The 57,671-nt window shown below is 39.0% G+C and carries 39 protein-coding genes, 4 tRNA genes and 2 rRNA genes (2 of these 45 only partly in view); 35 read left to right on the forward strand and 10 right to left on the reverse strand.

What is annotated here, in order from left to right; all coding sequences use genetic code 11:
- The 3 genes from D9V35_RS00605 to D9V35_RS00615 form a co-directional block, all read left to right on the forward strand.
- Positions 1-2,684: ribosomal RNA gene (locus tag D9V35_RS00605) — 23S ribosomal RNA — on the forward strand (it extends 56 nt beyond the left edge of the window).
- 120 nt (positions 2,685-2,804) lie between these two features.
- Positions 2,805-2,920 (forward strand): 5S ribosomal RNA (gene rrf / locus D9V35_RS00610).
- Positions 2,921-3,105: 185 nt separating this feature from the next.
- A tRNA-Met gene (locus tag D9V35_RS00615) sits at positions 3,106-3,182 on the forward strand.
- A gap of 218 nt (positions 3,183-3,400) precedes the next feature.
- Here D9V35_RS00615 and D9V35_RS09215 read toward each other — a convergent pair.
- Positions 3,401-3,553, reverse strand: coding sequence for a hypothetical protein (locus tag D9V35_RS09215; RefSeq protein ID WP_162988510.1), 153 nt, complete (start codon positions 3,551-3,553; stop codon positions 3,401-3,403).
- Positions 3,554-3,813: 260 nt separating this feature from the next.
- Here D9V35_RS09215 and D9V35_RS09475 point away from each other — a divergent pair, with 260 nt between their 5' ends.
- Entirely contained in the window at positions 3,814-5,196 is a 1,383-nt protein-coding gene (locus tag D9V35_RS09475) for a glucosyltransferase domain-containing protein (RefSeq protein ID WP_255415891.1), read from the forward strand.
- Between the two features lie 72 nt (positions 5,197-5,268).
- Here the strand turns inward: D9V35_RS09475 and D9V35_RS00625 are convergent, their stop codons facing one another.
- Complete coding sequence (locus D9V35_RS00625; protein ID WP_122122883.1) at positions 5,269-6,456, reverse strand: aldose 1-epimerase family protein; 1,188 nt, start codon at positions 6,454-6,456, stop codon at positions 5,269-5,271.
- Between the two features lie 56 nt (positions 6,457-6,512).
- Positions 6,513-7,868, reverse strand: a complete 1,356-nt coding sequence (locus tag D9V35_RS00630) for a hypothetical protein (protein ID WP_162988511.1) — start codon at positions 7,866-7,868, stop codon at positions 6,513-6,515.
- A 513-nt stretch (positions 7,869-8,381) separates the two neighbouring features.
- Here D9V35_RS00630 and D9V35_RS00635 point away from each other — a divergent pair.
- A complete protein-coding gene (locus D9V35_RS00635) occupies positions 8,382-9,587 on the forward strand; it encodes a pyridoxal phosphate-dependent aminotransferase (RefSeq protein ID WP_122122885.1) in 1,206 nt (401 codons plus the stop codon).
- 15 nt (positions 9,588-9,602) lie between these two features.
- Entirely contained in the window at positions 9,603-10,829 is a 1,227-nt protein-coding gene (locus D9V35_RS00640; RefSeq protein WP_155567576.1) for a pyridoxal phosphate-dependent aminotransferase, read from the forward strand.
- A gap of 52 nt (positions 10,830-10,881) precedes the next feature.
- Here the strand turns inward: D9V35_RS00640 and D9V35_RS00645 are convergent, their stop codons facing one another.
- The 3 genes from D9V35_RS00645 to D9V35_RS00655 are packed head-to-tail and all read right to left on the reverse strand — an operon-like array spanning position 10,882 to position 14,467.
- The gene (locus D9V35_RS00645) at positions 10,882-12,765 is read right to left on the reverse strand and encodes a cobaltochelatase CobT-related protein (protein WP_122122886.1); all 1,884 of its coding nucleotides are present in this window, start codon (positions 12,763-12,765) and stop codon (positions 10,882-10,884) included.
- 37 nt (positions 12,766-12,802) lie between these two features.
- Positions 12,803-13,825: an AAA family ATPase gene (locus D9V35_RS00650; RefSeq protein WP_122122887.1), complete on the reverse strand. Its 1,023-nt coding sequence runs from the start codon at positions 13,823-13,825 to the stop codon at positions 12,803-12,805.
- A gap of 48 nt (positions 13,826-13,873) precedes the next feature.
- Positions 13,874-14,467, reverse strand: coding sequence for a J domain-containing protein (locus D9V35_RS00655; RefSeq protein WP_110439511.1), 594 nt, complete (start codon positions 14,465-14,467; stop codon positions 13,874-13,876).
- Between the two features lie 183 nt (positions 14,468-14,650).
- Between D9V35_RS00655 and D9V35_RS00660 the strand changes: the two genes are divergently transcribed.
- A complete protein-coding gene (locus D9V35_RS00660) occupies positions 14,651-15,277 on the forward strand; it encodes a LolA family protein (RefSeq protein WP_122122888.1) in 627 nt (208 codons plus the stop codon).
- Here D9V35_RS00660 and lipB read toward each other — a convergent pair.
- A complete protein-coding gene (gene lipB / locus D9V35_RS00665) occupies positions 15,240-15,962 on the reverse strand; it encodes a lipoyl(octanoyl) transferase LipB (RefSeq protein WP_122122889.1) in 723 nt (240 codons plus the stop codon). The genes D9V35_RS00660 and lipB overlap by 38 nt on opposite strands.
- A 66-nt stretch (positions 15,963-16,028) precedes the next feature.
- Between lipB and D9V35_RS00670 the strand changes: the two genes are divergently transcribed.
- Positions 16,029-16,115 (forward strand) — tRNA-Leu (locus D9V35_RS00670).
- Positions 16,116-16,237: 122 nt separating this feature from the next.
- A complete protein-coding gene (locus D9V35_RS00675; RefSeq protein ID WP_122122890.1) occupies positions 16,238-18,520 on the forward strand; it encodes an NADP-dependent malic enzyme in 2,283 nt (760 codons plus the stop codon).
- 169 nt (positions 18,521-18,689) lie between these two features.
- Here the strand turns inward: D9V35_RS00675 and D9V35_RS00680 are convergent, their stop codons facing one another.
- On the reverse strand, positions 18,690-19,508 hold the full coding sequence (locus tag D9V35_RS00680; RefSeq protein WP_122122891.1) for a toll/interleukin-1 receptor domain-containing protein: 819 nt from the start codon (positions 19,506-19,508) through the stop codon (positions 18,690-18,692).
- A gap of 728 nt (positions 19,509-20,236) precedes the next feature.
- Here D9V35_RS00680 and galU point away from each other — a divergent pair.
- The 16 genes from galU to D9V35_RS00760 all read left to right on the forward strand — a co-directional run bounded on the left by galU (position 20,237) and on the right by D9V35_RS00760 (position 46,802).
- Positions 20,237-21,121, forward strand: coding sequence for a UTP--glucose-1-phosphate uridylyltransferase GalU (galU, locus tag D9V35_RS00685; protein ID WP_122122892.1), 885 nt, complete (start codon positions 20,237-20,239; stop codon positions 21,119-21,121).
- On the forward strand, positions 21,121-22,509 hold the full coding sequence (gene pgmG / locus D9V35_RS00690; protein WP_110439517.1) for a phosphoglucomutase/phosphomannomutase PgmG: 1,389 nt from the start codon (positions 21,121-21,123) through the stop codon (positions 22,507-22,509). Before galU ends, pgmG begins: the two co-directional genes overlap by 1 nt.
- Positions 22,510-22,605: 96 nt before the next feature.
- Entirely contained in the window at positions 22,606-23,454 is an 849-nt protein-coding gene (locus D9V35_RS00695; RefSeq protein ID WP_205910310.1) for a methyltransferase domain-containing protein, read from the forward strand.
- A 328-nt stretch (positions 23,455-23,782) separates the two neighbouring features.
- Positions 23,783-25,012 (forward strand): argininosuccinate synthase, encoded by a 1,230-nt coding sequence (locus tag D9V35_RS00700; protein ID WP_122122893.1) that lies wholly within the window; start codon positions 23,783-23,785, stop codon positions 25,010-25,012.
- A gap of 24 nt (positions 25,013-25,036) precedes the next feature.
- Positions 25,037-25,519, forward strand: coding sequence for an FKBP-type peptidyl-prolyl cis-trans isomerase (locus D9V35_RS00705; RefSeq protein ID WP_110439519.1), 483 nt, complete (start codon positions 25,037-25,039; stop codon positions 25,517-25,519).
- Positions 25,520-25,542: 23 nt separating this feature from the next.
- A complete protein-coding gene (gene trpS, locus D9V35_RS00710; protein ID WP_122122894.1) occupies positions 25,543-26,556 on the forward strand; it encodes a tryptophan--tRNA ligase in 1,014 nt (337 codons plus the stop codon).
- A 3-nt stretch (positions 26,557-26,559) separates the two neighbouring features.
- The gene (locus tag D9V35_RS00715; RefSeq protein WP_122122895.1) at positions 26,560-26,976 is read left to right on the forward strand and encodes a secondary thiamine-phosphate synthase enzyme YjbQ; all 417 of its coding nucleotides are present in this window, start codon (positions 26,560-26,562) and stop codon (positions 26,974-26,976) included.
- Between the two features lie 20 nt (positions 26,977-26,996).
- Complete coding sequence (locus tag D9V35_RS00720) at positions 26,997-27,728, forward strand: ComF family protein (RefSeq protein WP_122122896.1); 732 nt, start codon at positions 26,997-26,999, stop codon at positions 27,726-27,728.
- A gap of 90 nt (positions 27,729-27,818) precedes the next feature.
- On the forward strand, positions 27,819-28,073 hold the full coding sequence (gene grxC, locus D9V35_RS00725; protein ID WP_122122897.1) for a glutaredoxin 3: 255 nt from the start codon (positions 27,819-27,821) through the stop codon (positions 28,071-28,073).
- A 48-nt stretch (positions 28,074-28,121) separates the two neighbouring features.
- Entirely contained in the window at positions 28,122-28,604 is a 483-nt protein-coding gene (locus tag D9V35_RS00730; protein ID WP_162988512.1) for a DUF2147 domain-containing protein, read from the forward strand.
- Positions 28,605-28,958: 354 nt separating this feature from the next.
- The gene (locus D9V35_RS00735; RefSeq protein WP_110439525.1) at positions 28,959-29,300 is read left to right on the forward strand and encodes a DUF6616 family protein; all 342 of its coding nucleotides are present in this window, start codon (positions 28,959-28,961) and stop codon (positions 29,298-29,300) included.
- A gap of 82 nt (positions 29,301-29,382) precedes the next feature.
- Positions 29,383-34,986, forward strand: a complete 5,604-nt coding sequence (locus D9V35_RS00740) for a Hint domain-containing protein (protein ID WP_162988513.1) — start codon at positions 29,383-29,385, stop codon at positions 34,984-34,986.
- A 93-nt stretch (positions 34,987-35,079) separates the two neighbouring features.
- The gene (locus D9V35_RS00745) at positions 35,080-36,555 is read left to right on the forward strand and encodes an AMP-binding protein (RefSeq protein ID WP_122122900.1); all 1,476 of its coding nucleotides are present in this window, start codon (positions 35,080-35,082) and stop codon (positions 36,553-36,555) included.
- Positions 36,556-36,630: 75 nt separating this feature from the next.
- Positions 36,631-43,173, forward strand: coding sequence for a type I polyketide synthase (locus D9V35_RS00750; protein WP_122122901.1), 6,543 nt, complete (start codon positions 36,631-36,633; stop codon positions 43,171-43,173).
- Positions 43,174-43,233: 60 nt separating this feature from the next.
- Complete coding sequence (locus D9V35_RS00755) at positions 43,234-45,279, forward strand: AMP-binding protein (protein WP_122122902.1); 2,046 nt, start codon at positions 43,234-43,236, stop codon at positions 45,277-45,279.
- A gap of 230 nt (positions 45,280-45,509) precedes the next feature.
- Positions 45,510-46,802 (forward strand): autotransporter strand-loop-strand O-heptosyltransferase, encoded by a 1,293-nt coding sequence (locus D9V35_RS00760; RefSeq protein ID WP_408869340.1) that lies wholly within the window; start codon positions 45,510-45,512, stop codon positions 46,800-46,802.
- Positions 46,803-46,944: 142 nt separating this feature from the next.
- On the opposite strand, the gene ubiG is transcribed toward D9V35_RS00760, so the two are convergent.
- Positions 46,945-47,697 (reverse strand): bifunctional 2-polyprenyl-6-hydroxyphenol methylase/3-demethylubiquinol 3-O-methyltransferase UbiG, encoded by a 753-nt coding sequence (gene ubiG, locus D9V35_RS00765; protein ID WP_122122904.1) that lies wholly within the window; start codon positions 47,695-47,697, stop codon positions 46,945-46,947.
- Positions 47,698-47,855: 158 nt separating this feature from the next.
- Between ubiG and D9V35_RS00770 the strand changes: the two genes are divergently transcribed.
- The 9 genes from D9V35_RS00770 (at position 47,856) to D9V35_RS00810 (ending at position 56,895) form a co-directional block, all read left to right on the forward strand.
- Entirely contained in the window at positions 47,856-49,115 is a 1,260-nt protein-coding gene (locus D9V35_RS00770; protein WP_122122905.1) for an aspartate kinase, read from the forward strand.
- Positions 49,108-50,172: an NAD(P)H-dependent flavin oxidoreductase gene (locus tag D9V35_RS00775; protein WP_122122906.1), complete on the forward strand. Its 1,065-nt coding sequence runs from the start codon at positions 49,108-49,110 to the stop codon at positions 50,170-50,172. The genes D9V35_RS00770 and D9V35_RS00775 overlap by 8 nt, the downstream gene beginning before the upstream one ends.
- A 27-nt stretch (positions 50,173-50,199) precedes the next feature.
- Positions 50,200-51,399, forward strand: a complete 1,200-nt coding sequence (locus tag D9V35_RS00780) for a helix-turn-helix domain-containing protein (RefSeq protein ID WP_162988514.1) — start codon at positions 50,200-50,202, stop codon at positions 51,397-51,399.
- Positions 51,400-51,543: 144 nt separating this feature from the next.
- Entirely contained in the window at positions 51,544-52,668 is a 1,125-nt protein-coding gene (ispG, locus tag D9V35_RS00785) for a flavodoxin-dependent (E)-4-hydroxy-3-methylbut-2-enyl-diphosphate synthase (protein WP_110439535.1), read from the forward strand.
- Between the two features lie 36 nt (positions 52,669-52,704).
- Positions 52,705-53,955, forward strand: coding sequence for a histidine--tRNA ligase (hisS, locus tag D9V35_RS00790; protein ID WP_122122908.1), 1,251 nt, complete (start codon positions 52,705-52,707; stop codon positions 53,953-53,955).
- A 3-nt stretch (positions 53,956-53,958) separates the two neighbouring features.
- Positions 53,959-55,041, forward strand: coding sequence for a peptide chain release factor 1 (prfA, locus tag D9V35_RS00795; protein ID WP_122122909.1), 1,083 nt, complete (start codon positions 53,959-53,961; stop codon positions 55,039-55,041).
- Positions 55,042-55,201: 160 nt separating this feature from the next.
- On the forward strand, positions 55,202-56,014 hold the full coding sequence (gene prmC / locus D9V35_RS00800; protein ID WP_240993383.1) for a peptide chain release factor N(5)-glutamine methyltransferase: 813 nt from the start codon (positions 55,202-55,204) through the stop codon (positions 56,012-56,014).
- A 205-nt stretch (positions 56,015-56,219) separates the two neighbouring features.
- A complete protein-coding gene (locus tag D9V35_RS00805) occupies positions 56,220-56,738 on the forward strand; it encodes a DUF4167 domain-containing protein (protein WP_122122911.1) in 519 nt (172 codons plus the stop codon).
- Positions 56,739-56,820: 82 nt separating this feature from the next.
- A tRNA-Met gene (locus D9V35_RS00810) sits at positions 56,821-56,895 on the forward strand.
- 293 nt (positions 56,896-57,188) lie between these two features.
- Here the strand turns inward: D9V35_RS00810 and D9V35_RS00815 are convergent.
- A tRNA-Thr gene (locus D9V35_RS00815) sits at positions 57,189-57,263 on the reverse strand.
- A 217-nt stretch (positions 57,264-57,480) separates the two neighbouring features.
- On the opposite strand from D9V35_RS00815, the gene D9V35_RS00825 reads away from it, so the two are divergent.
- On the forward strand, positions 57,481-57,671 hold the 5' portion of the coding sequence (locus D9V35_RS00825; RefSeq protein ID WP_240993384.1) for an efflux transporter outer membrane subunit. Its footprint extends 1,396 nt past the window's final position; the window shows 191 of its 1,587 coding nt (coding positions 1-191); the start codon lies at positions 57,481-57,483; its stop codon lies beyond the right edge, outside the window.

Genomic DNA, 57,671 nt, shown 5'->3' on the forward strand with positions numbered 1-57,671 from the left:
CGTAGCACGCTGCGAAAAGCCACGGGGAGTTGCGAGCAAACTTTGATCCGTGGGTATCTGAATGGGGCAACCCCCCTCGCATGAGGGATCATGCACTGAATACATAGGTGCATGAGGCGAACCCGGAGAACTGAAACATCTAAGTATCCGGAGGAAAAGACATCAACCGAGATTCTGCTAGTAGTGGCGAGCGAACGCGGAGCAGGCCAGTGGCTTTGAAAAGGTAAGTAGAATGGCATTGAAAGGCCAGTCAGAGAGGGTGATAACCCCGTATACGTAATATTTTTGAAGTCCTTGAGTAGGGCGGGACACGTGAAATCCTGTCTGAACATGGGGGGACCTCCCTCCAAGCCTAAATACTCCCTGGTGACCGATAGTGAACAAGTACCGTGAGGGAAAGGTGAAAAGCACCCCGACAAGGGGAGTGAAAGAGACCTGAAACCAAATGCTTACAAACAGCTGGAGCCTCTTATGGGGTGACAGCGTACCTTTTGTATAATGGGTCAGCGAGTTTCTGTTAGCAGCAAGCTTAAGCCGATAGGTGTAGGCGCAGCGAAAGCGAGTCTGAACAGGGCGTTAGTTGCTGGCAGAAGACCCGAAACCAAGTGATCTAGCCATGGCCAGGTTGAAGGTGCGGTAACACGCACTGGAGGACCGAACCCACGCCTGTTGAAAAAGTCGGGGATGAGCTGTGGCTAGGGGTGAAAGGCCAATCAAACTTGGAAATAGCTGGTTCTCCGCGAAATCTATTGAGGTAGAGCGTTATGTATTACCTTGGGGGGTAGAGCACTGGATGGGCTCGGGGGTCCCAAAGACCTACCAAACCTAACCAAACTCCGAATACCCAAGAGTATGAGCATAGCAGACAGACAGTGGGTGCTAAGGTCCATTGTCGAGAGGGAAACAGCCCAGACCACCAGCTAAGGCCCCCAAATGATAACTAAGTGGGAAAGGATGTGGGGATTCCAAAACAACCAGGAGGTTGGCTTAGAAGCAGCCATCCTTTAAAGAAAGCGTAATAGCTCACTGGTCTAAACAAGAAACCCTGCGCCGAAGATGTAACGGGGCTCAAGTTATCTGCCGAAGCTGTGGATGTATATCACATGATATATGTGGTAGCGGAGCGTTCTGTAGGTCTGTGAAGGAGACGGGGCGACCCTCTCTGGAGATATCAGAAGTGCGAATGCTGACATGAGTAGCGACAAACAGTGCGAGAAACACTGTCGCCGAAAGTCCAAGGGTTCCTGCGCCAGGTTAATCCACGCAGGGTTAGTCGGCCCCTAAGGCGAGGGCGAAAGCCGTAGTCGATGGAAATCAGGTTAATATTCCTGAACCTGCTAGAAGTGACGAATATGATATGTTGTCAGGTCTTATTGGATTGGCCTGGCTTTTGGAGTATTCCGGGAAATAGCTCTAGCGAATAGACCGTACCCGAAACCGACACAGGTGGACTGGTAGAGAATACCAAGGCGCTTGAGAGAACGATGCTGAAGGAACTAGGCAAAATGCTTGCGTAACTTCGGAAGAAGCAAGACCGGATTTTGGGCAACCATGATCAGGTGGCACAGAGCAGGGGGTAGCGACTGTTTAGTAAAAACACAGGGCTCTGCAAAGTCGAAAGACGACGTATAGGGTCTGACGCCTGCCCGGTGCCGGAAGGTTAAGAGGAGGTGTGCAAGCACTGAATTGAAGCCCCGGTAAACGGCGGCCGTAACTATAACGGTCCTAAGGTAGCGAAATTCCTTGTCGGGTAAGTTCCGACCTGCACGAATGGCGTAACGACTTCCCCGCTGTCTCCAGCATCGGCTCAGCGAAATTGAACTCCCCGTGAAGATGCGGGGTATCCGCGGTCAGACGGAAAGACCCTATGAACCTTTACTGCAACTTTGTAGTGGCATCAGGAAAACGCTGTGTAGGATAGGTGGGAGGCTTTGAAGCATGGGCGCCAGTCTGTGTGGAGCCATCCTTGAAATACCACCCTGAGTTTTTTTGATGTCTAACCAGATCCAGTTAGCCTGGATTGGGACCCTGCATGGTGGGCAGTTTGACTGGGGCGGTCGCCTCCCAAAAAGTAACGGAGGCGCGCGATGGTGGGCTCAAGCCGGTCGGACATCGGCTGTTGAGTGCAATGGCATAAGCCCGCCTGACTGCGAGAGTGACAGCTCGAGCAGAGACGAAAGTCGGCCATAGTGATCCGGTGGTTCCACGTGGAAGGGCCATCGCTCAACGGATAAAAGGTACTCTAGGGATAACAGGCTGATCTCCCCCAAGAGTCCACATCGACGGGGAGGTTTGGCACCTCGATGTCGGCTCATCACATCCTGGGGCTGGAGCAGGTCCCAAGGGTTCGGCTGTTCGCCGATTAAAGTGGTACGTGAGCTGGGTTTAGAACGTCGTGAGACAGTTCGGTCCCTATCTGCCGTGGATGTCGAGACTTGAGAGGATTTGCCCCTAGTACGAGAGGACCGGGGTGAACATACCTCTGGTGTACCAGTTGTTGCGCCAGCAGCACCGCTGGGTAGCTAAGTATGGACAGGATAATCGCTGAAAGCATCTAAGCGAGAAACCCCCCTCAAAACCAGGTCTCATTACGGGCCGTGATAGACCATCACGTCAATAGGTCGGGTGTGGAAGTGCAGAAATGCATGCAGCTAACCGATACTAATAGCCCTTGCACTTACTTGATATAACACACATACACTCATATCGGTCATGTTATGCGATACTGTATGAAACAGGCCGAAATATCCGCTCTTAACCAACCAATCACATACCAATACAACCCTGCAGGGTATATTGGATGACCTGGTGGCAATGGCGGGGTATGAACCACCCGATCCCATCCCGAACTCGGCCGTGAAAAACCCCAGCGCCCATGATACTATGTCTTAAGGCATGGGAAAGTCGGTCGCCGCCAGGTCTTCCAATATACCCCCATGCAATCCCTTGCAATATTCGACAAAAAACTTTCAGTTCCCGCTGAAACATGCACCGCGAGGGAGCGTAGCCTCCAAGTCTGGTCACCACTTGTCATCCTGACATAAGTCCTGGCAGATCACCATACGCCTTGAATACCGTCAGAAAAAGGCATCCTTGTTATACTAGTGCGGGGTGGAGCAGCCCGGTAGCTCGTCAGGCTCATAACCTGAAGGTCAGAGGTTCAAATCCTCTCCCCGCTCCCAATAACTTCCACTCAAAATCGCTATATCATCACGGACAATATCCTGTCGATCCCGTGTTGAGACGCATCATCCTTGTTGCCGATCCTGCTTCCGCAGGCCAGTGGATGAACCCATGTGGTCTGTTGCCTTTGAAAGCAAAAAAAGCCTTTTATCCATGAAACCGTGAAAAAATGCGTCCTGTATGGCAATCTTGGCAAAACATGGCCACTGGGCAGTCTTTATTCCGAGGCTGGCGTATCACTTGAAAATATCATGAATTGTTGCAAACACAAACCTGCAAAACCAACATGAAATCCAGCGCCAAACCCCTCCCATCCCCTCATGCAAAAAATGAATAAACCACTTGTGAATATCGCATGCCCACCTCTCATATACCGTAAAAAACCAAATAAATATCATAACTTAATAAATATAAAAAATTTTTTATAGAATAATTAAATTAGATTGGCTTGTTTTCAGATCAAGATTAATATTTTAACATTAAAATAATTTCAACATATGTAATTTAAAAAATAATATTAAACTGATGTCTATAACCATTCATAAAAAACATTATGTTTTATTAACGTCTATTATTACTTTTATTTATTCTATTCCTTTTTTATTGTCTCCTTATGATTTTGTTGATGATATGTATCGGGCATCTAATGGTGACCTTTTTGTATGGTTCCTTAATGTAAGACCGTTTTCTGTTTGGTTGATTCGTTTATTAAACGGAAGTGCAATAGTTCCCGATCCTTATCCTTTTTCATTTATTATTGCTTTCTTAGCTTTGAATTTAATTTTTCTTTATACAACAGATAAAATAATTCGATCAGAGAATTATTTATTAAAATTAACTATATTTATTTTTCTTTTATGCAATCCATTTTTTTTACAAAATTTATCATATAAATATGATTGTATAATCATGACATGCAGTGTTGCATTGGCATGCCTATTTGTATTTAAAGAAAATAATCAAAATGTGTGTATTGATTATATAATTCGTTCATGCCTAATATTTTCTTTATATTGTTTTTATCAATGTGCTTTGACATTAGTTATTGGACTATTGGCTGTAAAACTATTGAATGATAGTGATCAGGTAGCATTTTCCGGATTGTTCAGGGAACTATTTCTAAGATTATGCAATATATTAACTACATTTTTCATTTATAAAATATGCGTTGTAAATTTTTTGATTACCAACGATTATGGTCCATTAGGAAAGATTATTGTTTTAAATGAACATATATTCATTCATCTTATTGAGAATATCAAAATATATCTATTACTGTTTTTATTGTATATTCAGGAAAAATATATAATAGTATCTTTGATTATTTCATCTGTATTTTTTTTATATACAGTGATAACAGATTTTTTAAAGAAAAATTATAAAAGAATTTGTGTTTTATGCCTGTGTTTTCCTTTATTGCTGGTTGCCATAACGAGTTCAAATATTATATTAAATATACCCAGTGGTAATACACGTGAAATGATGGGTATATCAGCCTTTTTCATTTTTATATTTCTGTATGTTCAAAAAACTGGTTGTCATTCAAAGATAATGCTTTTGGTTCCAATTTGTTATTTATGGACATCTTTGCTTTTGTCATCAGCATTATGTAACCTGAAAAGAATAGATCATCAGAAAAATGCATTAATAGTACAGGAAATTTTACAATCTATTTATCATTTTGGTAATAAGAAAGTGGAGGGGATTACATTTATCCGCGATGATTTGAGGTTTTCTTCTCAACAAACCATTATGAAAACACATCCATTAACAAGGAAAATTTTTGATTTTGTTGGATTGTCAAACCCTTGGTATGTAAACGGCTTATTAAATGGGGAGTATTACATGCATAAAAATGTTATTGGCAGGGCCTCTCCAGATTTTCCAAAAGATGCTAAAGATATTTTTTCTGGCTGTTATATTCAATCGACTTTATATGGTGTTATTTTGTATGTTAAAACAGGCTCTTATTGCGATAGTATTACCAAAAACTATAATCCAGGAACTTTTTAATCCATATATCAAATATTGGATAAGGATTGATTGAACAAGGGATATGTCAATTAATCCCTTATTTTAATTCTGTTATTCTTGTGCGACTGGTTTTTGTTTGATTTGGGTTTCTTGATTGCCCTGAATATTGGTAATTTCCTTTTTCATGATTTCAACAGCTTGCCGATCAAGTAAGGCGTTATATCTCAATTTAAACTCAACTGTTTTTCCGGCATGAAGTTTTTTAAGTCTACCTTGTTCACGTTCAATTGTCATAGGATAGGCAAAATTGGTTCCTGGTTCTATGCCTGTGACGTATCCCTGTTTTTCGGTATCTGTGTTCTTCCATAAAGTTAGAAAGGGAAGTTGCTTAGTATTGAATTCTATGGAAACTCCTTTATTTTCGCTTTTATTATGCAACGCGGCCATGGTGCTTCCATCTTTTTTGGTATAGGGAATGATATTAAATACCATTTCATCAAAATCTTTAGTAGGTTCACGATAAGTTTGCCAATTATCTAGCCCATTTTGAGCATAGTTGTTAAAAGGACTTATTTCTTTAACAGGGGCGATAAATTTTGCATCTTTTTCTAATAGAGGTTTGCCGAAATTGCTATGGTAAATAATTTGATAGGGATGCGAGTAATCGGCATGATTGGTCAAGCGATCATGAAGGGTAAAACTGTGGGAGCCAGGAATATAGGATAGCTCTGTTAGAACACGTAAATCGGTTTTTTTGAAAGTGTTTTCTTTAATTAAGCCTTTTATCTTGATTTCGTATGGAAATAGAGTATCGATCTCAACAATAACTTCAGACGCTGGTGTATTTCCTGCTTTTCCATGAAGGCTATAAAGCTCACCATTGGTGTCGGTAAAAGGATGCCCTGACCATTCATAACCGCAACGTACCATCATTTCGTTAAAACCCTCTAACCATCCGGTGCCATTGCGACTTTGAAGATTTATAAAAGTGGGGTTGACTATCTCCTTTACAGGTGAATCCCAACCCAGGCGAATGCCAGGAGCTGTTGCTTCAATCACATTCATTCCTCGTGTTGGGCTCAGGGTGATGGTCAATCCATCAGGACATTTAATTATGATCAGTCTGGAACCTTCTTGTTTTCCTCCATGCAGGCAAATTTGCTGAATAGAAAATAAAACATCCTCAATGCCAAGCTGATGATTGCTAATCTCCCAATTGCCTAATTCAATGTTATGAGCTGCGCTGGTTAGTGTAAAAGATTTGGTCTGATTTTGAGATAATGAAAATTTTAGTGTCATTTTATTCTCCCGGATTTACAAACAGCACTCATGCATTATTTTGAAGATTTATATGATTAATGCAATAATAATTGAATTTGTTCCTTAAAATTATTTTCACTGATGTAGGGGGATTGATAATAAAAATCGTTTTTTGATTTAAAATAATTGGATAGATCAAATAAATTCTCTTGATCAATATCTCTTATTACCAAATTTTTCCAGGAAGGGCGTATAAATTGCTCGACAGCTTGTGACAAAGCACATTGATCAATACACCAATTGGTAAAATTATGAGGATCATAAGCCCGTTTTATATAATGTTCGATAAAATGAAGAATTTTAGGAGTGATTTCTGAATGGTTTAGATATGTAATTCCGGCTCCCAAACACCAAGGTGCCCCCACGAGCTGATCACCATTTTTATCAAAAGCAAAAAGTCTCAAACCAAAATCATAATTACTAAATAAAGGGAATTTTTTACTGAAAAAATCCTCTGTAACAGTGAGATCAATATCAAGAATAAAGGTTTTTGTAGGATAACGTTGATAAAGTTTTTCCGCAAAAAGAAAACGTAAACAGGTAAAATAGGCTGCATCCCGATAAAGTGAGGAACCATAACCATAGGTAATATGCATATTAGGAATGGTGTTATGAATAAATTCAGAGATATCCTTTAGAAATTCTTTTTGTTGAGATGATGGATTTTCCAATGCAAGAGCAAGAACGATTTTACTTTGAAAATCTACCCTTTTATGTGCTTTTACAAGAGTAAAGAGAAATTTGGGTAAATATTTTAAATACCGGGAATCACAACCCAGAATGAATAGTAAATCGGCCTGTTGATCTTTTAGATCAGCATATGACCATTGCCATTTTTCCAGATGAAATGGATCATCATGTTTATTAGCCTGTTCAAAATTTTGGTATCTCTTTTCTGTTAACCAACTATATACACCACTATCTTCATTGTCGAAATAAACGGAAGTTTCAGGGGCCAGTTCTTTGGATTTTTGAAAGTGATAATCTGCCGAGGGTCTATTATGGAGAAGCCACTGCAATTTTCCTGCATTTAGATGATACCAGGTTGTATCTCCATTTAATTCATATTCCTCATCCAGTAATCCTTTTAACAGATCTCTAAAATGTTCTTGAAGTCTGTCACAATAATAGCCCAGATAAATTGCATAACGCTGTTGAATCGTTTGATTTGCGTCGTGCATTGAATAAGGAAAAAGATAAAGGTTAAATTCGGAGGTTGGAATTGGCAATTTATATCTCTGTAAGATATTGGGTAAAAAAAACATATAATAATTGGTAATTTCACCTTTTTCCAATTCGGACATGATATCCCTTGTTAAGAGATCAGAAGAACAAATGAAATTGAGATACTTTTCCAGTTTTTCTAAAGAAGCATCTATATTTTTTTTCAAGAAAAGGATAGTTGCCTTAAAAAAATAGTAGTCCTTATTGTTTGAATCTATCTCTATAAGAAAATTTATTAACGCTTCAGCCAATATATAATTTTTAAAAGTAAGGCAATATTGGCAGAGCTCTTTTAATATTGTTTGGTTAGCCAGGTTATTTTTAAAATTTTCAGTAATTTGCGTTATATTTTTCAATCCGGGATATATTTTTGCTGGAATCGGTTTTACTTGATTTTTTTTTATGAAATCTAGAACATGATATTTAAGAATAGCCATTTCCATTGGTTTTAAAATCTTTCTTGTTTTAATAAATTTGTTTAAATGAGTTCGTTCGATATAGATTTTTCAAAAGAGAAAAATTAAATTCAATGATCGTTTAAAAGTTAAATGGTCTTATAAAAAATAAAATTATTATAATTAATTAAAACATGATCTATATTATATAAAGTTTTTTATAAATATTTTATATAATGATAAGCTTTATATGAATGAATTATTTACGTAACTGGAATGGTAATAATGGATATTTTATCTGCTCGATTGAAAAAAATACAGCCTAGTCAGACACTGGTGATTAGTGCAAAGGCGCGTGCCATGAAAAGTAAGGGTCAGGATGTGATCAGCCTTTCGGCTGGTGAACCTGACTTTGATACGCCGATCAATATTAAGAACGCAGGCATAGCAGCCATTCAGTCCGGACAGACAAAATATACAGATGTTGGAGGGACCCCAGCTGTCCGCCAGGCAGTTGCCCAACGTTTGAAAGCCGATTATAATATTGACTACCAACCTGAAGAAATCATGGTTTCCAGTGGTGGAAAACAGGTTATATTCAATGCGATGATGGCCAGTCTTAATCCAGGAGATGAGGTCATTATCCCTTCACCTTGTTGGGTTTCTTATCCCGATATTGTAACATTGGCTGGTGGAAAACCAGTTATCATTCCTTGTAAGGAGGAGCACGCAGGTTTCAAGTTGCAGCCCGAACAACTGAGTGCAGCAATTACGTCTAAAACGAAATGGCTGATTTTGAATTCCCCTTGTAATCCCACAGGTGCTGTATACAGTAAAGAAGAATTGCAGGCTTTATGTGATGTCCTGATGCAATATCCAAATGTATGGGTTTTGACGGATGATATTTATTCCAAGCTTGTTTACGATGGGGTGGTTGCCCCAACAGTAGTCCAGGTTGAACCACGCCTTAAAGAACGCACAATTACAATGAACGGTGTTTCAAAAGCCTATTCGATGACGGGATGGCGTATTGGATATGCTGCCGCCCCTGTAGAATTTATCAAGGCAATGATAAAGTTGCAGGGACAGTCCACAACCAATCCCTGTTCCATTAGTCAGGCGGCAACCGTTGAGGCTTTGACTGGTTCACAGGATTCAGTTGCCGATATGGTGGCTACTTATCAAAAAAGGCGAAATCTGGTTTTGGATAACCTAAATGGCGCACCGGGTCTATCCTGTTTAAAACCCATGGGGGCCTTTTACTTGTTTGTTTCAATGAAAAATTGTTTGGGTAAAACAACCAGTAAGGGGACAAAAATTAATAGTGATCAGGATTTCGTAACGGCCTTACTGGAAGAAGAGGGTGTAGCCACAGTTCATGGAGCAGCTTTTATGATGGATGGATATTTCCGTATTTCCTATGCGACAAATACAGAGTTGCTTAAGGAAGCCTGTTTACGGATTAAACATTTCTGCATGAATTTGAGCTAGGGCTAGATATTGGTTATGAATAATGAGGAAATTGCAATTGAACCCGCTCTTGCCTCAAGAATGAGCGGGTTTGAGACTCCTGCAACCATCGCGATGTCAATGCGGGCAAGGGTTCTGAAAGCAGAAGGAAAAAATGTTATTTCCTTGGCCCTGGGACAGCCTGATTTTTTAACACCCAAAATAGCTATTGAGGGAGGTTATCAGGCGGCTTTGGAAGGAAAAACGAAGTATCCTCCTATAGACGGTTTTTTATCGTTGAAAAAGGCCATACAAAAAAAATTCAAGGAAGAAAATGGTGTCGATTATGCATTGGACGAAATTATGGTTGCAAATGGGGTTAAACAGATTTTGTTCAATGCCTTGATGGCGACTTTAGATCCGGAAGATGAGGTCATTATTCCGGCACCCTATTGGACTAGTTATCCAATTATGGTACGATTTCTGGGAGGGAACCCGGTTCATGTTGTTTGTCCTGAAAAAGATAATTTTGTCTTAAAGGCAAGGCAATTAAAAGCCGCTATTACGCCTAAGACCAAATGGCTGATTTTGAATTCCCCCAGCAATCCAACTGGTGCTGTCTGGACAAAAGAAGACTTGCTGGCATTGGTTGAGGTATTGAGGATTAATCCTCAGATATGGATTTTTTCTGATGAAATTTACGAACATTTGATTTTTGATGGGCAACGCCATCATTCATTGGCGGCTTTGGCACCAGAATTAAAAGATCGTATTTTAACGGCGAATGGGGTTTCTAAAACTTTTGCAATGCCAGGTTGGCGTATAGGCTATGCCGGTGGGGTAAAGCGTTTGATTAGAGCGATGCTTAAAATTCAAAGCAATTCAACCTCTGGTGCCTGCAGTGTCAGTCAGGCAGCTGCTACTGCGGCTTTGCAATATGCGCAAAAAGAAGTTGAATCAATGAAACTGGCTTATGATCGACGTCGTAAAAAAATGACGGCCGCCTTTTCAGCAATGAATGGTATAAGCTGTAATATTCCACAGGGGGCCTTTTATATATATCCAGGTATTGCCGGCTGTATTGGAAAAAAAACAGCTCAGGGAAGGTTGATTGCCAATGATCAGGATTTTGCTGAAGCATTATTGGAAGAGACTTATGTTGCGGTTGTTCCCGGATCAGCGTTTGGTTTAAGTCCCTACTTGCGTATAGCTTATGCCGCTGATGATGTCGTTCTTGAAGAGGCCTGTCAAAGAATTTCCCAGTTTGTGCAAGGGTTATCCTGATCGTATTCATTAACACTCCGGTTTTCTTGAGTATTAATGAAGGGGTTGAAAATTATTTAGATTGAATTTTGTCTTTTTCATCAAATAGTTTGGTGAGTTCGTGAATCATTGTTCCCCCCAATTCTTCTGCCTTGGTGATTGTCACGGCATGTTTGTAGTAACGTGTTACATCATGCCCAATTCCAATGGCTACAAGCTCGATTTCAGCACGATTTTCGATTTTGCGAATCATGCGTTTAAGATGATTTTCAAGATATTCTGATCCATTCGTCGATAAAGTGCTATCATCAACTGGTGCTCCATCAGAAATAACCATTAAAATTTTACGTTTTTCTACACGGGTTTTAAGTCTTTGCCATGCCCAAAAAAGTGCCTCTCCATCAATATTCTCTTTTAACAAGCCATCCTTGAGCATAAGGCCTAAATTACGTTTGGCTCGTCGCCATGGCTGGTCGGCAGCTTTATAAATAATATGGCGTAAATCATTTAACCGTCCTGGATTCTGGGGACGTTTGTCAGCCAACCATTTTTCACGACTGCGTCCACCTTTCCAGGTCTGGGTTGTAAAACCGAGAATTTCTACCTTAACGGAACAACGTTCAAGAGTTCTGGCCAGAATATCTCCACACATTGCCGCAATGGAAATAGGGCGTCCTCGCATGGATCCAGAATTATCGATTAACAGTGTTACAATCGTGTCCTTAAAACCGGTTGATTTTTCTTGTTTAAAGCTCAGAGAATTGGTTGGGTTGGTGATTATTCTTGTTAATTTGCTGGCATCGAGAAGTCCTTCCTCCTGATCAAAATTCCAGCTTCTGATTTGTTGCGACATCAATTTGCGTTGTAAACGATTGGCCAGCTTGGATATGATATTTTGTATTTCCTGTAATTGTTGATCAAGCTGGTTTCTTAGGAAGTCTAGCTCGTTTACGTCGCAAATCTGTTCAGCGGTAACTACCTCATCAAATAATTTTGTGTAAATGTGATAGGATGCATCTTCAACATCAGCTAGGGTATCCGGAGGTTGTTGTGAGGGGCCACCAGCTTTTTCAGATTTATCACTTCCCATGACTGAATCTGGTTTTTCTTGATCCTCCATATTCAGGGGAATTTGTGAAAATTGCTGTTCAAGTTCGCTTTCTTGCTGTTCTTGTTTTTCTTCAGGGTAATCTGGATTGCTATCTTTGTTTTGATCGGCAGTATCTTGAGAGGATTCTTCCTTGCCATTATCGGATTTTTCCTCTTCTCCTTCTAGTAAACGATAGGCTTGAAGCAATTGTTTGGTAGCTTGTGCATAATGATCCTGGTCAGTCAAAGCCTCTTTCATGGCCTTGAGAGCTTTTTCACCCAGGGGTGTTAATTGATTGCGCCATAATTGCAGAATTTTACGAGATGCTATTGGTACTGTTTTTCCAGTCAATGTTTCATAAACAAGTAAAGAAAGAGCTTTTGCAGGGGATAATTGTTCCGCCTTGTTCATCTTTGCATGCCCTTCTATATGACTGTTATGTTCCATAACTGCCTGCAGATTGGCGGCAACCCCTGCCATTTTCTTGCTTCCTAATGCCTCCACACGGACTTGTTCCAGGGCATTGAAACTATTTTGTGCATCCTCTGATGTTAAGTCTGGTGGTGAAGGAAGATCATTATCATGATATTTTAGATATAGGGCCAGTGCATCAGCTTGTCCCCTAATGAATTGCAGGGTTTTTGCATCTTGTATTTCTGGTGGTTGTGGAAGATAGACGTTTTCCTTATTGTTTTTGGATTGATATTGACGATTGTTGACCGTGTTTGAACAGAAATTGATATTGGTTGCCGTATAACCACTTAAAGTATGTATGGTACCAATCAGGGCTTGTTTGAAACGTTCAGGATTATAAGCGGTTTGAAAATTGAGTAAATCAGTCAGTCTGTTCTTCTGATTTTTAGGCATTATAATCCTCTTGTTAAATCGGATAATTCAATATTGTTTAAACTGTTTTAGGATCGGTTGTTAAAAGGTCAACATTAAAACAGCGTTGGTAATATTCTGCTACAATTCCGTGTTCTGACAGGTCACATTTATTTAGGAAGGTTAGGCGGAAAGACAATGCAAGATCATGAAAGATTGTATAGTTTTCAGCCCAGCTGATGACAGTGCGAGGAGACATTACAGTAGACAGTTCCCCTTCGGCAAATCCAATTCGGGTTAAATTGGCCAATGCTACCATTGATTCAATCTGTTTTTTTGTTTCTGCGTCCTGAGGCTGTACATTCATTTTTGCCATGATTATTTTAATTTCTTGTGGAGGGGGTAAATAATTCAGTGCGGCAACAATATTCCAGCGATCCATTTGCCCCTGATTGATTTGTTGAGTACCATGATACAGCCCGGTCGTATCTCCCAATCCAATGGTGTTTGCAGTTGCAAAAAGACGAAAGGATGGATCAGGGCGAATAACTCGATTTTGATCCAGCAAGGTCAGTTTGCCTTCTGTTTCAAGCACACGTTGAATGACAAACATAACATCAGGACGACCAGCATCATATTCATCAAAAATAAGTGCACATGGATGCTCTAAAGCCCATGGAAGTAAACCCTCCTGAAATTGTGTAACTTGTTTTCCGTCCTTTAGGATGATGGCATCCTTTCCAATCAAGTCAATACGGGAAATATGGCTATCGAGATTGATGCGAATACATGGCCAGTTCAGGCGGGCAGCGATTTGTTCGATATGGGAGGATTTTCCTGTTCCATGAAATCCCTGTATCATGACCCGTCGATTATATTGAAATCCTGCAAGAATGGCATGAGTGGTATCTAGATCAAAAAAATAGTTTGGATCCAGATCGGGAACCAGTGAGGTTTTTTTTGAAAATCCCTTGACCTCCATATCAAGATCAATATCAAAGGTTTTTCTTACGTTAAACAATTTATCTGGTTTTGATAACATAGAAATGTCAGGTAAATCGGTTTTATCGGGATTAGTTAGGTTTGAAGTTGATCTGGACATAGAAATTATCCTGTGTAGAAGAGTTATTTTAATGATCTAAATGATTTTTTATTTTGCTTCAATCATATTTGTCAAATATGTTCGGAGTAGGGAATAAGCTGCATTAATCTTTTTAAATTTTTCTTCCAAATCCGCGTCACCACCATTTGTATCAGGATGATATTTACGGGCAAGCTTGGTATATCTTTTTTTTAAACTGGCCAACGAAAGTGGCCAGCTAATTTCCAGTAATTGCAAAGCTTTTTGTAATTCTTGGGGGATATTGGGTTTCTGTCCGGTATCATGATGTGTTTTTGTTCTTGTTTTTTGAAAAAGCCGTAGCGGATCATGGAATGATTGCTCATTTAAAAGATTTTTTTTCCCTAATCTACCAAGCTTCCATGAAGGTTTATCCCATACGGCGGCGGAACGCATGTGTTCCTCTATTTGCGCAGTATTCATTCCCCTGAAATAATCCCAGTTTTTGTTATATTCCCGAATATGGCTAAAACAGAACCAATAATAGTCATGTAACTGGTGACGGGATTTTGGTGCCCGATATTCTGCTGGTTCTCTGCATCCTGGCATGTCACAATAACGGTGCGGTGTTGTTTTTGCATTGTTGGGATCAAACATTGTTGCCCATTTCTTTTTAAACATCATAAGTATTTTGATTTCATAAGAAATAGAATAGAAAAGTAAGGAACATTGTTCTTGGAAGAATATCACAAGAATTGGGGAAAAATGAATTATATTCCAAAAAACGGTTATAATTCAAAGGGCATATTAAAGATATTTTATAATTCTGATATAGAATTAATCATCTTGATATAAAGAGGTAAGGCGATGAGAATAGATAAAATCATGAATGGGATATGCAAAAAAATAATATTGCTTTTTCCGTTTATATTAATGGCATGTCAGGCTAATCAGAAAGCAAGACCTACTTGCGAGCTCGTTTCAATTTCAAGGGTTGAAAGTGCCCTGAACGATCCAAGGGGATTTGAGGGACAATTCACGCAAATTTGGTCAAATGGTAATCAATCTGAAGGACGTATCGTATATATACCTGGAAAATTACGTTTAAATTATGAAACCCCTTCCACAATGATTGTTGTTGCAAAGGGTAAAAAAATGGTGGCAAAAAATTTTGACGATCATTCTGTTACACATATTGGATTGGCAAGAAACCCTTTGGGATTAATGCTAATTAGCCCTGTTCATTTATCATCACCCATTCTTGTAACGGCAATACAAAAGGGAACACAGGCTTTGCAAATTTCATTGGCAAGCGGGGATAATCCATCCCAAGGTTTGTTAACTCTACGGTTTCAAGATGTAAATGGTCAGTTAACCCTTGATCAGATGCAAGCTATAGATGTGCGTAAACGGCAAACGGTCATGAATATTTCAAATGTTCATATGGGTTTAAGTGTTAAAAATAATTATTTTGACTATCCTGATCAACCATAAGGTCAGAAGGTGGTGACCGCAATTTTAGAGAATAGACAAACACTTGCTGCCAGGCTTGACAGAGGACTTGGTCTATCGTATCAAATGAAGTATTAATTCCTAGTTCATGCATGCTCGTAATTCCATATTCCTTCAATCCACAGGGGACTATTCCGGAATAATTTTCCAGTTTGGGATTAATATTCAACGCAATTCCATGCCAGCTGATCCAATGGGATAGCTTAATTCCAATTGCGGCAATTTTTTTCTCTTTTTTTGTAACAGGATCGGTAACCCATAATCCGACACGCCCTTCTTTTTTTTCTGCTGCGATATTGAATTGTTGAAGGGTGAGAATGATCCAGTCTTCAAGTTTGTGAATGAATGCGCGGATATCATGATCGGGAAAAGTGGGATGGGGTTTACGTAAATCCATCATTACATAGATGATTCGCATTCCTGGACCATGGTAAGTCCATTGTCCACCCCGATTAGTATGGAAAACAGGAAAATTCTGTGGATTGAACAAATCGCTCTCTTTTGCCGATGTTCCCGCAGTGTAAAGCGGAGGATGTTCCAAAAACCATAGGCATTCTGCCGCTTTCCCATCAAATATTTTTTGAACGTAATTTTTCATCCATTGAATTGCGGTGGGATAGGGAACAACTTTTTTGCTTTTTTGCAAAAATATTGGTGTGATAGCCATTGCTAGAAACTCTTTCATCGGTTATAGAGAAAGCATATTGGATTGAATTATGAAAATCAATCCCGTGCGACCGTGGCGGAATGGTAGACGCGCAAGCTTGAGGTGCTTGTGGGGAAATACCCCGTGGAAGTTCGAGTCTTCTCGGTCGCACCACATTCTTGTTGCGGCTTCAATTATAGAACCTATTTTCTTTTCATTTGCCTTTGATATATAATTTTACCAATTTTACAAAGGTTTATTTGTAAAAATGTCATGATTGCAATGAAGAGGAAATTATGGATCATAAATTTAAGCAAGATGCGTTGGATTATCATGAATATCCAACACCAGGGAAATTAACAATAACACCAACAAAAAGAATGGCGACTCAAACTGATTTGTCCTTAGCCTATTCCCCAGGGGTGGCGGCACCATGTTTGGAAATTAAAAGGGATCCTAGTTTGGCTAGCAAATACACGGCCAAAAGTAACCTGGTTGGGGTTATTTCCAATGGTACGGCTGTTTTGGGGTTGGGAAACATCGGGCCCTTGGCGGGAAAACCCGTTATGGAGGGCAAGGCGGTTTTATTCAAGAAATTTGCTGGTATTGATGTTTTTGATATCGAAGTTGATTCCAATGATCCGGAACATTTCTGTAATGTTGTCGCGGCGCTTGAACCAACTTTTGGCGGAATTAATTTGGAGGATATCAAGGCGCCTGAATGTTTTATTATTGAACAGAATCTAAAATCCAGAATGAATATTCCGGTTTTTCATGATGATCAACATGGAACGGCGATTGTCGTAAGTGCGGCTACCATTAATGCCTTGCGAATTCAGAATAAGAAAATTGAAGACGTTAAATTGATCACTTCTGGGGCAGGGGCGGCATCTATTGCATGTGTAAATTTATTGGTAACTCTGGGATTAAAACCTGAAAATGTCATTTTAACGGATATTGATGGAGTGGTGTGGAAAGGCCGCGATCCAAATATGCCAGAAAATATGGCACGTTATGCCATAGACACGCAGGCTCGCCGTTTGGAGGAAGTTATAGCGGGTGCGGATATTTTTCTTGGTGTTTCTGTGGCTGGAGTTCTGAAAAAAGAATGGGTGGCAAAAATGGCATCCAATCCTTTGATTCTGGCATTGGCAAATCCGGAACCTGAAATCACTCCAGAAGAGGTTGGCAGTATTCGATCAGATGCGATTATGGCAACAGGTCGTTCTGATCATCCAAATCAGGTTAATAATGTTTTATGTTTTCCTTTTATATTTCGCGGAGCCCTAGATGTTGGGGCAACAGAAATAAACGAGGAGATGAAAAAAGCCGCCGCTTATGCATTAGCAAATCTGGCGACACAAGAAGCCAATGAGGTTGTCGTGGCCGCTTATGGCGGTCAGGCACCTGCTTTTGGTCCTGAATATATTTTGCCAAAACCTTTTGATCCGCGATTAATTTTGGAAATTGCGCCAGCGGTTGCAAAAGCGGCCATGCAAACAGGGGTTGCCTTACGTCCGATTGATGATTTTAATGGATATCTGGAGCATCTGATGCAATTTGTGTTCAGAACCAGTCAGGTTATGCAACCTGTATTTGCAGCTGTTCATCAACATAAAGGACTGCAAAAGGTTGTCTTTTCTGAAGGCGAAAATGATAGGGTTTTACGTGCTATTCAAACTATGGTTAATGAACAGATGGTTTTACCTTATGTTATTGGAGATCAGAAAAGGATTCATGAAAAAATTACTCAATTGGGGTTAAGCTTAAAAATTGGTAAGGATTTAACAGTTTATGACCCCCAAAAGGATAACGCATTTTTACAAACACTGGAAAAACCTTATCAGAGATTGGTTGAAAGAACGGGTGTTCCTCCGTCTTTGGCGTATGAACAGCTCTATAGAAGAAAATCAATTCTAGCAGCGATGCTTTTAAGGGAGGGTCATGTTGATGCAGCACTTGTTGGTGGATTTGGTGAATGGTATCGTCATTTTAAGACATTGAAAAATATTATCCCTAAACAGGATGGAGTAAAGGAATTCCATACTATTTCTGCTATGATTCAGTCAAATGTAGCGCTTTTTATGGGGGATACTTATTTACATCTGGACCCTACGGCTGAGGAAATTGCTGAATTAACTTTATTGGCTTCTGAAATGGTATCTATGTTTGGTATGGTACCAAGAGCCGCTTTATTATCTTATTCTTCTTTTGGAACGGGAAAATCTGAATCAGCATTAAAAATGAAAAAAGCCCTGGCCATAATACGTGAAAAGAATCCTTCATTGGAAATTGACGGGGAAATGCAGGGTGATGCTGCGTTAAGTGAAACCTTGCGTTCGAGATTAATTGATGATTCACCCTTGAGAGGAAATGCCAATTTGTTAATTATGCCCAGTCTTGATGCGGCAAATATTGGATTTTCCTTGAGTCGTGTGGTTGGAAATGGACTGCAGATTGGTCCTATAACGCTTGGCACAACAAAGCCGCTTCATGTTCTTACGGAAAATACAACGGCACGAGGTATCGTGAATCTGACAGCTATTGCCATTCGCCAATCATTAAGAAAAAAACAATAAATTTGATTGCAATATTAGGAAAATATTGTAATCTTGTTCAAGATTACTGAATTTACTGTGTATAAAAGAGTGAGAAATCCATTTTTTCACTCTTTATTTTTTCATTAAAAATTGCATATTCGCGATTGCTTGTAAAACACGCATTAAAATTTTGGATAAAATATAAAAATTATAATTCTACAATTAATTGTTTAACTTCAGGGGAAACAGTTAAAATTAGATTTCCGTAAGGGTTAAATGTGCCTGAATGAGATGGTACATTATAATTGAAATGAAAGTTATTGTCGTGTTTGCGTAATTCGTACAAGTGGCATTTTAAAGATTTGTAGCTATAATAAATTAAAGGAACCGGGGGAAGCGTTAATCCCATTTTTGGATCTTTATACATTGTTTTGAGTCTTTTAAAAAAACCGGGATTTATTTTTTTGATTTCCAATAATATTTTTGAAATTATAGAAGACAATGGGCTTCGTTGAGGTAGATCTATCGTATTTTTATTATTTGCTGGAAGATATTTATTTTCAAATTCATTTATTTTTTTAAATAATGAATCGAAGTCTATGATAGGTAAACGGTTAAAGCCGATTTCATTTTTAATGATCTCAAATATATCTGTTATCTTATTCTTATCTGAAATGTTGCCGCCCTCAAGCAAATTTAATGGGCTCGGTAAGGTGTCAACGGTTAATCCAGAGTGACAAAGTGGAATAACATTGATATTTTTTTGCCATCCTGCCCCACATTCAAAACTGATCCAGGGACGTTGAATACTTTTGGGACTGCAAAATACAATCATGATGGCACTATTTTTTAAATTTTCTTCAATTTCATCAAACCATCTTTGACCCGGTTTTATGGAGAAACTGGACGTGAAAACATGGACTTGTCCAAAAAAACTGTCTTCGATTAATTGTTGAAATATACTTGTAAGTTCTTTTTCTTCTGTAATATGACTTAGGAAAATCGTTTTTTTGATTAATTCTGGCATTTATAAAGTGACCTTGTTATAAACCCTTTTTTAACATTATGAATAATAATGACAAATTTAGGAAAGTATACATTAATATTAACAAAATGAAATAAAATAAATTGATCAAGTGGAAGCTGATAAATTGTGTAATAAAATTATACACATGAACTAATATAAATTTTATAAAATATGATTTTCTTCATATGACCAAAAAATTGGCAAAATATATCCAGGATTTTATTCCATATATTGTTTTCACGATAGATTAGCTGTAAAAAGAAAGTATATTTAAATTATTTAAGCTTTTTTTAAATAAATATTATTTAAAAATAATTTAAGTTATTTAAATAGTAATGGTTTTTTAATTAAGTATAATCTTCCAAAGATGTGTATTTTATTCATCTTTGGTTTTTTTTGATTCACATTATATTTAAATATTATCAAGATAAATTTAATTCGATATATTTGTAATAGCAATCATTTCTGGGAAGTTTGAAAAAACAAATTTTTCTGTTAAAATTTAGTTTTATTATGGTACCATTACTGCACATAAATTATAGACATAATTTGATCAAGATTCACATATAGTTATTTAATTAAAATGGAATTTCGCATTTAATTATTGAATGTGGCCTCCTTATCATAATTTTTACATATTCTTATCAAATTGTGAAATAATATTTGTTTTGTTCTAAATTAGACATTAACATATTTGTTTTTATTATTAAATTTCAAGGTAGAGTTCTGTGATTAAACCTTTAAAAAAAGCTGTATTACCTGTCGCTGGCTTAGGAACCCGTTTTTTGCCCGCAACTAAATCAATGCCAAAAGAAATGTTGCCTGTTGTTGATCGTCCATTGATTCAATATGCACTGGATGAGGCGCGTGCGGCAGGAATTGAACAGTTTTGTCTGATTACAGGTCGAGGAAAAGATTCTCTAATTGATTATTTTGATGTTGCTTATGAACTTGAGGATACACTGCGACAAAGAGGTAAAAAAGAGTCTCTAGAGGCTCTCCATCCATCTAGTATTGAGGCAGGTTCTTTAACCGCTTTGCGTCAGCAGTCCCCATTAGGGTTGGGGCATGCAATATGGTGTGCTCGTACATTTGTTGGCGATGATCCATTTGCCATTTTATTACCGGATGATTTGATTATGGCGACGCCAGGATGTTTGGCGCAAATGGTTGAAGTTTATAATGAATATGGCGGAAATGTTGTCGCTGTTACCGAGGTTCCTCGTGAAAAGACATCCAGTTACGGTATTGTGGATATTGAAAAGGATGATGGAAAACTGGTCACGATTTCCGGGGTTGTAGAAAAGCCGGAGCCTGAACAGGCTCCCTCTAATCTTTCAATTATTGGACGTTATATTTTGTCACCTGAAATTATGAAATATCTTTCTAAAATGGAAAAAGGTGCAGGAAATGAAGTTCAATTGACAGATTCTATGGAAAAATTGATTGGACAAATGCCTTTTCATGGGTTGAGATATAATGGGGTTCGGTATGATTGTGGAAGCAAATCTGGATTTCTAGAAGCTCAGATTGCCTTTGCTTTGAAACGTCCCGACCTAGCTCCGGCCATGCGTAAGATAATACAGAAATATGCCCATGAAGAGGTTAAATAATGGAACATCAACGTGTAATTAATTCGACAATCCTGCGAGAATATGATATTCGCGGCATTTATGAACAGACTTTTTTTGTCGAGGATGCCTATGCGATCGGACGGTCCTTTGGCAGTTTGGTCGCAAGGAAAAATGGAAAAAAAGTTGTTGTTGGTTATGATGGTCGGGTTAGTTCGCCTGATTTAGAGGCCGCTCTGGTAAATGGATTAAAGAAAAGCGGTTTGGAAGTTGTCCGTATCGGTCGTGGTCCGACCCCAATGCTCTATTTTGCTTCAACAGTTATGCAGGCTGATGGTGCTGTTATGGTTACGGCCAGTCATAATCCCAAAGAATATAATGGGATGAAATTCATGCTGGGTGGCAAACCGTTTTTTGGTAAGCAGATTCAGGATTTAGGGGCACAGGTTGCGGCTGGTGATGTGGTTCCAGAGGGTAATGGTACAGTTCGCAAGGTTGATGTTTCAGAAGATTATATTAATCGGCTTTTGGAAGATTTTGGGGGAACTGAACGGAAATTACGTGTTGTCTGGGATAACAGTAATGGGGCTGCTGGTGATATTCTAACCCGTTTGGTTCAGAAGTTGCCCGGTGAACATATTGTTCTGAATGGAACGATAGACGGCGATTTTCCCGCTCATAGTCCAGACCCTACTGTTCCCAAAAACCTTGTTCAGCTTCAGAAAGAGGTGGCCAATCGCAAGGCTGATATTGGTATTGCGTTTGATGGTGATGCCGATCGTATTGGCGTGATTGATGACAAAGGTAATATCCTTTGGGGTGATCAGCTTATGGTTATTTTTAGTCGTGATATTCTTGCCAGCAATCAAGGGGCAACGATTGTTGCTGATGTTAAAGCAAGCAAAATTCTTTTTGATGAAATTCAAAAAGCGGGTGGAAATCCTTTGATGTGGTGTACTGGACATTCCTTGATCAAGGCCAAAATGGCTGAATCAAAGGCTGTTCTCGGTGGGGAAATGTCTGGTCATATTTTCTTTGCAGATAAATGGTACGGGTTTGACGACGCATTATACGTTGCAGTCAGAACGCTTGATATTGTCGCCCGGTTAAAGGGTCCTTTATCAGAAGTAACAGAGTCTTTGCCCAAAGCAATTTCTACTCCTGAAATTCGTTTTGATTGTTCCGATGAGCGTAAATTCACTGTTGTCCGTGAAGTGGCTGAACGGTTAAAGGAAGAGAAGGCCAATGTCGTGACGATTGATGGTGTAAGGGTGAATACAGAAGATGGATGGTGGCTTTTAAGGGCTTCCAACACTCAAGCTGCTTTAGTGGCACGAGCGGAGAGTACATCTGATGAGGGATTGGAGCGATTGAAAAATGCTTTAAAAGCCCAGTTGAAGGCTTCTGGTGTGGAATTTCCAGAAGAATAAATTGAGATTAGAATTTTAACTGGTTTCTATTTTTTTATAAAAAGGATACAGTCTAGCGATTGTATCCTTTTTGTTATCTATCAAATGATATATGCCATGAATGTTCCATTATTATTTAACCGTTCTCTTCTGAAATTGCATCGAGATAGATCTGTTTTATATCATTTTGAAATACAGGATATCTTTCAACAATGTACGGATCGGTTACTGGAACGACTTGACGATATAAATCGTTCCTTTGAATTTGCCTTGGAAATCGGAGGGCGAGGGTATGTTTCTTCCTACTTAAAAAATAGAAAAATAAAGATGATATCGGCAGATTTGTCGGCAGATTTGGTCTCAATGAATGTAAATTCGAAAATCTGTATGGATGAAGAATTCTTGCCTTTTAAATCAGGATGCTTTGATCTGGTTATTGCGAATTTTAACTTGCATTGGGTTAATGATTTGCCTGGTACTTTATTACAAATTCGAAGAATTTTGAAGCCTGATGGTCTTTTCCTGGCGGCAATTCCTATACTTCCGACTCTTTCTTTATTACGAACCGTAATGGCTGAAGTTGAAATGGAATATTGTGGTGCTGTTTTGCCGCATATTTCTCCATTACCTGATTTAAGATCATGTGCAAGTTTGATGCAACGGGCTGGTTTTGCCTTACCCACTATTGATAAGGAGGCGATTGAAATTGTTTATCGCTCTTCATTGGCTTTATTTCGGGATCTGCGTTGGGCAGGGGAAACAAATTCCTTGCAAATGCATCAGGCTTATTTTGCAAAAAAAACTTTATTTGCCGAATTTATTGCACGTTTGGAAACTTTTAAACCTATTAAAGTTGATATAAATTTTGCCATTTTAACAGGTTGGTCTCCCGACGCGTCACAACCTCAACCTTTAAAACCTGGTCAATTCAAAATGTCTTTGGAAGAAGCGTTGCGGAATAAATAGAATCAGTTTTAATTTACGAATAATATAAAATTTTTATTTTGGAATTTAATTTTTTAGATTATATGAAAAAAATCTGATTGTTAATTTTTTAGAATAAGAAAAAGTTCTGTATAATTTTAAATTTATTGATCTATTTATTATTGAACAATAGTTGTAATAATTTAAGTTATATAAATCAAATAGTTATTAAATATACATTTTTATTCATAATATATTTTTTTTAAAATTTTAATTTTAGGTTTCTTGCAAAGAATGATGATTTAAAAAGCTTTATATTGATGATATAACCGATCATAATTGTAAAATTTTGATATGAAAAGTAAGCGGTATGGCACATAAGAATGTAAAAAAAGTTGTTCTGGCCTATTCGGGAGGGTTGGATACTTCTGTTATTTTACGGTGGTTACAAAAAACATATGAATGTGAGGTTGTAACCTTTACGGCTGATTTGGGACAAGGGGAAGAATTGGGTCCAGCCCGTAAAAAAGCGGAAATGTTTGGTGTAAAAGAAATTTTTGTCGAGGATTTGCGTGAAGAATTCGTAAGGGATTATGTCTTTCCAATGTTTCGTGCCAACACGCTATACGAAGGACAATATTTATTGGGAACTTCAATCGCGCGTCCACTTATTTCTAAAAGACAAATTGAAATTGCCGAACAGGTGGGGGCTGATGCCGTTGCGCATGGGGCAACGGGTAAAGGGAATGACCAGGTTCGATTTGAGCTGGCCTATTATGCATTAAAACCCGATGTCACTGTTATTTCGCCTTGGCGTGAATGGGATCTCGCTTCTCGTAACCGTTTATTGCAGTTTGCTGAAGAAAATCAGATTCCGGTTACTCATGATAAACGTGGAGAAGCTCCCTTTTCGGTCGATGCCAATCTTTTACATTCATCTTCGGAAGGGAAAATTTTGGAAGATCCTTCCCTTCCTCCTGATGAAGCTGTTTTTCAGCGAACAATTTCACCGGAAGATGCTCCAGATAAGGCGACTGAAATCAGTATTGATTTCAAAGCTGGTGATCCTGTAGCGATTAATGGAATTGTAATGTCCCCGGCAACTATACTGGCTCGTTTGAACGAGTTGGGTAAGGCCAATGGTATCGGGCGTCTTGATCTGGTTGAAAATCGTTTTGTTGGCATGAAATCTCGTGGAATTTATGAAACACCGGGTGGAACGATCTTATTATTTGCCCATAGAAATATGGAATCGATCACTCTTGATCGTGAGGCCGGGCATTTAAAGGATAGTATCATGCCTCGTTATGCGGAATTAATTTATAATGGTTTCTGGTTCTCACCAGAGCGCCGAATGCTGCAGGCCCTGATTGATGAAAGTCAGCATTCTGTTACCGGTCGTGTAAAATTGAAGCTGTATAAAGGTAATATTATCTTGATGGGACGTGAAAGTCCGAATAGTCTCTACGATATGCGTGTTGTAACATTTGAAGATGATGAAGGTGCATATAATCAAATGGATGCACAGGGCTTCATTAAATTAAATGCGTTACGACTACGTTTGGGCGCACAGGCAGGTCGACGTGGCGGTGCCTTGTAAAATTTGAATAATCAGGAGTTGAAAATGAAAAAGATGCTTTCTTGGATAGTTCCTGCGGTTTTGGCAATTCCCTTGGTTGCTTGCGCTGGTAGTAAAAAGGAGCAATTAACCCCCGAACAGTTTATGCAAAAGGTTGAGGCTGAACCGGGAGTGAAAACATTACCTAGTGGATTGGCTTACCGTATTATCCAGTCTGGAAACCCTAAGGAAGCCTCTCCTGCTCCAGGGGATCTAATTTTGGCGGAATATGAAGGGCGTTTGCCAGACGGTGTCATATTTGATTCATCAGATCGGCATGGTGGTGGTTTAATGCAAATGCCTGTTGAGGGATTAATACCTGGCTGGATGGAAGCCCTGCCTAAAATGCATCCTGGCGATGTTTGGCAGCTTTATGTTCCGCCTAAATTAGGGTATGGAGAAAAATCTATGGGGATTATTCCTTCAAATAGCCCATTAATTTTTAAGATTCATCTTGTTGGGGTAACCAAAAACCAACCGGATAACTAATAAATAAAGGATTAAGGTGATTTATGAGTGTCAAGCCGTCAGGTAAGCGCGTATTTTCAGGAATTCAACCAACTGGTATCCCGCATTTGGGAAATTATCTGGGGGCCATTCAGTACTGGGTTGATATTCAACAGGATAATGAATGTATCTATTGCCTGGTTGATATGCATGCCTTGACGGTTTGGCAGGAACCCGTATCCCTACGAAAACAGACTTTGGAACAGACGGCTGTTTTATTGGCTGCTGGTATTGATCCCAACAAGCATATCTTATTTAATCAATCAGCTGTATCCGCTCATGCGCGTTTGGCGTGGATTTTCAATTGTGTTGCGCGAATTGGCTGGATGAACCGGATGACACAGTTTAAAGATAAGGCGGGCAAAAACAGGGAGGCCAATTCTGTAGGATTGTATGTTTATCCTAATTTAATGGCCGCTGATATTTTGGCATATAGGGCAACGTGTGTACCTGTTGGTGAGGATCAGCGTCAACATCTGGAATTAACAAATGATATTGCCCAGAAATTCAATCATGACTACAAAACCGATTTCTTTCCTGTTGTCGAGGGATTTATTCCAAAAACAAGCGCCCGTGTAATGAATTTAAGGGATGGTAGTAAAAAAATGTCCAAATCGGATCCTTCCGAACAGGGGAGGATTGAGTTACTGGATGAGGATGATGCAATTACGAATAAAATTAAACGGGCAAAAAGTGATTCTGAACCCTTACCGTCTGAACAGGAAGGGTTGTCACATCGTTTAGAGGCGTTAAATTTAGTGTCAATTTATTCAGTTTTAGCCAAGCAATCGATTGAACAGGTGCTCCAGGATTTTGGCGGAAAAGGATTTAGTCCTTTTAAATCCGCATTGTCAGATCTTTTAATTCAAAAAATTGCACCAATCAGAGAGGAAACAAAGAAAATGTTGGCAGATAAACAATATCTACAGACAATTTTGAAAGAGGGTGCCGAGAAGGCATCAGCAATTGCTGATCCTATTGTGTCTGAAGCAGAATATATCGTGGGGTTTTTAAAATAAAGAATGAAACAGCAGGTTGGTAAATTGAGTGTTAAAACGCAAGGTCAGGGATTAACCATGATTACGGCTGACCTGTCCAGTTGGATTTTGCGATCAGCCATCAATACTGGCCTGTTAACGATATGGTGTAAACATACATCAGCTTCTTTAATCGTTCAAGAAAATACGGATATTTCGGTAAGAAGTGATATTCTAAATTATTTTAATGATCTTGTTCCAGAAAATCGCTCCTATCAGCATGCTGATGAGGGGAGTGACGATATGCCCGCCCATTTAAAAACGATGTTGACCGAAACCTCCTTGTCTATTCCTGTCATTGATCGGAAATTAAGTTTAGGGTCATGGCAGGCCGTTTATTTGTTTGAACATAGAAAAAGGCCACATATTCGAGAACTGGTTTTACATGTAATGGGGAACTAGAGAATAATGATATTAAGAAAATGCTATCGAAAGCTTATCTTGATATAATTGATTTTTTATTTCCGCCACGCTGTATTTTATGCGGTGTTCATATTCAACGATCTGGATATTTATGCTCTGACTGTTTCAAACAGCTTGAATTTATTGTGGAGCCCTGTTGTGAACAATGTGGAACGCCTTTTCTTTCTGATTCAGAGGCGGGAGAGGATCATCTTTGTTTGAGTTGTCGGGAAGAGCCATGTTTATGGGAAAAGGGGCGGGCAGCTTTTGTATATAACGAAGGGATTAAAAAGTTAATTTTACCCTTAAAATATGCAGATCGGTTGAATGGCTTGAACTTTTTAGCAGGTTCTATTTGGAATATTGCCAATCCCTTTTTTGATAATGCTGCATATATAATTCCTGTTCCGTTATACAAGAAACGTTTGCGACATAGAAAATACAATCAATCGGCCCTGCTGGGAAAAAAATTGGCCAAAAGATCAAATATTCCCCTTTTATTATTGGCCTTGAAAAGAATTAGGGATACACAGTCCTTGGGACATTTGAATAAACAGGAACGACAAGATTTACTGGAAAATGCATTTCAGGTTAATCCAGCCTATTCAAAAATTCTTCAGGGTAAGACAATTATATTGGTGGATGATGTTATGACCACGGGCAGTACCCTGATGGCCTGTAGCAGAATATTACTAGAAGCGGGTGTAAAACGCATATTTGTGGTTGTTATTGCAAAAGTAAGTTATTTCTGAAAATAAAATTATTCATTTATAGTTTATAAATTATAGATTATCATAAATAAGATATATTATTTGTAATTAAATGTTTTTGGGAGAAAAACTATGGCAAAAGTTGAAATATATACACAACCAGGATGTCCTTTTTGTCAAAAAGCTCTGACGCTCTTAAATTTAAAAGGCGTGAAATTTAATCAGATTAATGCTCCTAAAGGTACGGCAGAACGAGAAGAGGCAATAAAACGTTCGGGGGGTAAGACTACTGTTCCGCAAATTTTTATAAATGGCCAGTCAGTGGGTGGATGTGATGATTTGTTAAGGATGGAAGAGACCGGGAAGCTTGATGCATTATTGAAATAAATCAATAAATACTGATTTATTTATTAATAAATGGAGATAATTAAGCAAGTGTTAAATAAAAGTAAAGTTATAACCAAGATCTTAGGTGCTGTGATAGGCGGAATGTTCTTATGTTGTCCCTTTTATGAAAATTACGCGCAAAATCTGAATGAAACCAGATCCATGCCAGAAATTGGATTATGGACAACCAAGGCAGAAGACGGTGTTTTTCAGATATATAAATGTGGTGAGGGTCTTTGTGGCAAATTTGTAGGGATGCAATATAAAGGACCTGTTGCTCCCGTGAGTTCTAAAGGAACTTCCCAGTGCAATTTTTTAATGTTGCGTAATTTTATGCGTAAGGAAAAAAGTAAATATTGGGTAGGAAAAATTATCGATCCCCGGAATGAAAAAATTTATGATGCCAAAATCTGGATTGACGATCATGATCAATTAAAAATCCGGGGTTTTATGGGGATCAGCCTATTTGGTGAAACACATGTTTGGCATCGGTATAATCATGTGATCGATAAAGGTTGTAGAATTAAATAATGTTATTTTATTTCTACAAATAATTATTTTTTATTATTTCAATTGTTATCAAGAGCGTAATTAATAAATCGTAATGATTTATAATGGTTACGCTCTTAATTATTATATATTTTATATTTCGAATAAATTATTATTAAATTAAAGAATAGATTTTATAAATATTCGTTAAATTATATCAATAATAAATAAATCGTATTAAATTAATGATTTATTCTTTGTATTTTTATTGATATTATTAAAGATAAATTTTATTTGTTGAATCAATTACATATTTTTTATCTTATTTAAAAATCTTTTTATATAAAGATTAGGAAACTGATTTTATATAAAAATGGCGAATTAAAAGGAAATATTATGGCCTATGTATTTACCCAGGTTTTTACCGGTAGGGAAAAATGGATAAAGCTTACAAAGGCAATCAAAGAACAAGTTTTGCAACGCATGATTTCAAGTCTATCAACCTTGGCAGGTGAAAATCGGGTCCAGTTAATCGCTATTGGTCAAATAGACGGAAAAGTTCCTCGTGCAGTGGATGCGGAATATTATGTAACCTGGTCTGTACCAATTAATGAGTTGACTTCATATATAGTTAGACATTTTCAAGAAAGTGAATGGAATGAATATTTTGAATTGGTCAATATTGGGGGGAAAGCTTTGACTATCCCTCAATTTGCGGAAGTTATTTTAAGAGAATAATGCCAGATATATTTAACTAGATCATATTAATCAATTGAACAATATTTAAAAATACCATTGACTTTAATTAAGGATGAAATTAATGCAGCCTACACGTGTACAAGATGCAGCCACATTGAGAAGTGGTGAAGATTCAGTTCCCGTATCTGACGATTCTTCAGTAACTTCTTCCTTAATTTCTTCCTCAAGTTTTGATCATACGTCAACGTTTGCCATGCTTCAGCCAATTCCTGGTGCTACAAGCAACTCTATTGAATATGATCCATCTCAGGCGCATCCTGAATGGGGATCGGGTTATGAACCTGATCCTAATGGGTTTAATGATAATACATTTGCCTTTAATTTTACATCTTTGACATTTTCCATGACAGATCCTACCGACATGATGAGCACGATTGCAGCGGCGGCTGGACAAGGCTGGGATTTGTTTGCAAACGCACTTGATCCTGATTCCTCCAGGATTGTTATCAATGATCCGGGTCAAGGTAATGACCTGTTGATAGGTGATGGATTGCAACTTGTTGTTGGAGCCACGCTTAGGGATCTATTAAAAAAGAATGGGGTTGATATCACTAATCCCATCGTTAGAAAACTTATAAAAGAACAGGATTGGGGGCAAAAATTTCTAAGCCAGATTGATAATTTGATCAGTGCCCAGAATGGTCCAGGACACATGATTATCTGGAATAAAACCGGCGTTATGGTTAGTGCGGGTGACAACAAGGCAACCATGGAAGTGAGGGCTGGCAACAAACTTTATGTGGGAGACACAAACAGTTCAGGATATGATGCCTTTGGAACGGGAAATTTACAGTTAGGTTATAATGAAAAAAGTGCAACGGGTTCCGCATCGCTGATCCTGGATGAAGGGTCATATCTAAGTGTTAATGGATTTTTGGGTGGAGCGGCGGATAAATCCTATGCAGGTCAATCCATTGGTTCAGGTATGGAAAATCAGAGAACAGGTGCTGTTTCAACCCAAAATCATGTAAAAATGGATGTTGATGGAAATTGGGGGCTTGTTGGTGATATTCGACCCGATAAACCAGCCAATTGGACACGTGTAGGCAATAATAACAAGATTAATGTCGGAGGCACGTTGGGGGTTTATATGTTGGCCTCCATGACAATTGGAAGTGATACAGAGATAAGTGTTGGATCCAATGGTTGGGCCCATACAGGAAGTGGTGTGTTTGTCGGTTCAGGTGGGTATATGTCCACTGGCTTGGGAAACAGGTTTACCATTGCTGGTGGTATGGGTGCCGGTTATATGGATCTGTCCGCTTCGGGGAAGGCGGCGCAGCTGATAATTGGTGATGATAATGTCATTCATCTTACCAACAGAAATGCCGGCATATTTGCAGCTGAGGCAGGGGCATCCGTTACAGTGGGGGATAATTTGACCCTAACAGGGGCTGAAATATCAGTCGGTTATGGTCAAAATAGTATGGACCGAATTATTGATGAGGATTCCAAGTACCGTACTGCCTATATGTCTATCGGTAACGATGCCAATATTTCTCTAGGTTATGAAAATTTGTATCCGATGGCCAATGCTCCATCCTTTGCAGAGGATGGTGTGATAAGATTAGATGCCAGTAATTCACTTTTACAGTTTGGAACAGGACTTGCGCTTGAAGCGAATATAATTTCCCTGGGACATTATTTAAAAGATACTTCCAATTCAAATTTTATAGACAGTGATGGTAATGCCCTGGCTGAATTCAAGGTCGGTTCAAATAATAGCGTTGTCATTGGCTCAGGGGCAAATATCAGTTTGGGTTCTGGTATTGTTATTAATGAAAACCAGGGATATGTCGATTTGCAGGGAGGTGTTCTGAATGCTGGGTACATTCGTATGGGTCGATATTACATTGAAAATCTGGAAGTTCCCATAAACGGATCCAGTTATATATACCAGAATAATTCAAGTGCGTCGATTCATATTGGGGACGGTTATCAAGTCAGCTTGACCCAAGATATTACCATTGATGGCAGCTTTGATCGGTTAAATATTGGTGATAATGTCGGCATTCAAGGAAACGGGATGTATCTTGGTGATTTTAGAGGGATTGGTTCAGAAACCAATCATCCTACATCAAGATCATTGATTTCTGCCGGAAATCTAACCTCAATGACAATAAGTGGTGACATCAATCTGAATGGTAATGCAAATTCAGTGATGTTGGGGAGCCAATCTTTATTGGAAACCACTGACGGCAATTTAAATATAGATGGAATAAACCAGCTGTTGACTATAGGAAATGGGGGGATTTTATCCGCTGCAAAAACGCTGCTTCAGAATGGTAGTAAAAGCATTATTTCTGTTGGCAATGAAGGTAGGATTGTCGCGAGTGCTATCCAGCTAATAGGTAATGGTGAAACGTTCACTATCGGTGATAATGCTGGTATTTCTGCAGACCGAATTATTATCGGTTATCGCGGGGGTTCTTTAACGATAGGAAAAAATGTTGATTTTGATGTTCATAATTTTGATGTTAATGTATCCCGAACGGTAACATTAGGGGATGGAGCTACTGGATATATAGGTGATACAACCACGGTTGATAAAACGGTTTTCAATACGGGTAATGCGAATAATCTTGAGTTTGGCAATATATCCCTTGGCGATAATAACAAATTTAATGTTTCAGGATCAATCAAGGGAGCTGGTATAAGCCTGGGTAGCAACACATCGTTTACAGCTGCAACAAATGCATCGGTTAATTTTGGTAGTGGTAATGTCACGTTATCGGATAAAAATAATAGTTTTAAATTAAATGATAATGTTACTTTTACGGCTGGAACAGTCACTGCTGATTTGAATACGAACAATTTTATCCTAGGCTCGAATGATTTTTATGATCTAAGAGGTTGGAATTTATCAAATACGTCAGGCCCTGCCAAAACATTCACTGTCGGGAATGGAGCTACCGGCAATTTTGGTAATGTAAATTTATTGGGTAAAAATGTCACCTTCAATACGGGTAATGCGAATAATCTTGAGTTTGGCAATATATCCCTTGGCGATAATAACAAATTTAATGTTTCAGGATCAATTACAGGAACTGGGATAAGTCTGGGTAGCAATACATCATTTACAGCTGTAACGAATGCATCGGTTAACTTAGGTGGTGGCAATGTCACGTTATCAGGTACCGGTAATAATTTTATACTAAATAATAATGTTGCTTTTACGGCTGGAACAGTCACTGCTGATTTGAATACGAACGACTTCACCCTGGGTTCGAATGATATCTATGATGTGAAAGGATGGAATCTATCGAACTCGTCAAGTCTTGCAAAAACATTTTCCATTAAGGATGATGCGGCTGGTAATTTTGGTGACGTGAATTTATTGGGAAATATCACGTTCAATACAGGTAATATGAGTAATCTGACCTTTGGCAATGTCACGTTATCAGGTAACGGTAATAATTTTATACTAAATAATAATGTTGCTTTTACGGCCGGAACAGTCACTGCTGATTTGAATACGAACGACTTCACCCTGGGTTCGAATGATATCTATGATGTGAAAGGATGGAATCTATCGAATTCATCAAGTCTAGCCAAAACATTTGCTGTCGCGGATGGTGCTACCGGTAATTTTGGTGACGTGAATTTATTGGGAAATATCACGTTCAATACAGGTAATATGAGTAATCTGACCTTTGGCAATGTCACGTTATCAGGTAACGGTAATAATTTTATACTAAATAATAATGTTGTTTTTACGGCCGGAACGGTTGCTGCTGATTTGAATACGAACGACTTCACCCTGGGTTCGAATGATATCTATGATGTGAAAGGATGGAATCTATCGAATTCATCAAGTCTAGCCAAAACATTTGCTGTCGCGGATGGTGCTACCGGTAATTTTGGTGACGTGAATTTAACGGGTATGGTTAACTTTTCTACTGGTTTGGCAAACAATCTTATCTTAGATACAGTGATGTTGAACAAGAATGCATCCATTAATCTGGATGGGACGTATGTCACTGTTCATAACCTGGACATGAGTAATGGTGGTGTCGCAAATCTGAATTATAACAGTGCAGAGTCCAATGTTGTTTCTTTATCCAATGTAATATTGAGCGGTAATGGTCGGATAAAAATCGCGCAAAATTCTGAAGTTGATATTGGTTCTCTAACAATGGACGGTGTAAATCCGGGTGTTATAGAATTGGATAATGATGCAGTTTTGAATATCCGTTCAATCAATGCCACCAATGTTGGTACAGATATGCCGGCAATCATTATTCATAATGGTGCCCGTGTTATCGTTAATGGTCAACAAATAACAAGGTCAAGTTCTTCAAATGATTTGATTGCTGATTTTAATAATGAAGCCAATGGCGTTTACGAATATCATGGTAGCATTGAAGATGTCGATGGTCATTTGGTGATCAAGAATTTTAAACTCGATGATCATCTGTTATTTGAAAATGATACTGGGTCATCGGATGTTAACACTTTTTATACATGTTATAAGGACGGTATTTTATCCATTATTCACAATGATGGAAAAACATCCAAAACTATTGCCTCTTTTCGTTATGATGCAGGGGACAGCAATCAGGCATTGCCTAATGTAAATATTGTTCGGGGTTCTGATGGTAATTCCTATTTTGATATAACAAAATGCTTTCTATTGGGAACAAACATTCTTACATCTAAAGGTGAAAAACCGGTAGAATCTCTTTCCGTTGGTGATGAGGTTGTGGCTATTTGTAATAATGGAAGGATAAACCGTAAAATTGTTTGGATTGGTAAAACGGATATTTCCGTGGATCAAGGTAAAAATAAAAACGATTTGTATCCAGTTTGTATCAAAGCACACGCATTTGGTCTGAATAAACCGCATCGTGATTTATATTTAACCCCTGAACATACCGTGTATATTGATGGTGGTTTGATTCCTGTCCGTATGTTGGTTAATGGCCGTTCGATTGTTATTGATAAATCCTGGGACAAATTCCAGATTTATCATGTTGAAACAGAACAACACTCGATTTTGCTATCAGAAAATCTGATGACTGAATCTTATTTAAATACAGATGATAAGTATCTATTTGATAACGATATTGTTAATTTCGGTCTGGAGTTTAATGAACATGCAGGTCATAAAAGCTGGGAAAATGACGCAGCTGCACCATTGACTGTTTCCAGAAGCAAGGTTGAACCGATTTGGAATCGTTTGGATCGCAGGGCAACTCAGCTGGGGTATAAACCTATCATAAAAAGAGCGATAACCCGTAATCCTGATTTATGCCTTATTACTGATAAAGGGAAAAAGATTAAGCCTGTTCATTTCAAGGATAATATTTACAGTTTCTTTATTCCTGATGGTACTTATGTTGTAGCCATGAATTCAAAAACATCTTTACCTTCAGATGTTATTGGACCCTTTATAGATGATAGACGGACACTAGGTGTTTTGGTTTCGAAAATTAGCGTGATTTCTAATAGAACCCTGATCATGTTCCCGACTGATATTTCGGAACTTTCAGGTTGGCATAGCATTGAGCCCGATAGAACAGATCGTTGGACAATGGGATTGGCGCAATTGCCAATTGAGATAACAAGATTTGGCACTGGGAAAAAATTGATCCGGGTTGAGCTGACAGATACAGCTTCTTATTTTGTTGAAGATGATATCAATGAAATGATGAAACTGGCATAAAGCAATTTGTTGATTGTCCAGTTAAATAGGGTTAATAGAGCTTTCCTTTTATTATAGCTAAAAGGGAAGCTTTTATTTAAGGGAAAAACAGACGTGTTTGATCGCTTCATAGATTATGTTGCAAAAGTTGCACCGGATAAAATTGCTATCCGTTCATTCGAAGGCTCAATTACTTTTGCGGCAATGAATAGAGACATAAATCGGCTTGCACATGCTTTATTGGACGTTATTTATAATAATAGTTCCGAAATTGTGGCTGTTAATTATAAGCAAGTACATATTCACTGGATGCTTTTAATGGCGCTAAGCCGAATTGGTGTCGCTTCAGCGTCAGTGTCCAGTAATAGCGAGATTGCTGAAAAGGAGATTGCTATATTGCAGCCTGATGCAATTATTAGCGATACGCTTTTTGATATTGATACGGCAGCTAAAATACACGTGCTTGATTTGAATTGGTATGATCAGGCCATGAAGCGTTTCAAACCTGATCCCATTTATACGCTCTATGAACCGGATCGTATTGTACGTGTTTCAATTGCGGCTGGAACGTCTTTCATGCGGCATAGAATTGATTATACAGCCTCAATGATTGAATCATCTGTCATAAGGATGATTACCCAGGAAAAAATCAGCTGGTCTCTTATGTCGGAAATTCCGAGATATCCAACATTGCTACCCACATTAGCTTTTGGCAGTTTTCATGGATTTTTATGCTATCTAAGCATCTGGTCAATCGGCGGGACAATTATTATGGCTGATCGCGAGCAGTATTTTGCCGCTATTGCCATGTTGTCACCTGATTTGATGGTTATTTCGCCTGCACAGCTTCAATTGATTGCAGAAAATTTGCCAGAAGATATACCCAGACAGGATCATTTAAGATTAATTGTCGTTGCTGGTAATTTTCCTAATGGTTTACGTCATTTTGTTCAGCAACGTCTGACAAAAAATCTGAATGTTACCTATGCGACAAGTGAGGCAGGGGTTATTGCTTCGATCAATATTGATCAAATCAACCATGATGACACAGCGGGGTGGATCATGCCATGGATTGATGTGCAGGTTGTTGATGATCAAGACCATCCACTAACATATGGTGAGATAGGTAATATCCGAATTAAAAGTCCAAATATCGTACAGAAATTTTTCCAAAATGTTCAGGATGCTCATAAACAGTTTAAAAATGGTTGGTTCTATCCCGGCGATTTAGGAATATTGAATGAGGAAGGTCTTTTAAGGCTGATTGGTCGTGTAGATGAACTTTACAATTTTGGAGGTGATAAATTTTACGCTAATAAAATTGACGCAGTCATTTGCAGTATAGAAGGTATAAAAGATGCGGCTCTGTTTTCCATGCCTGATAACGATGGAATTCAGCAACCCTGGTTAGCTATTGTCCGCGGAGATAATTTTGATATTGATCAAATTGCCAGGATATTGGAAAAAGAATTTTATAACCTGCCCGATGTAAGTGTCTTATGGGTTAATTCCATTCCGAGGGATGAAGAGGGACATGTGTTGCGCAATCATCTAGAAAAGCTGGCAATGCAATATATTGAAACCATTTAATAAAAATTCGAGATAGAACATTTTATTAATGAGAAAATATAATAAATAATTATAGAAAAAAGAAAGTGTTATTTTATGGGAAGACTAATAAACAAATATAGTAACGAAGAAATTGCAATCGTTGGTATAGGCTGTAGATTCCCAGGAGATATTTTCAATCTTTCAAGTTTTTGGGAGGCTATTTGTCAGAAAAAAGAAACGGTTAGCCGTATTTTGCCTGATCGTTGGAACTGGCGGACGGCCTATGATCAGGATAATTCAGTTATTGCCAAAAGCTTTTTTCTAAATGCCAGTTTTCTGACACAGCCTATAGTTGAATTTGATCCCTTGTTTTTTGGTATGTCTCCTAAAGAGGCTGTACAATGTGATCCACAACAAAGAATATTACTTGAAGTCGCGTGGGAGGCGTTAGAAGAGGGGGGTCTTGTTCCATCATCCTATGCTGGACAAAAAGTGGGCGTATTTATAGGTGTCTTTGCGACGGACTGGTTAACGAAACACTCTGTTAGCGAAGCGAAAGAAGGGGAAATAGAAAGAAATTTTCTTCCTACAACTTTGCCGATTACTATGCTTTCTGCCAGACTTTCTTATTTTTTTGATTTTTGTGGTCCCTCGCTTGTTCTTGATACAGCCTGCTCATCTTCTTTAACCGCAATTCATCTGGCGTGTCAAAGTCTGAGAAATGGCGATAGTGATATGGCCTTGGCCGGCGGCGTTAATTTGATGATCACGGATCAATCCGGTGCTATTGTCGCCAAGGCCAATTTCATGGCCGAAGATGGAAAAAGTAAAAGCTTTGATGCTTCTGCTGACGGATATGGCAGGGGAGAGGGTTGTGGTATTGTTGTTCTTAAACGGCTGAAAGATGCTGTGCGTGATGGAGATAAAATTCATGCAGTCATTAGCGGGGTTGGAATTAACCAGGATGGACATAATGAAGGATTAACCGTTCCAAATGCGCGTGCACAGGAAAAACTAATTCATCAAGTTGCTCAACAGGCCAATGTACAATTGGGAGATATCGCTTATGTTGAGGCGCATGGAACAGGGACACCTGTGGGAGATCCTTTGGAAGCTCAGGCAATCTCCAATACAATTGGCAAAAGCCGACCGAACGGACAACCTGTTATCATAGGATCTGTAAAGGCAAATATCGGGCATTTAGAAGCGGCGGCAGGTGTGGCCGGATTGATTAAGGCTTGTTTGTGTGTCAAGCATAGAGCCGTGCCACCACAGGCAAATTTAAAAGAGCCAAATCCTAATATCCCTTTTGCTGAGATGAATTTACGCCTGATTCAGGATAAAGTTGTTTCATTAAAATCCTTGTCAGATGATTTATATGTTGCGGTTAATTCCTTTGGTTATGGTGGATCAAACGCAAATGTTATTTTACGGGCTCCTCGTCAAAATGAACAATCATCAGATATCTGTGGCAAAACTGCTTGTTTACCTTCAAATCGGTATATTTTATCGTTATCAACGAAACAATTGCCGTCTTTAAAATTGATGGCACAAAGTTATTGTGAGTATTTCGAGCAGGGAACCGATATATCCCTTGCGGATATCTGTTATTCAGTGGGAAAGCATCGTTCATTTTTTCAGAAACATCTGGTTGTTGTTGCAAAAAACAAAGATGAATTTATTCAAAACCTTCAGGATTTTATACAGGATAAGGTAAATTCGGATGTAATAATTGGTAATCAGCAGGTTAAAACACAAAGCAGGCCTGTTTTTGTTTTTTCTGGCATGGGTCCACAATGGTGGGGAATGGGAAAATGGCTCTTATCGAGGGGGCCTGCTGAATGTATAACAATCGCTGGGAAATGTGATTCTTATTTTAAGAAATTGTCAGGTTGGTCAATTCTTGAAGAGATGCAGAAAATGGAAACCGAATCTCGTATTCATGAAACGGCGGTGGCTCAACCCGCCATTTTTGTAATTCAAGTTTGTATAGCGACAGCCCTGAAAATTTATGGAATTGAACCATCTGCGATTGTAGGACACAGTGTTGGTGAAATTGCTGCCGCCTATATTTCAGGTGCTTTAAGTTTGAAGGATGCCGTTACCGTCATTTACCATCGTAGTCAATTGCAACAAAAATTTTCTGGTCAGGGGGCAATGCTGGCCGTCGGTCTGCCACCTTCATCGGCGGTCAATTTAATTGAAAAATATGCCGGAGATGTTACGGTCGCCGCGATTAACAGTACGCGTTCTTTTACTCTATCTGGATCAAAAGAAAATCTAGAAAAAATTGCACTTGAACTTGATAGGCATTCAGAATTCAATCGTTTTCTTAGGGTGGAACTTGCCTATCATAATCCCATCATGGATCAGATCCGGGAAGAATTTGAGGCGTCAGTGCAAGATATTTGTCCACAAATGCCTGTAATCCCCTTGTATTCGACGGTTACGGGGCGTATTTGTGATGACACCTTCTTTCATGATGAGAATTATTGGTATCGTAATTTACGTCAAACAGTTTTGTTTGCCGAGGCGGTATCCTCTCTTATTCATGATGGACACAATCTATTTTTGGAAATAGGTCCTCATCCAGTTTTATCTTCTTCTATCAAAGAATGCGCTGCAACATTAAACAGTTCGATTGCTGTTACTTATAGTTTGCACCGTTCTGAACCTGAAGAAAAAGCCATTATAAAAACGCTTGCCAATCTTTCCGCAATAGGTCTTGATCTTGACTGGGGAAAAATCACGGGTGGAAAACGGGTCGATTTACCTTTTTATCGTTGGGCACGAGAAAGTTATCTTTTTGAGAGTAAACATTCTAAAGCGACACGGTTGGCGGAACGCGTAAATCCAGTTCTAGGCAATGTTGATTGGGCCGCATCACGGGGCTGGTTGTCCGAGATGAATATCAATTTTATGCCATGGTTGCCCGACCATAAGGTTGAAGGGATGATTGTCTTGCCTGGGGCGGCGTATGTTGAGGCCGCGTTGGCAGCTCATGCCCAACTGGCAATTGATGCACCTAAAGAAATGCAGGAGCCTGCCATTATCGAGGATCTGCAATTAAAAAAGGCAATGATTATTGACCAGCATTTTTATCCGTATATGACTTGGTGCCTTGATGATTTAACAGGGCGATTACTTGCTTTTGGGCGAGTCAAAAATGATTCGCATGAATGGGAATTATATGCAACGGTTGCTCTGCGACGTACTATGCCATGGTCGGAAGATAAGGTAATTGATCTCCAGATATTAAAAGGGAAAATGTCTGAAGATATTCAGATTGAGTTCTTTTACCAGAAATTACGTGAGCATGGACTGGAATATGGCCGGACTTTCCAAACAATTAAGAGATTATATCATAATTCTGATGCCGTATTGGCCTATCTTGAAATTGCTGATACTGAAAAGAATAGTATCAAGGATTATTGTATTCATCCAACCTTGTTGGATGGGGCTTTTCAACTGTTTGGAATTTTGTGTGCAAAACAACAGATAAAAGATACCACTTTCCTTCCTGTCGCTATTGAGCGGGTTATGTATTATGGTCGACATGAGGGCAAGTTATATGCTTATGCCAATAATCCGGTAAGAGATGAAGACTTATTCACTGGTGATATTGATCTTTATACTGAAAAGGGAGAATTGATTGCTTCTATCAAGGGGTTGACTGTTAAAGAAATAGCCAGTCAAAAGCAGAAAGAAGCCAGACAGATGGGATTGCTTTATCATCGTGAATGGCAAAAATCAAAACCTTTATCTCTTCTAGGAGAAATTGCCAAGATTGCGATATTGACAGATAGTGATCAATTTTTGGAACTCCTGAAAAAAGAACTTGAGATGCAGGGGATAACTGTTCTTGTTGGAAAGATTGGTCAGCAGTTTGGAAAAGAGATCGAAGACCTATTTCATATTCGGGAAGGTCAGGTAAAAGATTATCAGGATTTTTTTTCTTTTGTTAATATTCATCAATGTCGTGCGGTTGTTTATTTTTATACCAGAAACAACGAATTTGAAGATAGAATTGGATTGTCTCTGGTACAAGAAGCTCTGGTGCTGTCACATGGATTACCGGTAATTGAAGAAAAGAAAATTTCAGAGAATTTTCGTTTCGTGATAATTACTAATGGATCAGAACAAATTCATGAAAATAATAAATCAATTAATTTGGATCAATCATCATTAAGAGGATTTGCGAGGGCTTTTTCCTTTGAACGTCCTGAACTGAAATTAAAATTGATTGATATTGATGCGGATCTTAAGACAGATTCAGCTATCCTTGCAGCCGAAATCCTGGATGAGGAGATGGAGGATGATGTTGTCTTGCGTGGTCAGGATCGCTACCTATCCCGTCTAACACCAATGACAAGGCGTGAGGAAATGCAATGTGTTCCCTATGAACAATTTGATTCTCAAAAAATTGGATTTCGGCTTGTTTCTGGTTTTCCGGGTATTTTGGATAAAATCCGTTATGATGCATTTGTGCGTCAACCACCGCCTCCAGGTCATGTAGAACTTGAAATTATTGATGCTTCTTTGAATTTTAAAGATGTATTGAAAGTTATGGGCCTGTTACCGCGTTCTGTCATGAAGGATACATTTCACGGTGATGGACTGGGAATGGAAGCCTCTGCAAAGGTTGTCGCCGTTGGTAAAGGGGCGGAGGAGGCTGGCTTTTATGTTGGAGATCGCCTTGTCATTACGTTTAAGGGATGTTTAACCTCACATGTTACCCTGGCATTGAAGGATATTTACGCGGTCCATTATTCCACGCATTCCTTGTTAAGGGAATCAAAACGATATCAGTTGACCTCTGATGAAATTGATAAAATCAAGGAATATGATCAACATAAAATCCCTGATGCAGAAGCGGCTACTGTGCCCATAGTGTTCTCTACAGCTTATCATACACTGATCAATTTGGCGAATTTACAACAGGGTCAAATAGTTCTTATTCATGCTGCGGCAGGAGGTTTGGGACTGGCAGCAATTCAAATTGCAAAAATGCGGGGAGCCAGAATTTTTGCAACGGCTGGAAATGAGAAAAAACGTCAGTATTTGCGGGATTTGGGATGTGAACAGGTTTGGAATTCGCGTAATCTTGAATTTGTCGATGGGGTTAAACAGGTAACTTGTGGAAGGGGAGTGGACGTTATCCTGAATTCCCTATCAGGAGAAGCATTACATCACAGTTTGGAACTGCTTGCCCCATTCGGCAGTTTTTGTGAGGTGGGAAAGAAAGATATTGCCGAAGAACGTTGGATGCCAATGAAGGCATTCAATAAAAATATTAATTTCTTTTCTATGGATTTGGATCGGATGGGAGCTGTTTGTCCAGAAAAAGTTCTGGATATTGTGACAAAAATTGTGCGGGATATAATGAATGACAAAATTATTCTGCCACCCTGTAAGGTCTATCCTGCTGCCAAAGCGGTTGAAGCGTTCAGAACATTAGCTTCTGCCCAGCATATCGGTAAAATTGTAGTCAATTTTACCGATACAAAAGATGTAATGGTTAATCCTCTTCAAAAAGAAGTTGCCTCGATTGAAGCCAATGCGCTTTATCTGGTGACAGGCGCTTATGGCGGTATGGGGCTTGAATTGGTGCAATGGCTGGCTGAAAAAGGAGCCAAACATCTTGTCTTGATAGGGCGCTCACTTAAGAAAAATGATTCATCAATTCAGAAAATTCTAAGCATCTTACAAGAGAATGAAATCAGTTTGTATCAAATGCAGTGCGACCTCACGGATCTTCATGCCCTACAACAAACAATTGGAAAAGTGCAACAGTTGCCATATCCCCTAAAGGGAATATTTCATTGTGCTGCAATTATTGATGATGGAGTGGTTGAAAATCTTGATAGGGAACGGGTTGCAAAAGTTATGTTACCCAAGGCGCAGGGTGCCTGGTATCTGCATGAGCTGACCATGGATATTGCGTTGGATCATTTTGTTTTATTTTCATCTGCGACTCATTTGTTTGGCAATATCGGTCAGGCAGCCTATATTTCCGCAAATGCCTTTCTGGATGCTTTGGCGCAATATCGTCAAAGGATTGGTTTGCCTGCTCTATCTATTGAGTGGGGCGCTATTGATGGTGGCAATATGCTGAAAAAGGATAGTCATGTTGTCAAAACATTTCAGAATTTTGGAGTGAATCCTCTACCTGTCAAAAAGGCACTCGATGTAATGCCATTATTATGGAAACTTCACAAACCCTTTTTGGCCGTCCTTGATATTGATTGGTCAAAATGGTTCAGCGCGTTTCCTGTTACGCGAACTTATGGTCGTTTTCAGCCTTTGACCGCATTAGGGGTTTCAACAGGTGAACAGACTGAAGTTATGAAACAGTTAAATACCTTGCCCTTAGAGGGGCGTTTACCTTTTGTCATCGAGAATCTAATTCATATTTTGGAAAAAACGTTGCAATTGCCAGCAGATACAATTGATGGAAATACTCGGTTAACCGAGCTCGGAATTGATTCTTTGATTGGAGTGGAACTGCAGATTGCGATCAGTAATCAGTTGGGATGTGAAATTTCGTTGCTACAGCTTATGAAAGAGGAAAATCTTCAGGATGTTGGACGGGTATTGCTTAGAAAGTTAAAAGTTCCTTTTGAAAGTAATGAAATTTTAACACTGGAAAATGTCTGAGAATAATTCAAGTAAAAATTTGAACGTGTAGATACGAGTGATGGTATTGGTAAAGAAAAGATGGTTTTGATTATCCCGAAAGAACAGACGGAAGACCGAACTTGTAAGCGACATAACGTTGTTGATTGGCGAAACGATACCCTTGTTGATATGGTGCGGCATCGTGCATGTTCATCACCCTCAATGGTTATTTATACGCTGTTGAATGACCAATGTGATCCTGTTGACACTCTGACGGCCATTCAACTTGATCATCAGGCTTCGGTTATTGCGGCAGGACTGCATCATTTTGGCAAGGAAAAAAACAGGGTTTTGATCTTATGTGAAAATGATTTGAATTATGTTTTGGCATTTTTTGGCTGTATATATGCCAATATGATCCCTGTTTCAGGAATTCATGTTGATGTTATTCGCAGTGATGAACGATTTGCAACGGTTTTAAATGATGCGCAACCAGATTTTGTTATTGGTCCACGTCATTTACTGATCGAATATAAAGATTATTTTCGGAAACTGGATTGTAATCCTGTCTGGATTCCCCTGGAGGTTTTATTAAATGTCAGGGATAAATTAATTAAAAAGGGTGATAATAAGGATGTTGCTCTAATTCAGTACAGTTCAGGGACGACACGGAATACGAAAGGGATTTTGATTACGCATCGTAACTTGATGTATAATGTGCGACATCAGCCAGCAAGTGAAAAAATTCTTGAAAGTGAATGCAACGGATTGAGTTGGTTACCTTTCGCTCATGATATGGGATTAATCGGGGGGATTATAGTTCCAGTAGGTTTGGGACGAAAAATTTTTCTGTTGCCTCCAAAATATTTTATTGAAAAACCGGTAAGATGGTTACAGGCGATTACCAGATATAAAATACAGGTTTCTGGCGGACCAACATTTGCCTATAATCTTTGTTTAAGGGAAATCACGGAAAATGAGATCAGGAAATTAGATCTATCGTCATGGCAAATAGCAGTGAATGGGGCAGATAATTCTCAGGCTGAAACAATAGAAAAATTTTGCAAGAGATTTTCCTCGGCAGGGTTCAGGGCCAGGCATTTCATTTTTGGATATGGTCTTGCCGAGGCAACGTTAACCGTTACTAACAGCAAGGCAAATGTTTCCCCTAAAATCAGGAATTTTTCACGAAAAGCCCTGATGACAGGTTTCGTTAGGCAGGCTTCTGATGTTAATGATCAACGCATTTTGGTTTCATGTGGTTATTCTTTGGAGGATCAAAAGATTGTTATTGTGAATCCGGAAAACGACCAAATCCTACGAGATGGACGGGTCGGAGAAATTTGCGTTTCTGGACCCAGTGTTGCGAGAGGATATTTCAATCGTCCAGAAGAAACAGAGGATGTATTTCATGCAAAATTATCTGGTTCCAAGGAATTTTATTTACGGACCGGTGATTTGGGGTTCATTTATGAAAATGAATTGTACTTTGCTGGAAGGATCAGCAACGTCATAACATTAGGCAACAAGAAATATGATCCTGGCGATATTAGTGGCACATTGGAAAATTCCTGTCCTGATATCCGCATTAATGGAACAACCTTCTTTCTTGAAAATTTAAAGGATCCAACATCAATAACCATTCTTGCGGAAACCATACGAAATCCCGTCAAGTCATATGAAGAAATTGCCGGATATATTTATGAAAAGGTAATCAAGCTTTATATGATTTGGCCTCGGACAATTGTATTGACACGTCCGGGAGGTGTCTTAAAAACACCCAGTGGCAAAATTCAGATTGCGCGTACGCGAGAAGCTTTTTGCGAGAAGAAACTTCCTGTCATTAAGGAATTTCGATATCAGGTTCCGATCATTACAGCATTTTTGTCTTTTAAAGAGGCATATAATCAAGTAGAAGAATGGATTGGAAATGTAACGAAAGATTGGAGGGGGAATGTAAAGCAATTAACACGCAACAAATTGTTGAACAAAGAGGTTAATTATGACCTTTTGTTAGACTTACGTTATAAATTTGAAGAAAAATTTCACGTTGAGATTGACCCATCTGATTTTATGACCGCATGTCAAACATATACGGATTTATGTCATTTATTAGCAAAGCAAATTTGTAATTCTGAATTATAAAAATAATTTTAATTCTACATTGAAAGGGAACTATCTTGACCCAGAATGATAAGGTGAGAGTAGAAGGGTTTGAAAGAGTTAAATTAAAAGTTAAAGGTGAAGACAATTTATCAAGTTCTCTGGAAAACAAGCAGACTCAGGAAAGTGAATTAATTAACAAAATAAATAATTTATCACAAAACAGGCAGGTCCAAGACGCCATTCAAGCATTGGATAAACGATTTTCACCTATGATTGGTGGTGAAGAGGTGAACAATCAAACAGAACAAAAGCCGGCAAATAGCACCAAAAATCTGGTAAACCAATTTATACAGGCTTCTCCTAAGCCTACCCAAAAAGGACCCATGGGTATTTTATACGATTTTAATTTTGGAATACGCGTATATGTTCCAAAACCAGCTGCAGGGGAGGGATGGCGCGTTTGTTTAATGGATCTTGATACAGAGGTTGTCTTGCTGGATCAAACCTGCCAGGATCAAGGATATGCAACCACTGCCAAACATCATTATATGAATGGAAAAATCATTGTTTCAAAGATTCATAGGGATGGAAAGCAAGAAGAGGTTCTTGTTCATGAATATAATGCTCGGGGCAAGGAAGTTTTAATTGCCTTTCCAGTCGGATCCTTGGGGGATTCACTGGGTTGGGTGCCCTATGCAGAAAAATTTAGGAAGAAACATGACTGTAAACTGACATTGGCTTTGGGAAAAAATCTTATTGATTTGTTTGAAAAAGCCTATCCGGAAATCAGATTTGTTGACGCTTCTGTTTATGCTCAACAGAAAATTGAAAACAAATTTTATGCAGGATATTATATAGGTCTGTTTTTTGAGGATGAACAAAATAATTGGCAACCTCGTGATTTCAGGTTGGTAGGATTACATCGAACGGCAGGATATATTTTGGGTGTGGATCCTGAAGAGGTTCCCCCTTGTTTGGTTGCAAGTGAAGATACAAGACCTATTCCAGAACCTTATGTAGTCATTGCTACACAGGCCTCGACACAATGTAAATACTGGAACAATCCTTTTGGATGGCATTATATTATTGATTTTTTGAAAAGCCTTGGATATCGTGTAATTTGTATTGATAGGGACAGGGTTTTCGGAAAGGATCTTGTTTGGAATCATATTCCAAACGGTGCGGAAGATCAAACAGGTCCGCGTCCTTTGACGGAAAGAGTACGCTGGTTAAAATATGCCGAATTTTTTGTCGGATTATCTTCTGGCCTTGCCTGGCTTGCATGGGGTGCTGGTATTCCAGTTGTTGTTATTTCAGGATTTACCAATCCATTAACTGAATTCAAGACGCCTTATCGTGTGTTCAATACGCATGTTTGTAATGGATGTTGGAATGATATTCGATATTTATTTGATCATAATAATTTCCTATATTGTCCGAAACATAGCAACACTTCCCGACAGTTCGAATGCACCAAGGCAATTTCTCATCAGCATGTTATCAAAACCATTTTGTCCATTCCAGGTTGTCGTCAGAAACCAGTAAATGAAAAAGGCAAGTAAGGTTTAATAACAGTTGGATGTAAGGGTAACGGGCAAAATTCTTTAAGGGATATGATTAAGTCAATCCAATAATGTTGGAGTGAGAGAAAAAGCTTCTAGTTTTTTCTAAAAGCTTTTTTTAATTTATTTTGTAGTTAACAAATTATGAGTTTGTTAAGCAGGCAATATAATTGATTTTTACATTCTGGGTCAGTTTCCATCCATTTGGATAGAAAGTCATTCCGGCAATAGATTTTATGCGTAATCCGGCAGAATGTGCCATTTTGCCCAATTCAGAAGGTGTGATGAATTGTCTCCAGTTATGTGTACCGACAGGCAACTTGCGTGTAATATATTCAGCTGCTACCTTGGCAAATAGAAAGGCTGGTAATGTACGGTTGATTGTTGATACAAAAATCATGCCATTGGTTTGTAACAACTGGGAGATATTATGGATAAAGTTCTGAGGATCATTAACGTGCTCAAGTAGCTCTAGGGCCGTAATGACAGAAAAATGTTGATTTTCGTGAACAAGTTCCTCAATGCTCCCCACCTTGTAGGTTAATGAGCCGCCTTTAGGGAGCAAGGGTGTTGTATCTAGATGATATTGTGCGGCTTTGATAACTTTTTCTCCGGCATCTATTCCCAACACATTGTATCCCATATTTGCCAGGGCTTCACTGGCCAAACCGGCTCCACATCCGATATCCAGAATATTGCCGGATTTGTAATATTGGTTATTATGTCTCAAGTTGCGGTTGATCCATTCAATACGAAGATCATTCATGTCATGAAGGGAGCTCATGGGCCCTTTTCGATCCCACCACTGATCTGCGAGCTGATTAAAATGATCAATTTCATTCGTGATAATTGAATTATTTTGCTTATTGGCATTATCTGTAGTATCGATAGGCATTTATTTCACCCTCGGTGGAAGAAAAGTAATAGAAAAGTCAATTATTTGCTTATAAATAATAATTGGGTTAATTATTGAATGATATTAGAAAAATGAGATTTATGCTTCATTATATCATATTTAAATGCTGAAAATAATAGTTGTGGAGTTTATTTTTTATGTCTTGTGATATTCCCCGGATCGTAATGAAGTTTGGTGGGACGTCGGTTGCTGATTTGGACAGGATTCGTAAGGTCGCTCAAACAGTCAAAAAACAAGTTGGCGCAGGATGTGAAGTAGCCGTGGTTGTGTCAGCTATGTCAGGGGTCACAAACCAGCTGGTTGAATATTGTCAAACCCTCAATCCCCTATATGATCCCTGCGAATATGATTCAATTGTAGCGACAGGTGAACAGGTAACCAGCGGGCTTTTGGCTATTGCTTTGCAAACAATGGGGATTAAAGCACGTTCATGGTCAGGTTGGCAAATTCCCATAATTACAGATGATGCGCATGGTAGGGCCAGAATTAAACAGATTGAATCAGCAGCTCTGATAGAATGCATGCAGGCTGGAGTTGTGCCTGTTATTGCCGGATTTCAGGGAATAGATGAAAATAAGCGTATATCAACTTTGGGACGGGGTGGATCCGATACTTCGGCGGTTGCGTTGGCTGCAAGCTTGAATGCTACAAGATGTGATATTTACACGGATGTAGATGGAATTTACACAACTGATCCCAGAATAGTAAAAAAGGCAAAACGAATAAAGGCAATCGCATATGAAGAGATGTTGGAATTAGCCTCTGTCGGTGCAAAGGTCTTGCAAACCAGAAGTGTAGAATTGGCCATGAAGGAACAGGTGCGTGTTCAGGTTCTTTCAAGTTTTGAAGATCATGACCCGTCAAAGGAGGGGTCTTTGCCAGGTTCTTTAGTTGTTAGTGAGGATGAAATTGTGGAAAAAGAACAAGTAACAGGAATCGCTTATTCCTTGAATGAAGCAAAGGTGGTTGTAAAAGGTATTCCCGACTTTCCTGGAGTGGCATCTTCTATTTTCAGGCCCTTGGCAGAGGCCAATATTAATGTTGATATGATCGTGCAGAGTAGCGGGACAAATCAAACCACAGATATGACATTTACAGTGCCTAAAACGGATTTGTTACAGGTTCAACAGCTTTTGGAACAGGCAAAAGATACAATTAAATTCTCACAATTGCTGACCGATGAGGATGTTGTAAAAATCAGTGTGGTTGGAATTGGGATGCGTTCTCATACTGGTGTCGCAAATATTATGTTTAAAACATTGGCGGAACGTTCTATAAATGTTCAAGTGATTTCCACAAGTGAAATTAAGGTTTCTGTTATTGTTGCTGCGGAGTATGTGGAATTGGCTGTACGTGCTTTACATACAGCTTATGGATTGGATCAAATGAATGACTGATAAAATGAATATGGATTTAGTTTCATATGATCAAGCAAAAAGGGAATTGAAGCGTCTGTGGAAACGTGGCACTGATTTTTTGGGAAGTGAGGTTGCCATTCTTGGCGGAGCTATGTCTTGGGTCAGTGAGCATCATCTGGTTTCAGCCATTTCCAATGCCGGGGGTTTTGGCGTGATTGCATGTGGAGCAATGGAACCCGAAATGCTAGCTGTCGAAATCGAGGCCACTCAGGCACTGACAAAAAAGCCTTTTGGGGTAAATCTGATTACGATGCATCCCAAATTGTCTGAATTGATTGATGTCTGTCTGCGTCTAAAGGTTCATTATATTGTGTTGGCAGGGGGTATTCCTTCGATTACAGCAATCAGGCAAATTAAGGATGGGGGAGCTAGGGTTATTGCGTTTGCTCCAGCCTTGATTTTGGCAAAACGCTTGCTTAAAATGGGTGTTGATGCACTGGTGATAGAAGGGGCAGAAGCAGGGGGACATATAGGTCCTGTTTCTTTGACTGTACTTGCTCAAGAAATTTTACCTGTTATTCGTGAAATACCTGTTTTTGTTGCGGGTGGATTGGGTCGTGGCGATGCCATTGTTTCATTTCTTGAATTGGGTGCCTCTGGCGCACAGTTGGGCACGATGTTTGCTGCAGCGGTAGAAAGTCAAGCCCACGAGAGGTTTAAAAAAGCGTTTATTCACGCTTCGGCACGGGATGCAGTCGCTTCAGTACAGTTGGATGATAGTTTTCCAGTTATTCCCGTGCGTGGTCTTTCCAATCTAGGGACAAAAGCGTTCATGAAGCATCAAGCCGCCGTAATTCAAAAATATCGTAATGGTGAATTAAGTAAAGAGGATGCTCAACTGGACATTGAACATTTTTGGGCGGGGGCTTTGCGTCGTGCGGTAAAGGAAGGTGATGTGGAATATGGCTCGGTTATGGCTGGTCAATCCGTGGGAATGGTAAAGGAAATTTTACCTGTTACCGATATCTTTCATACACTTATGCAACAGGCAATTGAGGCTTTGGTAAGACGACAACAACGTATATCAGATATGTGAACATTCTATATAATGGGTTTTAAGCAAATGAGTAATGGACCTGAACAATATGCGAATAAACAATCTATTGGCGAAATGCTTCGTTCAAGAAGAGAAGAATTGCACTTGAGTTTGGAGGATATTTCTCAGAGGCTGAGAATCCGGTTGGTTTTTTTAAAGGCTCTGGAGGATGGGCAGATCGATCAGTTGCCCGGTATAGCCTATGCAGCCGGTTTTTTGCGTTCTTATGCAGAGTTTCTGGGACTGAATGTTGACGAGGTAATCAAGCGCTTTCGTTTTGAGCATCAGGGAACAGAATATAAACAGAAATTACTGTTTCCTGCTCCTGTCCCTCAATCTGGCGTTCCTGCCGCTGTAATTATTTTTGCAGGTTTACTGATTATTGCCGGGGGATATGTTGGCTGGTACAAAATGACTGATCATCGAAAGGTTCCTGCCGAAACTATTCCATCCATTATGGATAAAAATGGTAAAGATCAGGCGCAGGAAAAAATTTCACCACAGATTGCATCTGTTATGCCCTCTCTAAACGTAAATAATGCAAAACCGGATCAAAATGTTTCCAATGCTATCCATAAACTTGAATCACAGGTAGCCCAGTCTCAAAAAACAAATGAACCGGCTTCGGAACCGGCAAATTATTCGCAGGGTGATAAAAACAATTTTTTACAAGAAAATAAGTTGTCTCCACAAAATTCATCTATAGACAATCAACAGAAACCACAGGAACCCTCTTCTATTCAAACCAGTAAAGCATCTGACTCATCAGGTAAGGTTGATCAACAACATCCTGATTCGGTAAAAAATATTGAAAGCAAAGATAATGAGACAACAGAAAAAGTTGATAACAATATCATTATCAGGACATCCGGAGCCAGTTGGTTAAAGGTTCAGGATCAACAGGGTCGTATTTTATTGCAAAAAACATTGCAAAAAGGTGAAAGCTGGACTGTTCCATCAGATCATGCAAGGATTGTTATGACCATTGGCAATGCCGGGGCTGTCATTATTGAAAATAATGGGAAGCAGTCAAGGCCTCTGGGTGAAAGGGGAAAGGTTTTACGGCATTTTGTTATAACGCCTGAGTTATTGGAAAAGATTGTTACAGAACCTGTAGATAATAATTCGGATGCAATGCCTGAAAAAAATAAGAAGAAAATGGTCAATGAGAATGGCTTGAATTTAAATAATGATCAGGAAAAGACTGAAGGATCTGATAATCGTTAGGACAAATATTTTATGTTTAAGCGGTTATATATTGCATATTTTAATGGGGTTGGTTAGTTAAAAGAAGATGGTGTAAAATTGATCTTTTAAGATTGTTTCTTTTAAGGTTAAAGGCATTACCATAATTAACTTGGAGAAAAATTAATGAGTTTACGCCCATATCAGCAAATTATTCGTCGCAAAAGTCGACAAATTAATGTGGGGTCTGTTCCTGTTGGCGGGGATGCACCGATTAGTGTTCAAACAATGACAAATACGCTGACCAGTGATGCACAGGCAACGGTTGCACAAATTAAAAAAGCTGAAAAGGTGGGGGTTGATATTGTTCGGGTTTCCTGTCCTGATGAGGATAGTACCAGGGCGCTGAAAGAGATTGTCCGTAATGTGGAAGTTCCAATTGTTGCGGATATTCATTTTCATTATAAGAGGGCGATTGAAGCTGCACAGGCAGGCGCCGCTTGTTTAAGGATTAATCCAGGAAATATTGGTAATGCGGATCGTGTTCGGGATGTAATTAAGGCGGCAAAAGATTATAACTGTTCAATTCGTATCGGGGTTAATGCGGGTTCTCTTGAAAAACATCTTTTGGAAAAATACGGAGAGCCTAATCCGGAGGCTTTATTGGAAAGTGCGATGGAGCACGCGAAAATCCTAGAAGATAATGATTTTCGCGAATTCAAAATTAGTGTTAAAGCTTCAGATGTTTTTTTGGCGGTTGAAGCTTATCGTTTATTATCTGAAGCTTGTGACTATCCATTGCATATCGGTATTACTGAAGCGGGAGGGAAAAGAGCGGGAACTGTAAAATCCTCCATTGGATTAGGTTCACTTTTATGGGCAGGTATTGGGGATACAATGCGCGTTTCCTTATCGGCTGAACCTGAAGAGGAAGTCGTTGTAGGTTGGGATATACTGAAAACGCTTGGTTTGCGTCATCGGGGGGTAAGGGTTGTTTCCTGTCCTTCCTGTGCGCGTCAAGGTTTTAAGGTCATTCCAACGGTTGCAACATTGGAAGAACGTTTGGCTCATATTGAAACGCCAATTACGCTTTCTGTCATTGGTTGCGTTGTTAATGGTCCAGGCGAAGCCACCATGACGGATGTGGGTGTTACCGGGGGTGGATCAGGACGTCATATGGTCTATGTTGGTGGAAAGCAGGATCATACGATTCCGGCTGAAGAAATGATTAACCATATTGTGCAATTGGTTGAACAAAAAGCCGCACAGATTGAAGCGGAAAAAACTGCTCAAAAAAAAGAAAAGAATTAATTTTAAAATATAATTTCAAACATAGGATAGTTTAAAGTGAGTGTGGTTAAACCCGTTCGTGGAACCCATGATTTGATTGGTGACGAGGCAAAAAATCATCAATATGTTATGCAAACCGCAAAAAATATTACTTCATTATATGGGTTTGAAGAATGGATAACACCGGTTTTTGAAGAAACAGGTGTTTTTGCGCGCTCTTTAGGGGATACGTCGGATATTGTTTCCAAGGAAATGTATACATTCCAGGATCGTGGTGGGGATTCTCTCACCCTGCGTCCCGAAGGAACAGCTGGAATTTGCCGTGCCTTGGTTACAAATGCTTTGACCCAAACCCTTCCTCAAAAGGTTTTTTATGCCGGTCCAATGTTTCGTTATGAGCGTCCTCAAAAAGGCCGTTATCGGCAGTTTTATCAGATTGGTGCAGAATTGCTGGGTACGGCAACCCCTTTTGCAGATGCGGAAATGATTGCAATGGGGCAGCATATTCTTAATGCCCTGGGTATTTCAGATAATGTTGATCTTGAATTGAACACGCTGGGGGATCTGACCAGCCGTCAAGCATGGCGAGAAGCTTTAATTGCCTATTTCAAAACTGTTAAATCTGAATTATCAGAAGATAGTCAAAATCGGTTGGAGAAAAATCCCTTACGTATTTTGGACAGTAAGGCGGCACAGGATAGAGCGTTATTGGATCATGCTCCGTTAATGAAAGATTATATGACTCCGACAGCACTGGAATTCTGGGATAGGTTACGAAAAGCATTGGATCAGTTTAAAATTCCATTTAGAGAAAATCATTATATTGTTCGTGGATTGGATTATTATAGTCATACGGTTTTTGAATTTGTAACGACAAAGCTTGGATCACAGGGTACCGTTCTGGCGGGCGGACGATATGAGGGGCTGGTTGCAGAAATGGGGGGACCTTCTGTTCCTGCTATTGGATGGGCGGCTGGGGTTGAAAGATTGGCTCTTTTATTGAATTCGATACCTGTCCAACCTAAATCTGTAGCGATCATTGTATTTTCTGATGCGGTTCATGAAATGGCATTTACGGTTTTACAGCTATTGCGAACTCATAAAATTGCCGCTGAAATGACCTATAAAGGGAATTTCCGTAAACAAATGGAGTGGGCTAATAAAAGGAAAGCGTCTATTGCATTGCTTATTGGTGAGGATGAGGCGACCAAACAAGTTGTTCAGTTGAAAGATTTGAATTCTGGTGAACAAGTCGAGGTTGCCTTGCATGATTTGGTTTCTCAGCTTATTTTGAAATTGGCGAAATAATTTATGTCTTCTGAAGAATTTTCTGCAAGTTTTAATGATCGTCTGGATAAAATCATAGCTCGGTCAGAAGAATTGCAACACTTGTTATCCACTGAGATATCCGGGGATGAATTTATTGAGGCTTCACGTGAATATGCTGAATTGAATCCGCTTGTAGCCTTGATTGAATCTTTAAGGACGGCAGAAAAGGATTGTCAGGCTGTTCAGGAAATGCTTGATGATCCTGAAATGAGAGATTTGGCACAGGCCGAGTTACAGGGTTTGCATGAAAAACTTCCAGAAATAAGACATCAGATTCGTTTGGCAATGTTACCAAAGGACAAGGCCGATGAACGAAGTGCAATTTTAGAGCTACGTCCAGCGGCTGGGGGTGATGAGGCGGGTCTGTTTGCGGCAGAACTTTTCTCCGCTTATCAACGTTACGCGGAATCTCGAGGCTGGCGCTTTGAAATTCTGGAATATGGTGATACTGGATTGGGCGGTCTTAAAGAAGGGATTGCTTCAATCACGGGAACGGGAGTTTTTGCCCGTTTGAAATATGAATCGGGTGTTCATCGCGTGCAACGTGTTCCAGCTACCGAAAGTCAGGGGCGTGTTCATACTTCAACAGTAACCGTTGCGGTATTGCCTGAGGCAGAGGAAGTGGATGTCACAATTGATGAAAGTGATCTGCGGATTGATGTCTATCGTGCTTCTGGGGCTGGTGGACAGCATGTTAACAAAACGGAAAGTGCGGTGCGGATCACTCATATTCCGACAGGTGTGGTCGTGGCGATGCAGGAGGAAAAAAGTCAGCATAAAAATAAGGCGAAAGCCATGAAGATCCTGCGTGCACGTTTATATGAACAACAACGGTTGGCCGCTCATGAAAATCGTGCGGCAGACCGTCGTTCTCAGGTGGGAACAGGAGATCGTTCTGAACGTATTCGTACATATAACTTTCCACAAGGACGTGTTACTGATCATCGGGTAAATTTGACGTTGCATAAAATTGATCGTGTTATGTTGGGGGAATTTGATGAAATTATCGATTATTTAATCCAGGAAGAACAATCCCGACTATTGGCCTCTGAAGAGAATACCTAGGAAAAAAATCTGGTTTTGCCTTTTATTTCTGTCTAACGCCTTAGTTATATTATCGTTTAAAAGCATTAGTTGTTTTTATATTTGGATAAATTGATTTTTACCGGATTACATGGATAATAGTGTACAAATATCGTTGGCCTCATTAATTCAGGAAGGCGAGATGCTTTTTCAAAAGGCAGGAATTGAAGCACCGCGACGAGAGGCAATGTTATTAATAGCTGCGGCGTTAAAAAAAAGCAGAACCGAATTATTCTTGATGGATAAAAGAGAATTGATCGATCCTGTCCTAATTCGTTCATATTTTTATAGACGAAGTCAGCATGAACCTTTCGCTTATATTGTGAGGGAAAAAGGATTTTGGTCGTTAAATTTGGAAGTGTCAGAAGCCACTTTAATTCCTCGCGCTGATAGCGAGACTTTGATCGAGGTTTTGTTGAAATTGTTTCCGAAACGCCAAACTCGTTATAATTTTCTGGATCTGGGTACCGGCACAGGTTGCCTGTTGCTTGCTGCCTTGTCTGAATATACGAAAAGTTTTGGAATTGGGGTCGATTATAAAGAACAGGCTGTTAGATTGGCAAGGAAAAATGCGGAAAAATGCAAATTGGCCGACCGATCTATATTTTATACAGGTTATTGGGGTAATGCCTTAAAGGGAGAATTTGATATTATTTTATCCAATCCACCTTATATTCGTGAACATGAATTATTAAATTTAATGCCAGAGGTCAAAAATTATGAACCCATGTCAGCTTTGGCTGGGGGAAGGGACGGCCTTGATGCATATCGTTTAATCTGTTATCAAGCCGCGGATTTATTAACGGAACAGGGAGTTTTGATTTTAGAACTAGGAATTGAACAGGAAGAGCATGTTACAGAGATTGGAAGGGATGTAGGGTTGCATGTTGTGCAAAAACAACAGGATTTAAATGGTTATACAAGAGCCCTTGTTTTTTCTAATATAAAATTGTAAAAGCTTATCATATAATTTTATTTTAATTATAGTAAGAGAAGCTACTAACTCAATATAATGATTAATAGCTGTATAAATTATAGTATTAAATTGCAATTTATTTATTTCATTTAGTTTACTTGTTTCATATTAATCATTATCTATCAACCAATCAAAATGTAACCTTAGTTTCATATTTACTAATAGGAAAGTATAACAATAACTTATGAATACAAAACGTATGCGAGGTCGTTATTACCGGTCAGGCAATAACGGGGGGGCACGGCATCAAAACGGACAGGTTTCTTTTAATCGAAATCATGTGTTTGAAAGTAACGGTCCTAATGGACGTATTCGTGGAACTGCTCAACAATTACATGAAAAATATCTTCAACAGGGACGGGATGCCATAAGTTCAGGGGATCGGGTCAATGCCGAAAGTTTTTTTCAGTATGCAGAACATTATTCTCGTATTGTTAATATGATTAACCAGTCTAATCAACAAAGACATCGTCCCAATAATTTTCAGGAAACGGCAAATAATACAGAGCCTGCAAAAATGATAGAGGATGAACCGGAAACAACTGAGGCTGTCGAAATTAAGATTGATGAAACTGCAAATGAAACTCCTGTTGTTCAGGAGATAGAGGCTGAACAGCCTGCACCGGTTCGTGTGCCCCGTAGAGGAAGGCCTCCTAGAGCGCTGTCAGCAGGAAAAAAAAAGCTTTCGGAAGGAAATAGTTAAAATATTATAGAAGATGAGTGAAAAATACTTGACTTTGTCATTTAAATAAGGGTAATTAAACTCGTCTTTCAATGATTGATAAGGCGGCGTAGCTCAGTGGTAGAGCAGGGGAATCATAATCCCTTGGTCGGTGGTTCAAATCCGCCCGTCGCTACCATCTTTAAAATTTGGTTTAAATCTACAGATGGTTGTTAAAATTCAAAATCCTTAAAATCGAATAATTCTTAACAACTTATTTTTAATTTTGTCTTTAAGTTGGTATTTTGTGATTTGATTGTAATTTTATTATGATCAGACTGATGGTATGATTATTGTTGAAGTGATCAGAGTCATTGAATATGAAAATATATTTTGTTGGGAATGGAAAAATAGAACAATCTTGTAATAATTTTTTTTAATAATTTAGCAAGATTAGATGTGATATATTAAATTGTCATACATAATTAGAAATGGTGCTGCTGGCGAGGATTGAACTCGCGACCTCTCCCTTACCAAGGGAGTGCTCTACCACTGAGCTACAGCAGCTTCGATTTGCTTTATTTAGTAGCTTTTCATTCAAAATGATGCAACAAAAAAATTTATCTTTTTGCATATTTTTTATATGGCTTGCAAATCAAGGAGAAATTGTTCAACAGTTAGATGAAACATTTATACCAAATCCAAAATTCAGTTCGATTAATATTATTTTTGTCTTCTATGTAAATTCATCAAGGCATATCTTAAATAGTATTAAAGAACCATCATGGTTCGAAATGAAAACGCCCGTTTAATGCTGTATATTAAAATAGGATATCAGGTTGTAACTATGAAATATAGCTTTTGTTTTTTATCACTTTCCTTTTTGAGTATTGCATTGACCAGTTGTGCGGTTGGACCTGATTTTAAAAAACAGACACCTTGGTACCCTTCAAAATGGTATCCAAACCATAATTC

Source organism: Commensalibacter melissae, assembly GCF_003691365.1.
Taxonomy (GTDB): Bacteria; Pseudomonadota; Alphaproteobacteria; order Acetobacterales; family Acetobacteraceae; genus Commensalibacter; species Commensalibacter melissae.

Bases quoted from the DNA above. Each gene is read 5' to 3' on its own strand.
- D9V35_RS00650 (WP_122122887.1), bottom strand. From the start codon at position 13,825: ATGTCCAGATCAACTTCAAACCTAACTAATCCCGATAAAACCGATTTA.
- D9V35_RS00640 (WP_155567576.1), top strand. From the start codon at position 9,603: ATGAATAATGAGGAAATTGCAATTGAACCCGCTCTTGCCTCAAGAATG.
- ispG (WP_110439535.1), top strand. From the start codon at position 51,544: ATGAGTTTACGCCCATATCAGCAAATTATTCGTCGCAAAAGTCGACAA.
- D9V35_RS00700 (WP_122122893.1), top strand. From the start codon at position 23,783: ATGGCACATAAGAATGTAAAAAAAGTTGTTCTGGCCTATTCGGGAGGG.
- D9V35_RS09475 (WP_255415891.1), top strand. From the start codon at position 3,814: ATGTATCGGGCATCTAATGGTGACCTTTTTGTATGGTTCCTTAATGTA.
- D9V35_RS00770 (WP_122122905.1), top strand. From the start codon at position 47,856: ATGTCTTGTGATATTCCCCGGATCGTAATGAAGTTTGGTGGGACGTCG.
- D9V35_RS00635 (WP_122122885.1), top strand. From the start codon at position 8,382: ATGGATATTTTATCTGCTCGATTGAAAAAAATACAGCCTAGTCAGACA.
- D9V35_RS00655 (WP_110439511.1), bottom strand. From the start codon at position 14,467: ATGATGTTTAAAAAGAAATGGGCAACAATGTTTGATCCCAACAATGCA.
- lipB (WP_122122889.1), bottom strand. From the start codon at position 15,962: ATGGCTATCACACCAATATTTTTGCAAAAAAGCAAAAAAGTTGTTCCC.
- D9V35_RS00740 (WP_162988513.1), top strand. From the start codon at position 29,383: ATGCAGCCTACACGTGTACAAGATGCAGCCACATTGAGAAGTGGTGAA.
- prmC (WP_240993383.1), top strand. From the start codon at position 55,202: ATGCTTTTTCAAAAGGCAGGAATTGAAGCACCGCGACGAGAGGCAATG.
- D9V35_RS00645 (WP_122122886.1), bottom strand. From the start codon at position 12,765: ATGCCTAAAAATCAGAAGAACAGACTGACTGATTTACTCAATTTTCAA.
- prfA (WP_122122909.1), top strand. From the start codon at position 53,959: ATGTCTTCTGAAGAATTTTCTGCAAGTTTTAATGATCGTCTGGATAAA.
- grxC (WP_122122897.1), top strand. From the start codon at position 27,819: ATGGCAAAAGTTGAAATATATACACAACCAGGATGTCCTTTTTGTCAA.
- D9V35_RS00775 (WP_122122906.1), top strand. From the start codon at position 49,108: ATGACTGATAAAATGAATATGGATTTAGTTTCATATGATCAAGCAAAA.
- D9V35_RS09215 (WP_162988510.1), bottom strand. From the start codon at position 3,553: ATGAGAGGTGGGCATGCGATATTCACAAGTGGTTTATTCATTTTTTGC.
- D9V35_RS00705 (WP_110439519.1), top strand. From the start codon at position 25,037: ATGAAAAAGATGCTTTCTTGGATAGTTCCTGCGGTTTTGGCAATTCCC.
- D9V35_RS00720 (WP_122122896.1), top strand. From the start codon at position 26,997: ATGCTATCGAAAGCTTATCTTGATATAATTGATTTTTTATTTCCGCCA.
- D9V35_RS00760 (WP_408869340.1), top strand. From the start codon at position 45,510: ATGATTGGTGGTGAAGAGGTGAACAATCAAACAGAACAAAAGCCGGCA.
- D9V35_RS00780 (WP_162988514.1), top strand. From the start codon at position 50,200: ATGAGTAATGGACCTGAACAATATGCGAATAAACAATCTATTGGCGAA.
- D9V35_RS00755 (WP_122122902.1), top strand. From the start codon at position 43,234: ATGGTTTTGATTATCCCGAAAGAACAGACGGAAGACCGAACTTGTAAG.
- D9V35_RS00675 (WP_122122890.1), top strand. From the start codon at position 16,238: ATGGATCATAAATTTAAGCAAGATGCGTTGGATTATCATGAATATCCA.
- D9V35_RS00715 (WP_122122895.1), top strand. From the start codon at position 26,560: ATGAAACAGCAGGTTGGTAAATTGAGTGTTAAAACGCAAGGTCAGGGA.
- ubiG (WP_122122904.1), bottom strand. From the start codon at position 47,697: ATGCCTATCGATACTACAGATAATGCCAATAAGCAAAATAATTCAATT.
- D9V35_RS00680 (WP_122122891.1), bottom strand. From the start codon at position 19,508: ATGCCAGAATTAATCAAAAAAACGATTTTCCTAAGTCATATTACAGAA.
- D9V35_RS00625 (WP_122122883.1), bottom strand. From the start codon at position 6,456: ATGACACTAAAATTTTCATTATCTCAAAATCAGACCAAATCTTTTACA.
- D9V35_RS00735 (WP_110439525.1), top strand. From the start codon at position 28,959: ATGGCCTATGTATTTACCCAGGTTTTTACCGGTAGGGAAAAATGGATA.
- trpS (WP_122122894.1), top strand. From the start codon at position 25,543: ATGAGTGTCAAGCCGTCAGGTAAGCGCGTATTTTCAGGAATTCAACCA.
- D9V35_RS00805 (WP_122122911.1), top strand. From the start codon at position 56,220: ATGAATACAAAACGTATGCGAGGTCGTTATTACCGGTCAGGCAATAAC.
- D9V35_RS00660 (WP_122122888.1), top strand. From the start codon at position 14,651: ATGAGAATAGATAAAATCATGAATGGGATATGCAAAAAAATAATATTG.
- pgmG (WP_110439517.1), top strand. From the start codon at position 21,121: ATGGAACATCAACGTGTAATTAATTCGACAATCCTGCGAGAATATGAT.
- D9V35_RS00695 (WP_205910310.1), top strand. From the start codon at position 22,606: ATGAATGTTCCATTATTATTTAACCGTTCTCTTCTGAAATTGCATCGA.
- D9V35_RS00750 (WP_122122901.1), top strand. From the start codon at position 36,631: ATGGGAAGACTAATAAACAAATATAGTAACGAAGAAATTGCAATCGTT.